General features: G+C 66.3%; 46 protein-coding genes (1 of these 46 cut by a window edge). 18 read left to right on the forward strand and 28 right to left on the reverse strand.

What is annotated here, in order from left to right; all coding sequences use genetic code 11:
- The 18 genes from phaC (ACTWJ5_RS02755) to ACTWJ5_RS02840 form a co-directional block, all read right to left on the reverse strand.
- A protein-coding gene (gene phaC, locus ACTWJ5_RS02755) for a class II poly(R)-hydroxyalkanoic acid synthase (RefSeq protein ID WP_074984197.1) crosses the window boundary here: on the reverse strand, positions 1 to 454 show its 5' portion. Its footprint begins 1229 nt before the window's first position; only the first 454 of its 1683 coding nucleotides appear in the window; its start codon is at positions 452 to 454; its stop codon lies off the left edge, out of view.
- 178 nt (positions 455 to 632) lie between these two features.
- A complete protein-coding gene (gene phaZ, locus ACTWJ5_RS02760) occupies positions 633 to 1643 on the reverse strand; it encodes a poly(3-hydroxyalkanoate) depolymerase (RefSeq protein WP_444437421.1) in 1011 nt (336 codons plus the stop codon).
- Entirely contained in the window at positions 1640 to 3319 is a 1680-nt protein-coding gene (gene phaC / locus ACTWJ5_RS02765; RefSeq protein ID WP_249918033.1) for a class II poly(R)-hydroxyalkanoic acid synthase, read from the reverse strand. Before phaC (ACTWJ5_RS02765) ends, phaZ begins: the two co-directional genes overlap by 4 nt.
- Before the next feature lie 396 nt (positions 3320 to 3715).
- Positions 3716 to 4087 carry a gamma-butyrobetaine hydroxylase-like domain-containing protein gene (locus tag ACTWJ5_RS02770; protein ID WP_444437422.1) on the reverse strand — a complete coding sequence of 124 codons (372 nt, stop codon included), beginning with the start codon at positions 4085 to 4087 and terminating at the stop codon, positions 3716 to 3718.
- Between the two features lie 142 nt (positions 4088 to 4229).
- Entirely contained in the window at positions 4230 to 5570 is a 1341-nt protein-coding gene (gene hslU / locus ACTWJ5_RS02775) for an ATP-dependent protease ATPase subunit HslU (protein WP_089392891.1), read from the reverse strand.
- A 29-nt stretch (positions 5571 to 5599) separates the two neighbouring features.
- The gene (hslV, locus tag ACTWJ5_RS02780) at positions 5600 to 6136 is read right to left on the reverse strand and encodes an ATP-dependent protease subunit HslV (protein ID WP_024128800.1); all 537 of its coding nucleotides are present in this window, start codon (positions 6134 to 6136) and stop codon (positions 5600 to 5602) included.
- A gap of 155 nt (positions 6137 to 6291) precedes the next feature.
- A complete protein-coding gene (locus tag ACTWJ5_RS02785; protein WP_444437423.1) occupies positions 6292 to 7080 on the reverse strand; it encodes an SPOR domain-containing protein in 789 nt (262 codons plus the stop codon).
- A gap of 6 nt (positions 7081 to 7086) precedes the next feature.
- Complete coding sequence (gene argS, locus ACTWJ5_RS02790) at positions 7087 to 8826, reverse strand: arginine--tRNA ligase (RefSeq protein ID WP_444437424.1); 1740 nt, start codon at positions 8824 to 8826, stop codon at positions 7087 to 7089.
- Between the two features lie 351 nt (positions 8827 to 9177).
- Complete coding sequence (locus tag ACTWJ5_RS02795) at positions 9178 to 10230, reverse strand: hypothetical protein (protein WP_444437425.1); 1053 nt, start codon at positions 10228 to 10230, stop codon at positions 9178 to 9180.
- A gap of 18 nt (positions 10231 to 10248) precedes the next feature.
- Entirely contained in the window at positions 10249 to 11298 is a 1050-nt protein-coding gene (locus tag ACTWJ5_RS02800; RefSeq protein WP_444437426.1) for a hypothetical protein, read from the reverse strand.
- A gap of 18 nt (positions 11299 to 11316) precedes the next feature.
- Positions 11317 to 12369: a hypothetical protein gene (locus ACTWJ5_RS02805; RefSeq protein ID WP_444437427.1), complete on the reverse strand. Its 1053-nt coding sequence runs from the start codon at positions 12367 to 12369 to the stop codon at positions 11317 to 11319.
- A 22-nt stretch (positions 12370 to 12391) separates the two neighbouring features.
- The gene (locus tag ACTWJ5_RS02810; protein WP_444437428.1) at positions 12392 to 13450 is read right to left on the reverse strand and encodes a hypothetical protein; all 1059 of its coding nucleotides are present in this window, start codon (positions 13448 to 13450) and stop codon (positions 12392 to 12394) included.
- 22 nt (positions 13451 to 13472) lie between these two features.
- Complete coding sequence (locus ACTWJ5_RS02815) at positions 13473 to 14531, reverse strand: hypothetical protein (protein ID WP_444437429.1); 1059 nt, start codon at positions 14529 to 14531, stop codon at positions 13473 to 13475.
- Positions 14531 to 17344, reverse strand: coding sequence for a hypothetical protein (locus ACTWJ5_RS02820; RefSeq protein ID WP_444437430.1), 2814 nt, complete (start codon positions 17342 to 17344; stop codon positions 14531 to 14533). The genes ACTWJ5_RS02815 and ACTWJ5_RS02820 overlap by 1 nt, the downstream gene beginning before the upstream one ends.
- 1002 nt (positions 17345 to 18346) lie before the next feature.
- Positions 18347 to 19132 carry a DUF4123 domain-containing protein gene (locus tag ACTWJ5_RS02825; RefSeq protein WP_249918027.1) on the reverse strand — a complete coding sequence of 262 codons (786 nt, stop codon included), beginning with the start codon at positions 19130 to 19132 and terminating at the stop codon, positions 18347 to 18349.
- A 2-nt stretch (positions 19133 to 19134) separates the two neighbouring features.
- Positions 19135 to 21213: a type VI secretion system tip protein TssI/VgrG gene (gene tssI, locus ACTWJ5_RS02830; protein WP_444437431.1), complete on the reverse strand. Its 2079-nt coding sequence runs from the start codon at positions 21211 to 21213 to the stop codon at positions 19135 to 19137.
- A gap of 116 nt (positions 21214 to 21329) precedes the next feature.
- A complete protein-coding gene (locus tag ACTWJ5_RS02835; protein WP_043269424.1) occupies positions 21330 to 21848 on the reverse strand; it encodes an Hcp family type VI secretion system effector in 519 nt (172 codons plus the stop codon).
- Between the two features lie 329 nt (positions 21849 to 22177).
- Positions 22178 to 24397, reverse strand: a complete 2220-nt coding sequence (locus ACTWJ5_RS02840) for a primosomal protein N' (RefSeq protein ID WP_444437432.1) — start codon at positions 24395 to 24397, stop codon at positions 22178 to 22180.
- Between the two features lie 219 nt (positions 24398 to 24616).
- Here ACTWJ5_RS02840 and rpmE point away from each other — a divergent pair, with 219 nt between their 5' ends.
- The 8 genes from rpmE to ACTWJ5_RS02880 all read left to right on the forward strand — a co-directional run bounded on the left by rpmE (position 24617) and on the right by ACTWJ5_RS02880 (position 32894).
- Positions 24617 to 24832 carry a 50S ribosomal protein L31 gene (gene rpmE / locus ACTWJ5_RS02845; RefSeq protein WP_009615432.1) on the forward strand — a complete coding sequence of 72 codons (216 nt, stop codon included), beginning with the start codon at positions 24617 to 24619 and terminating at the stop codon, positions 24830 to 24832.
- A 23-nt stretch (positions 24833 to 24855) separates the two neighbouring features.
- Complete coding sequence (locus tag ACTWJ5_RS02850; RefSeq protein ID WP_253410863.1) at positions 24856 to 25662, forward strand: thermonuclease family protein; 807 nt, start codon at positions 24856 to 24858, stop codon at positions 25660 to 25662.
- Positions 25659 to 27110, forward strand: a complete 1452-nt coding sequence (locus tag ACTWJ5_RS02855) for a M48 family metalloprotease (RefSeq protein WP_256514008.1) — start codon at positions 25659 to 25661, stop codon at positions 27108 to 27110. The genes ACTWJ5_RS02850 and ACTWJ5_RS02855 overlap by 4 nt, the downstream gene beginning before the upstream one ends.
- 104 nt (positions 27111 to 27214) lie before the next feature.
- Entirely contained in the window at positions 27215 to 28483 is a 1269-nt protein-coding gene (locus ACTWJ5_RS02860; RefSeq protein WP_116425500.1) for a malic enzyme-like NAD(P)-binding protein, read from the forward strand.
- A gap of 655 nt (positions 28484 to 29138) precedes the next feature.
- Complete coding sequence (locus ACTWJ5_RS02865) at positions 29139 to 30485, forward strand: NfeD family protein (RefSeq protein ID WP_444437433.1); 1347 nt, start codon at positions 29139 to 29141, stop codon at positions 30483 to 30485.
- Entirely contained in the window at positions 30482 to 31249 is a 768-nt protein-coding gene (locus ACTWJ5_RS02870) for a slipin family protein (RefSeq protein WP_116425498.1), read from the forward strand. Before ACTWJ5_RS02865 ends, ACTWJ5_RS02870 begins: the two co-directional genes overlap by 4 nt.
- Before the next feature lie 93 nt (positions 31250 to 31342).
- Entirely contained in the window at positions 31343 to 32116 is a 774-nt protein-coding gene (locus ACTWJ5_RS02875; protein ID WP_444437434.1) for a phosphatase PAP2 family protein, read from the forward strand.
- 49 nt (positions 32117 to 32165) lie between these two features.
- Complete coding sequence (locus ACTWJ5_RS02880) at positions 32166 to 32894, forward strand: substrate-binding periplasmic protein (protein ID WP_074984166.1); 729 nt, start codon at positions 32166 to 32168, stop codon at positions 32892 to 32894.
- A 7-nt stretch (positions 32895 to 32901) separates the two neighbouring features.
- On the opposite strand, the gene yccS is transcribed toward ACTWJ5_RS02880, so the two are convergent.
- Together yccS and dbpA are read right to left on the reverse strand one after the other, a co-directional pair.
- Positions 32902 to 35097: a YccS family putative transporter gene (yccS, locus tag ACTWJ5_RS02885; protein ID WP_444437435.1), complete on the reverse strand. Its 2196-nt coding sequence runs from the start codon at positions 35095 to 35097 to the stop codon at positions 32902 to 32904.
- A gap of 382 nt (positions 35098 to 35479) precedes the next feature.
- Positions 35480 to 36856: an ATP-dependent RNA helicase DbpA gene (gene dbpA, locus ACTWJ5_RS02890; protein WP_074984162.1), complete on the reverse strand. Its 1377-nt coding sequence runs from the start codon at positions 36854 to 36856 to the stop codon at positions 35480 to 35482.
- Between the two features lie 334 nt (positions 36857 to 37190).
- Here dbpA and ACTWJ5_RS02895 point away from each other — a divergent pair, with 334 nt between their 5' ends.
- Both ACTWJ5_RS02895 and rloA3 read left to right on the forward strand, forming a co-directional pair.
- Positions 37191 to 37403: a cold-shock protein gene (locus ACTWJ5_RS02895; RefSeq protein WP_009615451.1), complete on the forward strand. Its 213-nt coding sequence runs from the start codon at positions 37191 to 37193 to the stop codon at positions 37401 to 37403.
- A gap of 110 nt (positions 37404 to 37513) precedes the next feature.
- Positions 37514 to 38008 carry a retropepsin-like aspartic peptidase RloA3 gene (gene rloA3 / locus ACTWJ5_RS02900; RefSeq protein ID WP_061560539.1) on the forward strand — a complete coding sequence of 165 codons (495 nt, stop codon included), beginning with the start codon at positions 37514 to 37516 and terminating at the stop codon, positions 38006 to 38008.
- Position 38009: 1 nt separating this feature from the next.
- Here rloA3 and mdtD read toward each other — a convergent pair whose 3' ends face one another.
- Positions 38010 to 39443 carry a multidrug transporter subunit MdtD gene (gene mdtD, locus ACTWJ5_RS02905; RefSeq protein ID WP_444437436.1) on the reverse strand — a complete coding sequence of 478 codons (1434 nt, stop codon included), beginning with the start codon at positions 39441 to 39443 and terminating at the stop codon, positions 38010 to 38012.
- A gap of 277 nt (positions 39444 to 39720) precedes the next feature.
- On the opposite strand from mdtD, the gene ACTWJ5_RS02910 reads away from it, so the two are divergent.
- Both ACTWJ5_RS02910 and ACTWJ5_RS02915 read left to right on the forward strand, forming a co-directional pair.
- Positions 39721 to 40266, forward strand: a complete 546-nt coding sequence (locus tag ACTWJ5_RS02910) for a DUF2780 domain-containing protein (RefSeq protein ID WP_444437437.1) — start codon at positions 39721 to 39723, stop codon at positions 40264 to 40266.
- A 367-nt stretch (positions 40267 to 40633) separates the two neighbouring features.
- Complete coding sequence (locus tag ACTWJ5_RS02915) at positions 40634 to 41176, forward strand: DUF2780 domain-containing protein (protein ID WP_444437438.1); 543 nt, start codon at positions 40634 to 40636, stop codon at positions 41174 to 41176.
- Position 41177: 1 nt separating this feature from the next.
- Here ACTWJ5_RS02915 and ACTWJ5_RS02920 read toward each other — a convergent pair whose 3' ends face one another.
- On the reverse strand, positions 41178 to 42065 hold the full coding sequence (locus ACTWJ5_RS02920; RefSeq protein ID WP_116425491.1) for an acyltransferase: 888 nt from the start codon (positions 42063 to 42065) through the stop codon (positions 41178 to 41180).
- A 130-nt stretch (positions 42066 to 42195) separates the two neighbouring features.
- On the opposite strand from ACTWJ5_RS02920, the gene ACTWJ5_RS02925 reads away from it, so the two are divergent.
- From ACTWJ5_RS02925 to ACTWJ5_RS02950, 6 genes are all read left to right on the forward strand, one after another.
- A complete protein-coding gene (locus tag ACTWJ5_RS02925) occupies positions 42196 to 43440 on the forward strand; it encodes an HD-GYP domain-containing protein (RefSeq protein ID WP_444437439.1) in 1245 nt (414 codons plus the stop codon).
- Between the two features lie 76 nt (positions 43441 to 43516).
- A complete protein-coding gene (gene rloA2, locus ACTWJ5_RS02930; protein ID WP_074984146.1) occupies positions 43517 to 44056 on the forward strand; it encodes a retropepsin-like aspartic peptidase RloA2 in 540 nt (179 codons plus the stop codon).
- Between the two features lie 55 nt (positions 44057 to 44111).
- Positions 44112 to 44795 (forward strand): two-component system response regulator CreB, encoded by a 684-nt coding sequence (creB, locus tag ACTWJ5_RS02935; RefSeq protein ID WP_249918014.1) that lies wholly within the window; start codon positions 44112 to 44114, stop codon positions 44793 to 44795.
- Entirely contained in the window at positions 44795 to 46228 is a 1434-nt protein-coding gene (gene creC / locus ACTWJ5_RS02940; RefSeq protein WP_116425487.1) for a two-component system sensor histidine kinase CreC, read from the forward strand. The genes creB and creC overlap by 1 nt, the downstream gene beginning before the upstream one ends.
- A 302-nt stretch (positions 46229 to 46530) precedes the next feature.
- On the forward strand, positions 46531 to 47907 hold the full coding sequence (gene creD, locus ACTWJ5_RS02945; RefSeq protein WP_444437440.1) for a cell envelope integrity protein CreD: 1377 nt from the start codon (positions 46531 to 46533) through the stop codon (positions 47905 to 47907).
- Between the two features lie 11 nt (positions 47908 to 47918).
- Positions 47919 to 48221 carry a hypothetical protein gene (locus ACTWJ5_RS02950; protein WP_009615462.1) on the forward strand — a complete coding sequence of 101 codons (303 nt, stop codon included), beginning with the start codon at positions 47919 to 47921 and terminating at the stop codon, positions 48219 to 48221.
- Positions 48222 to 48517: 296 nt separating this feature from the next.
- On the opposite strand, the gene ACTWJ5_RS02955 is transcribed toward ACTWJ5_RS02950, so the two are convergent.
- The 6 genes from ACTWJ5_RS02955 to ACTWJ5_RS02980 all read right to left on the reverse strand — a co-directional run bounded on the left by ACTWJ5_RS02955 (position 48518) and on the right by ACTWJ5_RS02980 (position 56636).
- Positions 48518 to 49141 (reverse strand): glutathione S-transferase, encoded by a 624-nt coding sequence (locus tag ACTWJ5_RS02955; protein WP_253410887.1) that lies wholly within the window; start codon positions 49139 to 49141, stop codon positions 48518 to 48520.
- A 12-nt stretch (positions 49142 to 49153) separates the two neighbouring features.
- Positions 49154 to 50119, reverse strand: a complete 966-nt coding sequence (locus ACTWJ5_RS02960) for a Vgb family protein (RefSeq protein ID WP_444437441.1) — start codon at positions 50117 to 50119, stop codon at positions 49154 to 49156.
- 114 nt (positions 50120 to 50233) lie between these two features.
- Positions 50234 to 52642 (reverse strand): TonB-dependent siderophore receptor, encoded by a 2409-nt coding sequence (locus ACTWJ5_RS02965; RefSeq protein ID WP_444437442.1) that lies wholly within the window; start codon positions 52640 to 52642, stop codon positions 50234 to 50236.
- Positions 52643 to 52811: 169 nt separating this feature from the next.
- Complete coding sequence (locus tag ACTWJ5_RS02970) at positions 52812 to 53771, reverse strand: FecR family protein (RefSeq protein WP_444437443.1); 960 nt, start codon at positions 53769 to 53771, stop codon at positions 52812 to 52814.
- Positions 53768 to 54286 carry an RNA polymerase sigma factor gene (locus tag ACTWJ5_RS02975; RefSeq protein ID WP_444437444.1) on the reverse strand — a complete coding sequence of 173 codons (519 nt, stop codon included), beginning with the start codon at positions 54284 to 54286 and terminating at the stop codon, positions 53768 to 53770. Before ACTWJ5_RS02975 ends, ACTWJ5_RS02970 begins: the two co-directional genes overlap by 4 nt.
- Before the next feature lie 172 nt (positions 54287 to 54458).
- A complete protein-coding gene (locus ACTWJ5_RS02980; protein ID WP_444437445.1) occupies positions 54459 to 56636 on the reverse strand; it encodes a malate synthase G in 2178 nt (725 codons plus the stop codon).
- Between the last annotated feature and the right edge of the window lie 75 nt (positions 56637 to 56711).

A 56711-nucleotide genomic window follows, 5' to 3' on the forward strand; every position in this document is an offset into this window, starting at 1 on the left:
CGCCGGTGTTGAACAGCTCCTTCACCGCCAGCGGGTTGATCAGGCTGTTGGTCGGCGCCATGGCGTCGGCGAACAGCGACAGCAGGAAGCGCGCGCGGGCGCGGTCGTCACCGTCCAGGTCGCTCTCGTCGATCCACGCCAGCAGTTGCTGCTGCCAGGCCAGGTAGGCCTGCAGGGTGCGCCGGTAGAAGGGGTTGAGGCGCCAGGACGGGTCCTGGAAGCGGGCGTCCTGGGGGTTGGGCTGCAACGGCGAGTCACCCAGCAGCACGTGGCCCATCTGCTTGCCGAAGGCCGCCAGGTGGCGGGCGCTGTGCAGCGGCCGGCGCACGCCCTGGACGGCGAGCTGGCGCAGGGTGGACAGCATGTCCTTGCCGCGCAGGCCGACCATGGCGCTCTGGGCGTTCATGAAGTCGGCGGGGGCCGGCAGCCTGCCGGTGCTGGAGTTCTCTCGCATGTGCAGCTCTCCCTGGGAAAAGAACCGTCGTCAGTCGGGCGCAGCAAGGCCCGTACCAGAATCGGCGCAGGTGCATTCCTGACGCACGCAAGGGCTGAAGCATAGGCACGAATCGGCGCGCCTGCCGGTCACCGACGATGAACGTGCACTGTTACGAGGCGATGATCGAGGCCGGGGGTCAGCCGGCCTTGGGGGCGAACGGGCGCGGGTGCATGACCGCGCGCTGCCGTTCCTCGGCGAGGAACTTCATGATGATCGGCGCCACCGTCTCGGCGCGGGTCACCAGGAACAGGTGGCCGTCGTCGATCACGTGCAGCTCCGCGTTGGGGATGCGCCAGGCCAGCAGGCGCATGTTCACCAGCGGGATGATCGGGTCGTCGTCGCCGGCCAGCACCAGGGTCGGCTGCTGGATGCGGTGCAGCCAGTGGATGCTGGTCCAGCCCAGGCCGGCGAACAGCTGCCAGTAGTAGCCCAGCTTGCCCGAGGAGCGCACCTTGGCGGCGAAGGCCATGGCTAGCCGGGGATCGCGGCGGAAGGCCCCGCCGTAGATGTCCGGGGCGATGTGCGCGCCATAGGACGGCTGGATGTAGCGCCGCGGGCTGGCCATGCGCCAGAGCACCTTGGGCTTGCCCGGGACCATCACCGCCCCGGCGGCGGTGGCCGCCAGGATCAGCTTCTTGCAGCGCTCGGGGTAGTCGTGGGCGAACTGCTGGGCCAGGGCCCCGCCCCAGGACACGCCGATGGCGGTGACCTGCCCGTAGTCGAGGTAATCGAGCATGCGCGCGGCCAGCTTGGCCAGGCCGGGGAAGCGGTAGGGCGTGCTCGGCGTGGACGAGCCGCCGACGCCGGGCACGTCGAAGGCGATCACCTCCAGGTCCGGGTCCAGCGCGGCGACGAAGGGGAACACCAGCTCCAGGTTGGCGCCGATGCCGTTGAAGATCAGCAGCGGCGTCATGTGCCCCTTGCCCGGGCGCACGGCGGTGCGGATGGTCTGCCCGTCGAGGTCGATGGTGCGGAACACGAAGGGCTGCGGCGCGAGCACGCGCGCCCGCGTCTCGGCCGGCTGCTGCGGCTCGGCCGCCTTGGCGGCGGGGCGCGTCTTGCGCTGGCGCGTGGCCTGCGGCGCCGGCTCGGGCTGGGCCGGCGCGTCCTGCTGCGCGGTGGCGTCGGGTAGGTTTTCTGTCTTCATCGTTCGTGTACGTAGGTGCCGGGGGATGCTTCGCCAGCCGGGTGGGCCTTGTTGCCCAGGGCGGTCGGCGCCTTTTTCAGCTTGCCCGCGCGCTCGGCCAGCCACTGTTGCCAGTGCAGCCACCAGGAGTCGGCGTGCTTGCTCGAGTTTTCCTGCCAGGTCTTCGGATCGACGGACAGGTCCGGGCCGGTCATGAAGCGGGCCTTGGGGTTGCCCGGCGGGTTGAGGATGCTCTGGATGTGCCCGCTGTTGGAAAGGATGAACTCGCACTTGCCGCCGAGCAGGCGCGCCGAGCGGTAGCAGGCTTCCCAGGGGGTGATGTGGTCGCTGAGGCCGGCCACGCAGTAGAAGTCGCAGGTGACCTGCTTGAGGTCGATGGGCGTGCCGCCCACTTCCAGGGCGCCGGGGCGCGTCAGCGGGTTGCTCTTGAACATCTCCACCAGCTCGCCGTGCAGCGCGGCCGGCAGGCGCGTGGTGTCGTTGTTCCAGAACAGGATGTCGAAGGCCGGCGGCTCGTTGCCCAGCAGGTAGTTGTTGACCCAGTAGTTCCAGATCAGGTCGTTGGGGCGCATCCAGGCGAACACCTTGGCCATGTCCTTGCCCTCCAGCACGCCGGACTGGTAGGAGCGGCGCTTGGCGGCCTCGAGGGTCTTCTCGTCGGCGAACAGGGCGACGGTGGTGTCCAGCTCGAAGTCCAGCACGCTGACCATCTGGGTGAAGGCGTGCACCTTCTCCTCGCCCAGGGCCGCGTAGTGGCCGAGCAGGGTGACGGTGGTGATGCCGCCGGAGCAGGCGCCGAGCATGTTCAGGTCCTTGCTGCCGGTGATGGCCAGGACCACGTCGATGGCTTCCTTGAGTGCTTCGATGTAGGTGGTCAGGCCCCATTCGCGCTGGGCCTTGGTCGGGTTGCGCCAGCTGATGATGAAGGTCTGCACCTGGTTGCGCAGGCAGAAGCGCGCCAGGCTCTTCTCCGGCGACAGGTCGAAGACGTAGAACTTGTTGATCTGCGGCGGCACCACCAGCAGCGGGCGTTCATGCACGCTCTCGGTGATCGGCCGGTACTGGATCAGCTCCAGCACGTCGTTGCGGAACACCACGGCGCCCTCGGTCAGGGCCAGGTTCTTGCCCACCTCGAAGGCGTCCATGTTGACCTGGCTGGGCATGCCGCCGTTGTTCACCAGGTCCTTGGCCAGGTGGCTCAGGCCGTCGAGCAGGCTCTTGCCGCCGGTCTCGAAGAAGCGTTTGACCGCGGCCGGGTTGCTCAGGGTGTTGGTCGGCGCCATGGCTTCGGTCATGAGGTTGATGACGAACTGGCCGCGGTTGATGTCCTGGGGCGACAGGTCGCTGTTGCCGATCCACTGATGCAGCTCCTTGCGCCAGGCCAGGTAGGTCTGCAGGTAGCGGCGGTACAGCGGGTTCTGGCTCCAGGCCGGGTCGTTGAAGCGGCGGTCGTCGTCGGCCGGGCGCAGCTCCGAGGTACCGAGCAGGACATTCTTCAGCTCCAGGCCGAAATGGCCGACGTGCTTGACGCTGTGGAAGGGCTGCCGGAGAGCCTGCAGCAGCACCATGCGGGCAGTGGACAACAAATCCTTGCCGCGAATGCCTATCACCGGGTTGAGGTTCAGGGTGTTTTCCGCGGCTTGCTGGGGCAGATCGTTGTTCTTCTTTTCGGTCATCGGCGACGCTCCATTGTCCTGAGACGAATACTGGCGGGGCTGCACCTAGGTGACGGGCCAAGTACTGCTCGGGTTAGCGGAACGTGGAGCAGGCTCCACGCATGTCAACACTTGGCGGCATCGCTGGGGTCCTGGGCCCGCGTCTGCAACGGCGTTGCACTGACTTGGTTACCCGAGATTCCCCCGCCGCGCAAGCTGGTGCAGCGTGGTTCCCTGCGCCCGAGTATGTCGCGAAAGATTAGAAAACGCGCCCTAGAGCGCTCGCTCGTCCGCAGCTCGAATACAGGAAACACGCGGTTTCCAGTGTGCAGGGCGAATGTTGCAAATGACGTGCCCTGATCGGGGGCAGGAGGATGGCGAGGCGCCGGCGCTCGGTAAACCGGCGCAAAGGTGGGTTCAGAGCATCAGCCGGACCACCGACTCGTCGGGGTCGCGGGACTTGCCGGCGGCGGCCAGCTCGGTGAGGTATTCGGCCCACAGCTGGTCCTTGCGGGTACACAGTTGGTAGAGGTAGTCCCAGCTGTACAGGCCGCTGTCGTGGCCGTCGTCGAAGGTCAGCTTGAGCGCGTACTGCCCGGCCGGCTCCAGGCCGATGAGGGCGACGTTCAGCTTGCCGACCTGCAGCACCGGGTTGCCATGGCCCTGCACCTCGGCCGAGGGCGAGTGCACGCGCAGGAACTCGGCGGAGAGGTCATAGGACTGCTCGCCGTACTTCAGCGAGAGCGTGCGCGAGGCCTTGTGCAACTGGATGGCGGTGGGGATGTGCATGGGGGCTCCCGCATAGAGGCTTGGAGGCTGGAGGCTGGAGGCTGGAGGCTGGAGGCTGGAGGCTAGGAGCGTACGGCACCGTCGCCGGGACAAAGCTTTTCGCTCTTGCCTATAGCCTTCAGCCTATAGCCTCTAGCGGCTGTTAGAGAATATACCGCGACAGGTCCTCGTCCTGGGCCAGCTCGCCCAGGTGGCCGTTGACGTAGGCGGCGTCGATCACGATCGGCTTGTCGCTGTGCTCGCTGGCCAGGTCCGCCGCATCGAAGGAGACTTCCTCCAGCAGGCGTTCCAGCAGCGTGTGCAGGCGGCGGGCGCCGATGTTCTCGGTCTTCTCGTTGACCTGCCAGGCGATCTCCGCCAGGCGCTGGATGCCGTCGTCGGCGAAGGCGATGTCCAGGCCCTCGGTCTTGAGCAGCGCGGTGTACTGCTCGGTGAGCGAGGCGTGCGGCTCGCGCAGGATGCGCTTGAAGTCGTCCGGGGTCAGGGCCTTGAGCTCGACGCGGATCGGCAGGCGGCCCTGCAGCTCCGGCACCAGGTCGCTGGGCTTGGACAGGTGGAAGGCGCCCGAGGCGATGAACAGGATGTGGTCGGTCTTGACCATGCCCAGCTTGGTGTTGACGGTGCAGCCCTCGATCAGCGGCAGCAGGTCGCGCTGTACGCCCTCGCGGGAGACGTCGGCGCCGCCGACGTTGCCGCGCTTGGCGATCTTGTCGATCTCGTCGATGAAGACGATGCCGTTCTGCTCCACGGCTTCCAGGGCGCGGGCCTTTAGGTCCTCTTCGTTGACCAGGCGCTGGGCCTCCTCGTCGCGGATCAGCTTCATGGCCTCGGCGACCTTCAGCTTGCGCGTCTTGCGCTTGCCCTTGCCCATGTTGGAGAACAGGTTCTGCAACTGGTTGGTCATCTCCTCCATGCCGGGCGGCGCCATGATTTCCACGCCGGCCGGGACGTCGGCCACTTCGATGTCGATTTCCTTGTCGTCCAGCTGGCCTTCGCGCAGGCGCTTGCGGAACAGCTGGCGGGTGTTGGAGTCCTCGCGCGCCGGCTCGTCGCCGAAGCCGGCGGTTCGCGCCGGCGGCAGCAGGGCGTCGAGGATGCGTTCCTCGGCGGCGTCCTCGGCGCGGTACTTGACCTTCTGCACTTCCTGCTCGCGGAGCATCTTGATGGCGGCGTCGGCCAGGTCGCGGATGATCGACTCGACGTCGCGGCCGACGTAACCGACCTCGGTGAACTTGGTCGCTTCCACCTTGATGAACGGGGCGTTGGCCAGCTTGGCCAGGCGCCGGGCGATCTCGGTCTTGCCGACGCCGGTGGGGCCGATCATCAGGATGTTCTTCGGCGTCACCTCGGCGCGCAGCTCGGCCGGCAGCTGCATGCGCCGCCAGCGGTTGCGCAGGGCGATGGCCACGGCGCGCTTGGCGTCGTCCTGGCCGATGATGTGGCGGTTGAGTTCGTGGACGATCTCGCGGGGAGTCATGGACATTTGTTCGGCTACTCCGGAGCGACAGGGCCTCAGACGGCGCTGTCGAGCTCCTCGATGGTGAGGTTCTGGTTGGTGAACACGCAGATGGAGCCGGCGATGTTCAGCGCCGTTTCGGCGATCTCGCGGGCGGACATGGCGTCATCGGCCTTCTGCAGCAGGGCCATGGCCGCGGCCTGGGCGAAGCCGCCGCCGGAGCCCATGGCGATCAGGCCGTGCTCGGGTTCGACCACGTCGCCGTTGCCGGTGATGATCAGTGAGGCGTCCTTGTTGGCCACCGCCAGCATGGCTTCCAGGCGGCTCAGGGAGCGGTCGGTGCGCCAGTCCTTGGCCAGCTCGACGGCGGCGCGGACCAGGTGCCCCTGGTGCTTTTCAAGCTGCTGTTCGAAGCGCTCGAAGAGGGTGAAGGCGTCGGCGGTGGCGCCGGCGAAACCGGCCAGCACCTGACCGTGGTAGAGGCGGCGGACCTTCTTCGCGTTGCCTTTCATGACGGTGTTGCCAAGGGAAACCTGGCCGTCGCCGCCCATGACGACTTTGCCGTTGCGGCGGACAGAAACGATAGTGGTCAAGGGGGAGTTCTCCACACAGCGGGGCATTGGTGCCCGAATGCGGAGTCATATGGGGATGAAGGACGCGGCCTTCAAGGCAGGGCGACGGACGTGCCTTGAAGGCGGCGTCCGACGGACGCCGCGCGAACCCGCCCAAGGCGGGCCCGCGCGGGGCTTCAGCGGGTCTGGCGCTGCTGTAACAGCAGGTTGCTGAAGCCGTTGGCCGACAGTTGTTTCTGCGCCGCGGAAACCTGCGAGCGGTCGCTGAACGGGCCGACCATCACCCGGTACCAGGTCTCGTCGCGCACCGCGCCGGATTCCACCCGCGCGCTCTGGCCGAGGAGGATCACCTGGGCGCGCACACGGTCGGCGTCGGCCTGCTTGCGGAACGAACCGGCCTGCAGGAAGAACTGGGTGGCGGCCACCGCCGGCGGGGCGATCGGCTTGCTCGCCGGGGCCGTGGCCGGCGGCGTGGCCTTGGCCTGGGCGGCCGGCTGCTGCGCCGTTGCCGGTTGCGGCGGCGTGGCCGGCTTGACCACCGCCGGCGGCGGCGGGGTCTGGCCGTTGAGCGCGGCCTGGGCGCGGGCGGCGTCGATCTTCGCCGCTTCCTCCGGGGTGTTGACCACCGTCGGTGTCTGCGGCTTCTCCGGCACGGCTTCCGGCGGCACCACCACTTCCGAGCCGGGCAGCAGGGTGTAGAAGTCGTACTTGGGCTTCACCGCCACCGCCGAGGGCTGCTGCGCCGGCGTGGCCGGCTTGGCGCCCTGGGCGATGCCCGGCTTCTGTTGCTCGGGCTTCTCCCGGCGCACTTCGTTGCGGCCCGGTTCCAGCTTCATCAGGAACATGATGAAGCCGCCGATGGCAAGGCCTGCGACCAGCCACACCCAGCCGGGGACCGAGGTCTTCTTGGCCGGGGCCTGGTAGCGGCTGGCGCCGCGCTTGGGAGCGGGTTTCTTCTTGGCCATGGAGGGTTACATGCGTTCCAGGGTTTCCAGGCCCAGCAGTTCCAGGCCCTGCTTGAGGGTGCGGCCCGTCAGTGCGGCCAGTTTCAGGCGGCTTTCCTGCTGCTCCGGGGTCTGCGCGGCGAGGATCGGGCAGTGCTCGTAGAAGCTGGAGAACAGCCCGGCCAGTTCGTACAGGTAGGCGCAGAGGATGTGCGGCACGCCCTTGAGCGCGACATTGTTGAGCAGGTCGCCGAACTGCGCCAGTTGCGCGGCCAGGGCCTGCTCCTGCGGGGCTTCCAGGACGATCTTGCCGCCGACCTCGTCATAGCCCTTGCCCAGCTTGCGGAAGATGCTGGCCACGCGGGTGTAGGCGTAGAGCAGGTAGGGCGCGGTGTTGCCCTCGAAGCTGAGCATCTGCTCGAAGTTGAAGCTGTAGTCGCTGGTACGGTGCTTCGACAGGTCGGCGTACTTCACCGCGCCGATGCCCACGGCATGGGCGATGTGGCGCAGCTCGGCGTCGCCCAGCTCGGGGTTCTTGGTCTTGACCAGGGTGTAGGCGCGTTCCTCGGCTTCGTTGAGCAGGTCGATCAGCTTCACGGTGCCGCCGTCGCGGGTCTTGAACGGCTTGCCGTCGGCGCCGTTCATGGTGCCGAAGCCCATGTGCTCCAGGTCCATGCCGGCCGGGACGAAGCCGGCGCGGCGCGCCACCTCGAACACCTGCTGGAAGTGCAGGGCCTGGCGCTGGTCGACGAAGTACAGCACGCGGTCGCAGTGCAGCACCTTGTTGCGGTAGCGCATCGCCGCCAGGTCGGTGGTGGCGTACAGGTAGCCGCCGCCGGCCTTCTGCACGATCACCGGCAGCGGGTTGCCCTCGGCGTTCTTGAACTCGTCGAGGAACACGCACAGGGCGCCGTCGTCCTCGGTCAGCAGGCCCTTGGCCTTGAGTTCGTCGACCACGTTGGCGAGGTCGTCGTTGTAGGCGCTCTCGCCCTTGACGTCGGCCATGGTCAGCTTCACGCCCAGCTGGTCGTAGACCTTCTGGCAGTGCGACAGGGAGATTTCGTTGAAGCGCGTCCACAGGCGCAGGCACTCGGCGTCGCCGGCCTGCAGCTTGACCACCAGCTCGCGGGCGCGGTCGGCGAACTCGGCGGACTCGTCGAAGCGCTTCTTGGCGGCGCGGTAGAAGACTTCCAGGTCATGCAGTTCGGCCTGGGCGTCCACCGGCTGCTCTTCCAGGTAGGCCAGCAGCATGCCGAACTGGGTGCCCCAGTCGCCCACGTGGTTCTGGCGGATCACGGTGTCGCCGAGGAATTCCAGCACGCGGGCCACGGCGTCGCCGATGATGGTCGAGCGCAGGTGGCCGACGTGCATCTCCTTGGCCAGGTTCGGCGAGGACATGTCGATGGCCACGCGCTGCGCCGGGCCGGCCTTGCGCACGCCCAGGTGGCCGTCGCCCAGGGCGGCGTCGAGGCTCGCGGCCAGCCAGGCCTGGTCCTGGAAGAAGTTGAGGAAGCCGGGGCCGGCGATCTCCACCTTGGCCACCTGTGGGTTGGCCGGCAGCGCGGCGACCAGCTTGGTCGCCAGGTCGCGCGGCTTCATGCCGGCGGGCTTGGCCAGCATCATGGCGATGTTGCTGGCGTAGTCGCCGTGGCTGCGGTCCTTGGTGGTCTCGACCTGGATGTCCGGGCTCAGCCCGGCCGGCAGGGTGCCGTCCTCGACGAGGCTGGCGAGGGCGTGCTGGATCAGCTGGCGGATGGTGTCTTTCATGGCGTTTCTCCGTGCTCGCGCGCGACTCGGGGCGCTCGACCGCATATCTGGCTCAGAACCGCGCATTATCGGTGCCCGGAGGGCGCAGCAGCAAGCCGTAAGCTTAAAGCTACAAGCAAAAGCCCATCTGGACCTTGATTTCTGCCAGGGTGGGAGAGGGCGGTGGGGCGTATACCCTACTGCGGCTATGGCGTATCGGGTCGTGATTGCCACTTAAAGAGCGCGCTGCAGTGTCTTTGCGAGCTGTCTTGTCAGGAGCGCCGGTGCTTCTTGGTATGAGCGGGCTTTCATTGAGGCTCTGAATATAACGGCCTCTTTCTTATATTGATGGCACCGTAAATCACTATCTTCCTAATTCAGATATTCGACATGCCGAGCCATCAGGTTGGGGCGCGAGAAGGTATCGATGGCCTCTATTTTCACTGTCATCTCACGGCAGTGAGCCTTGAAGGTTTCATCGTCCATATCGATCCAATAGCGAGGGTTGCGGCCGGTTTTGCGGTCATGCTCGGCAATGATCGGGTCGTTGGCGCGGTACTCTTCCAGCGCTGGCGTGTCGGGCAGAGGACGACTGGTATCCATGTAGTTCTGAAGTAGATCCCAGAGTGCACAAACTTCCTGCGGAGTCTGTTCGGCTCCGAGCAATGCGCCGACCTTGACCCGGATATCGCGGTAGCGATGCATCAGGAATAGCACATTGAGCGGGGAACCTTGGCGATCCGGGCTGGTATGGATATAGGCATCGAATTCATAGAATGGTGCGGTGACTTCACCGATCACACCGGTCTTTTTGAAGGTCTTGTAGTCATACAGCGTGACGAGACCTGTTCGGCGATTCAAGTCCCAGAGTGGGCCTTTGGGAGGGCGGAACCAAAATGCCGGGAAGAATTTAGAAACTATATCTCCTAATATCCAGCATAGAGCGGGCGGGGCTATAAATACCAATATAGTATAGCGATACGATAGCAGGAGGTTAATCCAATTCTGCTTGTCGACAATTAGTTCAAATAAATACAAACATATGGTGAGAAAAGCTAATACAAAGAAACTGAACCTTCCTATGGGGCCAACCAAAAGCCAGAACTGAGAGAAAAATGGAAGTCTAGACATCTTGAGGCTCTCATGATTGTACCTTTGATGCAGCTCCACGCCGTCGAAGGGTGTTTCTTTATAGGTACCATTGGCCAATTGTTCAGATTTTTCCTGACTATTCTGCTCATGCAGACGCATGATCTCAGGCGTTAAAAACTCTAAAAGATTGGAGGGGACAACATCCTGCGTACTTCCCCAAGGCAGACGTGTGCAGGAAAATTCCTGGTACAGACCTCGCGCCTGCGAGGCTGGTTGATCCGGAGTCCGGTCCGGACGATAGCTGGTAGGCGAGTAGTAGTCCTGGCTTGTCATCAAGTTCCTTGCATCCCCCTAGCCTGTGTATTCGACATGCCTAGCCATCAGGTTGGGGCGCGAGAAGGTGTGGATGGCTTCTATTTTTACTGCCATCTCACGGCAACGGGCTTTGAAGGTCTCATCGTCCATGTCGATCCAATAGCGAGGGTTGCGGCCGGTCTTGCGGTCATGCTCGGCAGTGATTGGGTCGTTGGCGCGGTGCTCTTCCAAGCTCGGCACGTCGGGTAATGGCCGGCTGGTATCCATAAAGTTCTGTAGGTAGTCCCAGAGGGCGCAGACCTCTTGTGGCGTCTGCTCCGCTCCGAGCAGTGCACCGACCTTGACTCGGATATCGCGGTAGCGATGCATCAGGAACAGTACATTGAGCGGGGAACCTTGGCGATCCGGGCTGGTATGGATATAGGCATCGAATTCATAGAAAGGCGCGCTGACTTCACCGATCACTCCGGTCTTTTTGAAGGCTTTATAGTCATACAGCGTGACGAGACCTGTTCGGCGATTCAAATCCCAGAGTGGACCTTTGGGAGGACGAAACCAAAGTTTTGGAAAGTAATTTATTATTATATGACCTATAGTCCAAGAAGTTACACATGGCCCAACCGTTAAGGCTAAACTTTCAGCCAAGTGCTTTATGGCTGATTCAGGCTCGTTCAGTTTGCTGAGAGTGGCTAGCCAGACCAATGAGACGAGAACTGAAAAAATAATAGTTCCAAATCTTCCCATAGCCTCAAGCACAAGCCAAAACTGAGATCTAAATGGAAGCCTTGCTAGCCTTATATGCTCATGATCATATTTTTGGTGAAAATCCACTTTATCAAAGGGCGTTGGTTTGAAAGTACCGCTAGATATCTGCTCGGCTTTTTCTTTACGGTTTCTTTCATCCCTACGCATGTCCTCTGGGGAGGAGGCTTTCATGAGATTGGAGGGTTCAAGCTCCTGCGTACATCCCCAAGGCAGGCGCGTGCACGAAAAAATTTTATATAAATCACGCGTAAGAGATGCCGGTTGGTCTGGGATTCGATCTGGTCGATAACTGGTCAAGGAATAGTAATCTTGGCTTGTCATCAAGTTCCTGGCATCCCCCTAGTCTGTGTATTCAACATGTTTAGCCATCAGGTTGGGGCGGGAGAAAGTGTCGATAGCATCTATTTTCACGGCCATTTCACGGCAGCGGGCTTTGAAGGTCTCATCGTCCATGTCGGCCCAATAGCGAGGATCACGGCCGGTTTTGCGGTCATGCTCGGCAGTGATCGGGTCTTTGGAACGGTATTCTTCCAGCGCTGGTGTGTCGGGCAGAGGACGGCTGGTATCCATGTAGTTCTGAAGCAGATCCCAGAGTGCGCAAACCTCTTGGGGGGGCTGATCCGCGCCGAGTAGCGCACCGACCTTTACGCGAATGTCGCGATAGCGATGCATCAGGAATAGCACATTGAGCGGTGCGCCCTGGCGGTCTGGACTGGTGTGAATATAGGCGTCGAATTCATAGAAGGGAGCGCTGATTTCGCCAATCACACCGGTCTTTTTGAAGGACGTATAGTCATACAGCGTGACGAAGCCTGTACGTCGGTTCAAATCCCAGTATGGGCCTTTGGGAGGGCGGAACCAAAGTCTAGGGAAGAAATTAGAAACTATATTGCCAATTATCCAGAGTAGAGCGGGTGGGGCGACAAATATCAAGATGATATTTTGGTATGATAGTAGCAGGTCAACCCAGTTCTGTTTTCCTGAAATTAATTCAATGAAGTAAATTGATGCAATTAAGGGAAGTAATATGAAGAAGCTAAATTTGCCTATGGGGCCAATAAAAAGCCAAAATTGAGAGTTAAATGGAAGCCTGGACATTCTGAGGTTTTCATGGTCATACCGTTGATGTAATTCCATTCCGTCAAAGGATGTTGCTTGGTAGGTACCGTTGGCCAGTCGCTCAGACTTTTCCTGAGCATTCTGTTCATGCATGCGCATAGTGCTGGGCGATAAGAACTCCAGAAGATTGGAAGGGATGACATCCTCCGTACTTCCCCAAGGCAGGCGTGTGCAGGAAAATTTCTGATACAGACCTCGCGCCTGCGAGGCTGGTTGATCCGGAATCCGATCCGGACGGTAGCTGGTAGGCGAGTAGTAGTCCTGGCTTGTCATCAAGTGCCTGCCTTGCATCCCCCTAGCCTGTGTATTCGACATGCTTAGCCATCAGGTTGGGGCGCGAGAAGGTATCGATGGCGTCTATTTTTACCGCCATCTCATGGCTGCGGGCCTTGAAGGTCTCATCGTCCATATCGGTCCAATAGCGAGGGTTACGGCCGGTTTTGCGGTCATGCTCGGCAGTGACCGGGTCGTTGGCGCGGTATTCTTCCAGCGCTGGTGTGTCGGGCAGAGGACGGCTGGTATCCATATAGTTCTGAAGCAGATCCCAGAGTGCACAAACTTCCTGCGGAGTCTGTTCGGCTCCGAGCAATGCGCCGACCTTGACTCGGATATCGCGGTAGCGATGCATCAGGAACAGCACATTGAGCGGGGAACCTTGGCGATCCGGGCTGGTATGGATATAGGCATCGAATTCATAGAATGGTGCGGTGACTTCACCGATCACTCCGGTCTTTTTGAAGGCTTTGTAGTCATACAGCGTGACGAGGCCTGTTCGGCGATTCAAGTCCCAGAGTGGGCCTTTGGGCGGGCGAAACCAAACACTAGGGAAGTAGTCAACAACAATTTTTCTAACTCCCCAGCACAACAGCAAAGGAATCAGGACTGGCAGATACCCTTGCAGTGATAGATACCACTCGCCACTCTCCCACTCATAGTCGCTCAATTTTGATAAAATGAATGGATAAGTTATTAAGAATATTAGAAGGAGAAAGATTGTAGATATTTTTCCGAAGAGTCCCAAGATCAGCCAGAACTGGGAGCTGGCTGGAAGCATAGCCACTCTAAGATTTTGGTGATCATATTTTTGATGTAGCTCTACATCGTCGAAAGGAGTTTTCTTATAAGTTCCATTTTTCAGTTGCTCAGATTTTTTCTGATGCATCTGCTCATGCCTGCGTATAGCTTGGGGCGTTAAAAAGCCCAGAAGATTGGAGGGGATAACATCCTGCGTACTTCCCCAGGGCAGACGTGTACATGAGAATTTCTGATATAAGTCTCGCGCCTGCGAGGCTGGCTGGTCTGGAGTCCGGTCCGGACGATAGCTGGTAGGCGAGTAGTAGTCCTGGCTTGTCATCAAGTGCCTGCCTTGCATCCCCCTAGCCTGTGTATTCGACATGCTTAGCCATCAGGTTGGGGCGCGAGAAGGTATCGATGGCTTCTATTTTTACTGCCATCTCACGGCAATGGGCTTTGAAGGTCTCATCGTCCATGTCGATCCAATAGCGAGGGTTGCGGCCGGTCTTGCGGTCATGCTCGGCAGTGATCGGGTCGTTGGCGCGGTACTCTTCCAGCGCTGGTGTGTCGGGCAGAGGACGGCTGGTATCCATGTAGTTCTGAAGCAGATCCCAGAGCGCACAAACTTCCTGCGGAGTCTGTTCGGCTCCGAGCAATGCCCCGACCTTGACCCGGATATCGCGGTACCGATGCATCAGGAACAGCACATTGAGCGGGGAACCTTGGCGATCCGGGCTGGTATGGATATAGGCATCGAATTCATAGAAAGGCGCGCTGATTTCACCGATCACACCGGTCTTTTTGAAGGCTTTGTAGTCATACAGCGTGACGAGACCTGTTCGGCGATTCAAGTCCCAGAGTGGGCCTTTGGGAGGGCGGAACCAAAAGCCAGGAAAATAATTAACAACGATATGTCCTACTGCCCAACACACTAGAGTTGGGATGAGTATGGGCAGATATCCTGATAGCAATTTGTACCACTCTCCAGCTTCCCACTGGTAAGTACTTAGCTTTGATAAAATTAATAAGTAGCTGATTGGAAATGCCACCATAAAAAAGATGGTTGATATTTTTCCGAAAAACTCCAGTATCAACCAAAATTGGGAGCTGCCTGGTAATCTGGCCATTCTAAAATTCTGGTGATCATATTTTTGATGTAGCTCTACATCGTCGAAAGGAGTTTTCTTATAGGTTCCATTTTTCAGCTGCTCAGATTTTTCCTGATGTATCTGGTCATGCCTGCGTATAGCTTGGGGCGTTAAAAAGCCCAGAAGATTGGAGGGGATAACATCCTGCGTACATCCCCAGGGCAGACGAGTGCAGGAAAATTTCTGATACAGACCTCGCGCCTGCGAGGCTGGTTGATCCGGAATCCGATCCGGACGGTAGCTGGTAGGCGAGTAGTAGTCCTGGCTTGTCATCAATTGCTTGCCTGATGGGTTTGCTCGTCGGCCCAGAAGGGGCGCCCTGTACTGCCGAAGTCCGGCTTGGCGTACTCCGGCCCATAAACCGTTGCCGCCTTGATGCCTGGCGTGGGGAATATACGGTTTTGCCCTGCGCCCTGAAGGATGAACTGCGCCCGCACGGCCCAGCGCTGGGCCAGAAACTGTTCCGGCTTGTGGGGTTGCAACACATGGACAGCCGGCGTCTGGAAGTACAGTTCCAGTGCATCGGGAAACAGCCGCTGGGCCAGCGGCGCCTGGGGTGGCTCGTGAGTCGCCGAGCGGACCTCCGTATAGGCGGCTTCGCCTTTTACGTTGACGGTATGCACCGGGCGCAACCGGCATTCGGCGCGAATGTCGACGTTACCCAGGTTCGCCAGCAAGCCGGGCAAGGCGCTTTCCAGGCGGATCAACGTGTTGGCCTGGCGGACGCGGAAGGGAATCGGCTCGTTTACATCCAGTTTGGCGGCGGGTTCGAAGCGGGGATTGGGCTGGATGCTGATGCGGATATTCGCGAGCACGCCCACCAGGCGGTAGAACGCCTCGTCGGAGTTAAGTAGGTGGGCGGCCTTTTCGCCCTGCCCTTCGCCAAAGGGACCATTGCTTAGCCAGTCCTGCAAAGGCGTAGAGGACAATGCGTAGACCAGGCCTGCCCCTGCGCCGACCAGTAGCAGGCAGAGCCAACCCGCAGGGGTAAGGCCGAGGAAAGTGGCACTGCCAGCCAACCAGCCTCCCGCCGCCCCAATCAGTGCGCCACTGGCCATGAGCAGGTAGCCATACATGGCTTGATCATGCCATTGCCAAGCGTACCAAGCGTCGTAAAGACTCACACCGCAGAATACTATTCCAGCAAAGGATTGCAGTATCAGCCGCCCCGTGATGCTTTCTATTATCGAGATCCCTAACTCCCCCATGGCTTTTGTAATTACCTGTGGGACCCGAAATAGAGTTTTACGTGCTATAGTTAGGGAAGACTGGTTGCCAGCCAACTTGACCGTCAGAGCCTCCATAGCAACCAACGTGTCAAAAATAGCACTTAAAGTCCCACTAACTGACCTATATTGCCCTTTCTCTCGTGTGTTCTGATCCCACGCATTCCACTCCGCCCTCACATTCCACATCTCCAACATCAACACCGCTGCTGAAAACGGTGTGGAATTGAGTATGCGATAGGCCCGCGCATTCTTCTGCTCTTGCAGTGCTCCCACCGCTTCGCTCAGCGCGGCGCCGCGTACCTGTGCCTCCCGGGCGGCAACCTCGGCGGCGGCGTCGGCGGCCTGGGCCGCGGTGAGGCGCTTGTTCATCTCGCCGACCAGGCGCGCGGTCGAGTGGTTGCGGGGGATGGCGATGACCCAATGATCGCCTTTCACGATGTCGTCGCCCTGGATGCGCTGGCGGTCGGTGCTGCCCAGCACCTTGCCTTGCGGGCTGAGGTATTCGCCATAGTAGCGGGTGGCCGTGCGCGGCCGGGTCGGCAGGTCTTCCATGCCGAACAGGTAGTGAGTGGTCCTGTCGAATTGGTTACGCCGCACGAATACGGCGTAGCCGAAGGTGCCCGGCAGCATGCTGCGCAGTTGCTGCAGCCCGGGGCCATGCAGGCCAAGGGTGATCGGCCGGCCTTGCCGGCCAAGCTGCCGCCGCGTCTGGGCGAGGCGGGCGTCGGCGCTCTTGGCGGCCTGCTGGGTGGCATTGGCGTTGGCGATGGCCTGGCTGGACAACTGACGCACGTTGTCCAGCGCGTCCTGGGCGACTTCCATCGCCCCTTGCAAGGTGTCGAAAACGCTCATCAGCGCGCCGTTGAGGTTTTTGCCGCCGAGCGTCAGGAAGCTGTCCAGGCTGGCGCCGGCGAGCAAGGCGCCGAGCAGTGTTTCATCGAGGGTGAGCCAGTTGTCGGCGGGCGGGACCACGGCGTTTTCCAGCTTCGCCAGTTCTTCTCCACGGAATTGCCCGGTTCCCGGATTGGGCGCGACGGGTTTGGGTTCGTGCGCCTTGCAGAGCCGGGGCTCGTCCACGTCGGGCCAGAGCAGGCGATGCAGGGGGGACCGGGTGTCTTGCTGGAGCTTCGCGAGGAACTTCTGCCCCTCGCTGACGCGCGGGCTGGTGGGGCTGCCGTTACCCGTGGCGTCGTTGAGATCGCCAGTCGGCGCGAGGGGGTCGACCTGTGCAGGATTCAGCGCCAGACAGGCCAGGGTGCGCGTCGTGGCATGCAGCGCGCCCAGGTACTGGAATCCCTCCAGGCTCAGGTGATCGGCCAGCGTGGCGACGCTACGCGTCTGTTCCAGCGCTTCACGCAGCAGGTTCTGCGCGGACATGAAGCCTTGCCACGCCTCGATACGCTCGAGTACCGCGGTATTGCGATTGATATCGTACAACCCCTGGCGGCTGAGCTTGTCGATCTCCTTGTGCAGTGGATTGGGCTTGCCTTGCAGGGTGCGGGCGACAACCAGCTGTTGCACCAGCAATGCGCTGCCATGGTTGGGCTGCGTGGCGGCGTGGCGGGCACAGACCTGCAGCAGCTGACGATGATTGTCTATGCGGCTTTCCAGGTGGCGCATGCGATACCGCGCATCGTCCAGAAGCACGCCGCAGAGCTGCCGTGGGCGTACCTTCGCCAATACGTCCGTCGCTCCCGGCTGCGCTTGCCAGACATCTTCCTCCGGCGGCGCCGCTTCCCCCGCCGGCGGTTGCGCCGTTTTCAGGCTTCTCGACAGGGCATCGGCGACGGCGCTCAGTTCCAGCAGGTGAGTCGGGCTGGTCTTTTCTCCCAGCATGCCCTGGTTGAGGAAGGCCATCGCCCGTCGGTATTCCTGATCGGGAAACTGACCGCTGAGGTCGCAGAGGTAGCGGGCGGGGTGCTCCAGCAGATACTCGAAGATCTGTGCGCGGGCGCGCTGGGGGGGCGACCAGCGAAAGCGGGAAGGCGCGGTGGTCCAGGTTCAAGCGCGCGACCTGCGCCGGCACGCTGGTGGATACGGAAACACTGTCGCGGGCGTCGAACTGCGAGAAATGCTCGAGCATGGCGGCGCCATCCGGCTTGCCCCGATAGAGGTCCTTGAAGACGCGCGAGCTTGCCTGCAGCCGGAACGACTGGCAGCGTCGGGCCAGTTCGTCGGGATGGCATTCGAGGAAGTTCAGGCGCGCGGCTCCCAGCTGTATCTCCGAGTAGCAGAGGCGCAGGTCCGAGACGTCCCGGTCGTTCCATCGGGCCGGTAGCCAGATATCTTCCAGCCCCTGCCCCGTGGCCTGGCGTACCTCGGGTTTGAAGCCCTGGCCGGTGCGGTAGCGCGCGACATCGATGTCATGGAAGAGCGTCTTGTCGCTATCGGTGCGAATCTCCAGCTCGCGCCACAACTTGTCTCGATAGAAGACATAGAGGTAACCGGGGCGGCACAGCACGGGCGCACCGAGGTCGTAAGGGCTCTTGGCGCCCCTCAGGGCGGTGAGGGGTAGCACGGGGATGACCTGGTTCCACTGCGCGTCAGCTTGCCTGGGGGTCACCCGCAGGTCGTCGCATAGCGGCACCCGGATGGGGCTCCCTTTCTGCGAGGCGATTTCCAGCCAGAGATGACGCTTGGGTTGCCCGCTCCAGTCCCACACATGCAGAACGCTGCTGCACAGTTCGTCGGCGAGGTTCTCCGGCTTGCCCTGCTTGGTGAGCCACTCCTGCTGCTGGCTATCCTTGTCATCGTAAATCACCAGTTTCTGGCTGGCCGGATGTTCCTTGCCGATAACCTGAACGATGAGTTTGCCGGTCTCGCACGCCGGGCCTCCGCCCAGTTTGCCGATCGATGCGGTCATATATGGTCTTCCTTGTTCATGCTGCCTTGCCGCAGGTGCTCTTCCAGGTAGGCCAGGCGCTCGTCTGCGGTATTTCCGGAGAGTTCCGCGGGCGCCTTCTGGCCGCGATAGGCGACACGAAGGTCGAGGTAGCGCGACATGGGGTCGCTTTCCTCGAAGCCAACGGCCAACCCTTCTCCGAAGTACTCCCAGGCTTCGGCGAAGGGCTGCCCGGGTGTTTCCAGCCACTGGAAGACAAAATGTTCTCGCTGTTGTTGCAGCAATGCGGCTTCCTGCTCGGCGCTGAGGCAGGGGGGCAGCGAGTCCTGGGGGGAGACCCAGCGTTCGAACCGCGGGTTGTCCCGATTCCTCCAGCCTTCGCGCCCCTCGGCCTTTTCGCGCCAGGTCCCGCCATGCCAGCCGAGTCTCTCGATCGGCCCCATCCAGCGGGCCTGTTCCTCCATATTGGCCGAAAAGAAGTAACTGGCGGTTCGAGGGCTCCAGTAGCGCAGCAGGCCCCGGCGCAAGCCACCGTCGAAACGCACCACGAGAATCCGGCGGAGATGACCGAGCAGGGTGCGCTCGTCGGCCCGGCTGTGGATCAACAGGCCCGGCCACTGTTCGGGGGCTTCCTGGAACGCCGACAGCAATGCCTGCCCCGCGGGCATCCATACCGGGCTCTGATCGACGTAGAGCGACAGTTCGGTCTGATGGAAGAGCCGGCGTGGAGCGCGGCCTTCTCCGAGCAGTGCGAGGCGCTGGAGCAGGTCGTCCGAATGGTCCAGCAGAACGGAGGTTGGCATGTTCAGAGCACCTCCTTCATCGCCTTGCGGCATGGGCAGTCACTGAGCGGGCACTGCAGTGGGGTGCCTCCCCTGGGCTTCTGGCACAGTTCTACGATCGGCATTTCCGATTTGAGGCGATGCTGCAGGACAGCACCCGGAGCGCTCTCGTCCGGCGCTTGGAGCTTGCCTGGCAACAACGGCGCCGCCGGCGTGCCCAGGCCCGGGCTGCCGCCGCTGTTGAGCATCACCTCGGCACCGCTGAGGGTGACGCCGCCGGGGTCGAGCTTGACGAAGCTGCCGCCGGCCTTGAGGGTCAGTTCCTGGCCCGCGTCGATCGCCACCTTCTCGCCGGCGTAGTAGTGGATTTCGTTGCCAGCCTCGATGAACTGGCCATTGCCGAGCTTCACGTGCTGGTCATTACCCACCGAGAGATGGTCGTCGGCGCGCACCTCGACCTTGCGGTCGCCATGGGTGGTGCGGTGTTCCTCGGCCTTGAACTCGCTGTAGGCGTTGGCTTCCACGGTGTCGTGGCGTTCGTGGCCGACGCGGATCTTCTGGTCGTGCTCGATGTTCTCGTCCCAGTCGCGCTGGGCATGCAGGTAGATCTGCTCCTGGCCCTTGCGGTCCTCGATGCGCAGCTCGTTGTAGCCACCGCCGCCAGGGCTGGAGAGCGTCTTGAACAGGCTGCGGGTCTTGTTCGCCGGCAGCTCGTAGGCCGGCAGGTGCTCGGCGTGGTACAGGCAGCCGCTGATCAGCGGCTGGTCCGGGTCGCCTTCGAGGAAGGTCACCAGCACTTCCATGCCGATGCGCGGAATGGCGATGGCGCCGTACTGCTTGCCGGCCCAACTGGAGGCCACGCGCAGCCAGCAGCTGGTCTTGTCGTCGGCCTGGCCTTCGCGGTCCCAGTGGAACTGCACCTTGACCCGCCCGTACTTGTCGCAGTGGATCTCCTCGCCCTTCGGCCCCGTCACCACGGCGGTCTGGCTGCCCAGCACGCGCGGCTTGGGATGCGCCAGCGGCGGGCGGTAGGGCACGTCCCAGGGCGTGGCGAGGAAACGGTTGCGGTAGCCCTGGTGGAAGTCGTCCTGGCCGTCGCGGGTGTTGCTGGTGACCGACTCTTCCAGCACCTGCGGCTGCTTGCCTTCGTGCAGCACTTCGGTAAGCAGCCAGAGGTCGTTCCACTCGCCGCGCGGGTGCTCGCGCAGGGGCAGGAAATGGCCGCTGCGCAGGCTCGGCTGGTCGCTGCGGCCCTCGGCCTGGCGGTAGTCGGCGCGGTGCCTTTCCAGGCTGCGCTGGCTCAGCAGCTTGCCGCGCTCGCGCTCGGTGAAGCGGCCGGGGTAATCGTAGTCCTCGAGATCCGGGCGGCTGTCGCTGCGGGCCATGCTTTCCAGTTGCAGCCTGGGCTTCTCGAAGTCGTAGTCGCGGCGGCTGACGCGGGCGGTACGGGTTTCCAGGCGCTGGCCGAAGCGCTTGATCACCGGCAGGTCGGCGACCAGGCCGGAGTCCTGCTGGTAGGCCACCGGGGCCAGCTTGGGGAAGGCCGTCTGGTCGTCGCCGAACACCAGCAGGTGCCCGTCGGGGCCGTGCTCGAAGTGGTAGTGGAGGCCTTCCTCTTCGCACAGTCGCTGGACGAAGTGCAGGTCGCTCTCGTCGTACTGGGTGCAGTAGTCGCGCGGCGGGTAGACGGTGGGGCCGAGCTGGAAGCGCTGGGCATCGGCGAGGATGCCGTGCTCTTCCAGCACCTGGGTGATGATCTGCGGCACCGTCAGCTGCTGGAAAATGCGCTGGTTATGCCGATGCGCGAGGTAGACCAAACGTGGCACCAGGCTCACCTGGTAGCGGGTCAGACGCTGGCCGGATTCGCCCTGGGCCACCCGGTGCAACTGGCCATGGATGCCGTGGCCCTGCCCCAGGTCCAGGTAGGCGCCCTTGTGCAGCAGGCTTTCCAGGTCCAGGTCGGGACGTTCGCTGACCAGCTCGATATCGAAGCGGTAGGGCTGGTTCAGGGCTTCGCGGCCGTGGAATTCGAGGACTTGCAGGTCGCTGTCGAGGCCGTCGAGGGTCAGGCTGAAATGGGGCTGGTTGGCCGGGGCGAACATCCTATGTTCCTCTGCGCAGAGGGCCTGCCCGGCAGTTGCCGCAGCGCCGGCTCAGGCCTGGAAAAGACACATCGGCCGGAAACCCGGCCGATGTGAACAGCATGTGTCGCGACCGATCAGGAGGCGATCGGGGTGCGCCAGTCGTCGGAACCGGAGGTACCGGAAACCTCGTGGGTCCAGACGATCTTGCGGTAGGTGAAGTAGACGTCTTCCAGATGGGTGAAATGCGCCATGTTCGGGTCCTGGCAGTTCGGCATGCGCGACTGCACGTCGACGATCACCGCGTCTTCCAGTTCGATGGTGAAGTAGTGCTCCTGGGTGCCGGTGGAGGAGGTGCGGTACCACTCCAGGCGGCACTTGTTCAGGCGCTCGCCGGAGGTCAGAGCGTTGAAGATCAGCGGCGAGGACTTGTCGAAGACCTTGGTGATCATCAGCGGCTTGTGCACGCGCTGGCCGGTCGGCTGGCCGGACTGCGGGTCGCGCGGGATGATGACCTGGTGGTTGAACGCCTGGACCAGGACCTGGTCTTCGTGGCCTTCCTGGAAGATGTTGCCGACCGAGTCCTCGGTGAAGGTGCCGGCGGTGATCAGGCCCTGTTTGGTGCCTTCGAGGGACAGATACGCGGGTGTTGGCATGAAAGCTCTCCTTGCCGTGTGAGTTGATGGCCCCGGGGTTCACGACCCAGTGGGAGCCCTGGCAACACAATTTGCGTGCCAGCAACCCTGCAGCGCCCGCCTCCTGGGAGCTGCAGCAAACCTGCAGCTGTTGTCCGAAGGCGTTACAGGGACTTTCTGCGCAACTTCTTGCGCGCTGCTGTGCAAGAACTTGCCATCCCCTTGCAGGCAGCGTGAACAAAGGCTTCCAGCGGTCTATCCACAACCCTGCGCAAGATAGGCCGTGCAAGAAGTTGCGCGCCCCGCAAGCCCCTCGCGCCCACGGAGCTTTTCAGCTTGCAGCCGCTTTTCTAGAACAGATCGATCGGATCGACGTCCAGCGACCAGCGCACCTGGCGCCCGCCGGGCATGCTTTCGAGGATCGGCAGCCAGCACGACAGCAGGCGGTGCAGCGGCACGCGGGCGCTGCTCATCAGCAGCAGCTGGGCGCGGAAGCGGCCGGCGCGGCGTTCCATGGGCGCCGGCACCGGGCCGAGCAGCTCGACGTCGCTGCCCAGTTGCGCCTGCAGGCGCTCGGCTTCGGCGCAGGCCTCGTCGAGGAAGCCTTCGGCCTGGCCCGGCTTGTGCGCCTCGGCGCGCAGCAGGGCCAGGTGGCAGAACGGCGGTAGGCCGGCGGCGCGGCGTTCGGCCAGGGCCTGGTCGGCGAAGGCGAAGTAGCCCTGCTCGGTGAGTTGCACCAGCAGCGGGTGGTCGGCCAGGTGCGTCTGGATCAGCACCCGGCCGGGCTCCTCGGCGCGCCCGGCGCGGCCGGCGACCTGGACGATCTGCTGGGCCATGCGCTCGCTGGCGCGGAAGTCGGCGGAGAACAGCCCGCCGTCGGCGTCGAGGATCGCCACCAGGGTGACGCGCGGGAAGTGGTGGCCCTTGGCGAGCATCTGGGTGCCGACCAGGATGCACGGCTCGCCCTTGTTGATGGTGGCGAACAGGTCGCGCATGGCGTGCTTGCGCGAGGTGCTGTCGCGGTCGATGCGCAGCACCGGGTAGTCGGGGAAGAGGATGCGCAGGCGCTCCTCGGCGCGCTCGGTGCCGGCGCCGACCGGGCGCAGGTCCAGTTGGCCGCACTTGGGGCATTGGCGCGGCGGGCGCTCGCGGTGGTCGCAGTGGTGGCAGCGCAGCTCGCCGGAGCCCTGGTGCAGCGTCATGCGTGCGTCGCAGCGCGGGCACTGGCTGATCCAGCCGCAGTCGTGGCACAGCAGGGTCGGGGCGAAGCCGCGGCGGTTCAGGTACACCAGCACCTGCTGGCCGGCGCCGAGGGTTTCGCCGATGGCGCGCTGCAGCGGCATCGACAGGCCGGCGTCCAGCGGCAGGCTCTTCACGTCCAGGCGCTGGAACTTCGGCGCCTGGGCGCCGCCGGCGCGCTGCGTCAGGCGCAGCAGGCCGTAGCGGCCGCTGGCGGCGTTGTGCAGGCTTTCCAGCGAGGGCGTGGCCGAGCCGAGCAGGATCGGCACCTTCTCCAGGCGCGCGCGCACCAGGGCCAGGTCGCGGGCGTGGTAGCGCAGGCCTTCCTGCTGTTTATAGGAAGCGTCGTGCTCCTCGTCGATGATGATCAGCCCGGGGTTCTTCAGCGGGGTGAACAGCGCCGAGCGGGTGCCGATGACGATGTCCGCCTCGCCGTCGCGCGCCGCCAGCCAGGCGTCCAGGCGCTCGCGGTCGGTCAGCGCCGAGTGCAGCAGGGCGATGCGCGCGTTGAAGCGGCGCTCGAAGCGGCTCAGCGTCTGCGGGCCGAGGTTGATCTCCGGGATCAGCACCAGCGCCTGCTTGCCGGCCTCCAGCACCTGGTGGATCAGCTGCAGGTAGACCTCGGTCTTGCCGCTGCCGGTGACTCCGGCCAGCAGGTAGCTGTGGAAGGCGCCGAAGCCGGCGCGCACCGCTTCGCAGGCGGCGCGCTGCTCGGCGTTGAGCGGCAGTTCGGCCTGGGCCAGCCAGCCGCCGTGATGCTCCGCCGGCACGTGGCGGCGGCTCTCCAGCGTGGCCAGGCCCTTTTCCACCAGCAGGTCGAGGCTGTCCTTGTTGATGTCCAGTTGGCCGAGCAGTTCATGGAGCACGCCGTGGGGGTGCTGCTGCAGCGTCTGCAGGGCCTGGCGCTGGCGCGGCGCACGGGCCAGGCGCGGGTCGTCCAGGCGCGCGCCGGGGACGGCGAGCCAGAAGCGCTGCACCCGCGCCTCGGCCGGTTCGCCCTGGCGCAGCAGGTTGGGCAGCGCCCAGGACAGGGTGTCGCCGAGGCTGTGCTGGTAGTACTGCGCGGTCCAGCGGCACAGCTCCAGCAGGTGCGCCGGCATCGGCGGCTCGCGGTCGAGCACGGCCAGCGCCGGGCGCAGCTTGTCCTCGGGCACTTCCGAGCTGTCCGCCAGCTCCACCAGCACGCCGACGATCTCGCGGCGGCCGAAGGGCACGCGCAGGCGCACGCCGGGCTGCAGGCGGCTGGGGTCGAGCCCGCGCGGCGGCAGGTAGTCGAACAGGCGGCGCAGCGGCGAGGGCAGGGCGAGGCGCAGGATGCTGGGTCGGGGCACGCTGTGGGCTTTCCGGGGCGTGGTGAGGCGGCGATCTTAGCACGGGCCGCGGCGACGGTCGGTCGGCGCCCCGACTTGCGCTGGCGGAAGTCTCTGGTATGATCCACGCCCTTAATTTGCGTGCGGTGCCCGGTAAAGATCCCGCCCGCGGTCCTCGAAGGCCGTGGCTCGGCTTCTGCCAGAGACTGGGTGGCGGCACACCAACCAGAGGAAGACATCATGAAACCGGAAATCCATCCCGCGTACGAAGAAATCGAAGCCACCTGCAGCTGCGGCAACGTGATCAAGACCCGTTCGACCCTGTGCAAAGGCATCCACCTGGACGTCTGCTCCGAATGCCACCCGTTCTACACCGGCAAGCAGAAAGTCGTGGACACCGGCGGCCGTATCGATCGCTTCAACCAGCGTTTCGCCATGTTCGGCGGCAAGAAGTAAGAGCGATTTCCGGAAAAGCCCTGATGGCCTTTCCCGATCTGCTGAAAAAGGCGCCCCTGCGGGGCGCCTTTTTTGTGCTCGCGATTTGCCTGGGCGCACCGGCCCTGGCGGCGTCCTGCCCGGCGCCCAGCGGCGCCGGCACGGTGCGCGTGGCGCGGGTGGTGGATGGCGACACCCTGAAGCTGGCCGATGGCCGCAACGTGCGCCTGATCGGCGTCAACGCCCCGGAACTGGCCCACGGCGGGCGCAGCACCGAGCCCTTCGCCGAGGCCGCGCGGCAACGCCTGCAGGCGCTGGTGGCGGCCAACGACGGCGAATTAGGGTTGCAGCTCGGACGCCAGGGCAAGGACCATTACGGCCGCACCCTGGCGCACCTGTACGACCGCCAGGGGCGCAACATCGAGGCGCAACTGCTGGCCGAAGGCCTGGGCTACCTGGTGGCGGTGGCGCCCAACACCGAGCTGACCGCCTGCCAGCAGGCTGCCGAGCGCGAGGCGCGCAAGGCCGGCCGTGGCCTGTGGAAACGCCCACCGGTGCAGGACGCGCAAAGCCTGCGCCAGAGCGGCTTCGCCATCGTCCGCGGGCGCGTCGCCCAGGTGCAGCGCAACCGCGGTGGCCTGTGGCTGGAGATGGACGGTTCGCTGGTACTGCGGATCGAGCCTAAGCTGTTGAAAGCGTTCGATAAGCGCACGCTGGAGGCGCTGCCCGGGCGCACCCTGGAAGCGCGCGGCTGGGTGATCGACCGCTCCGCGCGCGGCGCCGTGAAACCGGGGCAGGCACGCTGGATGCTGCCCATCACCGACCCGGCCATGCTGGAGCTGCTGCCATGACCAAGACAAGGATGCTGTTGCTCACCTGCCTGTTCGCCCTGAGCGGCGTGCTGGGCGGCTGCGCGGTCAACCCCGCCACCGGCGAGACCGACTTCGTCACCATGAGCGAGCAGGACGAGCTGGCCCTCGGCCGCCAGGCCAGCCAGGAGGCGGCCAAGCAGTACCCGCGCTACGCCGACGAGAAGCTCCAGGCCTACGTGCAGCAGGTGGGCGAGCGCGTCGCCCGGGTCGGCGACCGGCCCACCCTGCAGTACCGCTTCACCGTGGTCGACAGCCCCGACATCAATGCCTTCGCCCTGCCCGGCGGCTACATCTACATCCACCGCGGGCTGATGGCCTACCTCAATTCCGAAGCCGAGCTGGCCGCGGTGCTGGGCCACGAGATCGGCCACGTCACCGCCCGCCACAGCGTGCGCCAGCAGAGCCAGGCCAGCGCCTGGAACGTGCTCGGCGCGGCGGTGGCCATCGGCACCGGGGTCAGCGCCGCCGGCGACCTCACCAACGTCCTCGGCACCGCCGTGGTGCGCGGCTACGGCCGCGACATGGAGCTGCAGGCCGACGGCCTGGGCGCCAAGTACCTGGCCCGCGCCGGCTATGACCCCAAGGCGATGATCCAGGTGGTGCGGGTGCTGAAGAACCAGGAGGACTACGCCCGCCAGGTCGCCCAGGCCAAGGGCGAGACGGTGCAGCCGGTGGGGTATCACGGCTTGTTCGACACCCACCCGGACAACGACCGGCGCCTGCAGGAGGTGCTGGGCCCGGCTCAGGCCCTGGCCGGCGGCCAGCAGGAGGTCGGCCGCGACCGCTACCTGAAGGCCATCGACGGCATGCCCTTCGGCGATTCCGCCGAGTCCGGCATCCGCCGCGGGCAAAGCTTCTACCACGGCGAGCTGGGCTTCACCCTCAGCTATCCCAGGGGCTGGGGCATGCTCAACCAGCCCACCGCGCTGATCGGCTACCCCGAGGACCAGCAGGCCTACATCGGCATGAAGCTGGTGCCGCGCGACGGCCAGCTGAGCCCGCTGGAATACCTGCGCAAGGGCGCCGGCGGCCGCCTGGCCGACGAGCAGGAACTGAACCAGGCCGGTCTGAAGGGCGCCGCCGCGGTGATCCCCGGCTCGCCCGCGCGGCGCGTGGCGGTGATCTACAAGGACCAGGGCGCCTACCTGTTCGTGGGTGTGGTCAAAGGCCGCGCCTCGCTGGAAAGCCGCGACGCCGAGTTCCTCTCGGTGATCCGCAGTTTCCGCCCGCTGCGCGCCGACGAACGGAAACTGGCCGAGCCGCGGCGCCTGCAGCTGGTCCAGGCGAAGGCCGGGCAAAGCCTGGAACAGCTGGCAAAGGGCGGAAACGAGCCGGAATCTGACGCGATTTCTCGTATACGATTGCTAAACGATTTGTATCCAACTGGTCAGCCAAAACCCGGGGAATGGTTGAAAATCGTGCGTTAGCAGCATTGACACCGGAGCCCTGAAGCTATCTTGGCAGGCGCTTTCTTCCCGCGTATGCTCGGTCGCCCGTCTGTCCAACAAGCAATAAAGCGGAAGTGCCAAAAATGTCTGATCTCAAGACCGCTGCCCTCGAATATCACGCGCAACCCCGCCCCGGGAAACTCAGCGTCGAGCTGACCAAGCCGACCGTCACCGCCCGCGACTTGTCGCTGGCCTACAGCCCGGGCGTGGCCGAGCCGGTCCGCGAGATCGCCCGTGACGCCGAACTGGCCTACAAGTACACCGGCAAGGGCAACCTGGTCGCGGTGATCTCCGACGGCACCGCCATCCTCGGCCTGGGCAACCTCGGCCCGCTGGCCTCCAAGCCGGTCATGGAAGGCAAGGGCGTGCTGTTCAAGCGTTTCGCCGGCATCGACGTGTTCGACATCGAGGTCGACGCCGAGAGCCCGCAGGCCTTCATCGACACCGTCAAGCGCATCTCCATCACCTTCGGCGGCATCAACCTGGAAGACATCAAGGCGCCGGAGTGCTTCGAGATCGAGCGCGCGCTGATCGAGCAGTGCGACATCCCGGTGTTCCACGATGACCAGCACGGCACCGCCATCGTCACCGCCGCCGGCATGCTCAACGCCCTGGAAATCGCCGGCAAGAACCTGGAAAGCGCGAAGATCGTCTGCCTGGGCGCCGGCGCCGCCGCCATCTCCTGCATGAAGCTGCTGGTGAGCGTGGGCGCCAAGGTCGAGAACATCTACATGATCGACCGCCAGGGCGTGATCCACGCCGGCCGCACCGACCTGAACCAGTACAAGGCGGTGTTCGCCACCGAGACCGACAAGCGCACCCTGGACGATGCCCTCGACGGCGCCGACGTGTTCGTCGGCCTGTCCGGCGCCAACCTGCTCAGCGCCGAAGGCCTCAAGCGCATGGCGCCGAACCCGATCGTCTTCGCCTGCTCCAACCCGGACCCGGAGATCAAGCCGGAACTGGCCCACGCCACCCGCAACGACGTGATCATGGCCACCGGCCGTTCGGACTACCCGAACCAGGTGAACAACGTGCTGGGCTTCCCCTTCATCTTCCGCGGTGCCCTGGACGTGCGCGCCACCCGCATCAACGAAGAAATGAAGATCGCCGCCGCCCTGGCCCTGCGCGACCTGGCCAAGGAGCCGGTGCCCAAGGACGTGTGCGAGGCCTACGGCGTGTCGTCCCTGGAGTTCGGCCGCGAGTACATCATCCCGAAACCCATGGACAAGCGCCTGATCACCGTGGTCTCCGATGCCGTGGCCAAGGCCGCCATCGAGAGCGGCGTGGCCACCCTGCCGTATCCGAAGCACTATCCGCTGCAGTCGGTGGAAGACGTGTTCAAGGGCTGACCGGGCCGCTCTCTTCGGCTTGAGGCCGAAGGTGAAAGCGCCGTTTCTTCCGTGAGGGGGGAACGGCGTTTTCGTTTGTATGTCGGCGCGGGGCGAATGAATCGCGGACGGAGTCCGCTCCTTGTATGTCGACGACCCGCCATAACGGCGGGCACGGCTTCCCGTAGGAGCGAGCTTGCTCGCGAACAGACTCCGCTGCGGGGGCTCATTCGCGAGCAAGCTCGCTCCTACGAAGAGCGCCTCGGCGCAGCCTGCGAGACAGGTGCTCCTCCGCATCCCTCACCCCAGCCCTCTCCCAGAGGGAGAGGGGGCTAGTCCGTGCCGAGAGAAGGCTTGGTTTCAGCCGGTAGTCCCTGTGCTAGCCGGCCAACGCCGAAACATCAGCGCACTCCGAACGGTCCCCTCTCCCTTCAGGGCGGGGCGCGCAGCCGAGGGTTAGGGAGAGGGAGCGGAGCCAAGCCAGGGCAGCGGAATCGCCGGGGAGTTCCATTCGCGAGCAAGCTCGCTCCTACGAGAATCCGGCTAGGAGTTCTCCCGCAAAACACCCTGCAACACCCCTCCACGGGCATCCCAGGGCAGAGGACTATGCTGTAGAAAGGCGCCGCCCCTTCATTCGCCCGCGGCGCCGCTTCGGTCCTGGCCGGGGAGGCGTGCCATGCTCACGCTGTTTCGCCGCTGTGCTTTGCTCCTGCTGCTGTTCGCGGCCGGGGCGCTGGCGGCCCCGCCGGCGGTGGTGCTGACGGTGGACGGGGCCATCGGCCCGGCGACTTCCGACTACGTGGTGCGCGGCCTGCAACGCGCCGTGGACGAGGGCGCGCCTCTGGTTGTGCTGCGCATGGACACCCCCGGCGGGCTGGACAGCGCCATGCGCGACATCGTCAAGGCTATCCTCACCAGCCCCATCCCCGTGGTCGGCTACGTCGCCCCCAGCGGCGCGCGGGCGGCCAGCGCCGGCACCTATATCCTCTATGCTTGCCACCTCGCCGCCATGGCCCCGGGCACCAACCTGGGCGCCGCCACCCCGGTGCAGATCGGCGCGCCCGGCGCCCCGGAAAAGCCCCAGGGCAAGGACGGCAAGCCCGCCGTCAGCGAGGAGGACACCCTCAAGCGCAAGCAGGTCAACGACGCGGCGGCCTACATCCGCGGCCTGGCGCAGCTGCGCGGGCGCAATGCCGAATGGGCCGAGCGCGCGGTGCGCGAGGCGGTCAGCCTGTCCGCCGAGGAAGCCGTGAAGCAGAAGGTGGTCGACCTGCAGGCCGCTGGTCTCGACCAACTGCTGCGCGCCATCGACGGACGCAAGGTGCAGGTGGCGGGGCAGGCGCTGAGCATCCACAGCGCCGGTCTCGCCTGGGTTGAGCACCAGCCCGACTGGCGCACCCGCCTGCTGGCGGTGATCACCGACCCCAGCGTAGCGCTGCTGTTGCTGATGATCGGCGTGTACGGGCTGATCTTCGAATTCGCCAACCCCGGCCTGGCGCTGCCCGGCGTGCTCGGCGGCATCTGCCTGCTGCTCGGGCTCTACGCCATGCAATTGCTGCCGGTGAACTACGCGGGGGTGGCGCTGATCGTCCTCGGCCTGGCCTTCATGGCCGCCGAGGCCTTTGTGCCCAGCTACGGCAGCCTGGGCATCGGCGGCATCGCCGCCTTCGTGATCGGCGGGCTGATCCTGCTGGATACCGACGCGCCGGGCTTCGGCATTCCCCTGGGGCTGATCGTCGGCGTGGCCACGGTCAGCGCGCTGTTCATCGCCGGGGTGCTGGGCGTGGCCATGAAGAGCCGGCAGCGCCAGGTGGTCAGCGGCGCGGCCGGCCTGGTGGGCAGCCTGGCGACCGTGGACGCGGTGGCCGACGGGGATGCCCACGCCGGCTGGGTACAACTGCAGGGCGAACAGTGGCAGGTCCGCTGCGCCCGGACCCTGCGCGCCGGCCAGCGGGTCAAGGTGCTGGCGCGCGACGGCCTGCGCCTGGAGGTGGTGGCCGACGACGAATCGGGAGGTGACTGATGGGTATTCCCTTCGGACTGCTGGTGGCGCTGGTCCTGCTGCTGATGCTGGTGGTCAGCGCCCTGCGCATCCTGCGTGAATACGAACGCGGGGTGGTGTTCCAGCTCGGCCGCTTCTGGAAGGTAAAGGGCCCCGGCCTCGTGCTGGTGATCCCGGTGGTGCAGCAGATGGTCCGCGTCGACCTGCGCACCGTGGTGCTCGACGTGCCGCCGCAGGACGTGATCTCCCGCGACAACGTCTCGGTGAAGGTCAACGCGGTGGTGTACTTCCGCGTGCTCGACCCGCAGAAGGCCATCATCCAGGTGGAGAACTTCCTCGCCGCCACCAGCCAGCTGGCCCAGACCACGCTGCGCGCGGTGCTCGGCAAGCACGAGCTGGACGAGATGCTGGCCGAGCGCGAGCGCCTGAACCTGGACATCCAGAAGGTGCTGGACGCGCAGACCGACGCCTGGGGCATCAAGGTGGCCAACGTCGAGATCAAGCACGTCGACCTCAACGAGTCCATGGTCCGCGCCATCGCCCGCCAGGCCGAGGCCGAGCGCGAGCGGCGGGCCAAGGTGATCCATGCCGAGGGCGAGCTGCAGGCCTCGGAGAAGCTGATGCAGGCCGCGCAGATGCTCTCCCGCGAGCCTGGCGCCATGCAGCTGCGCTACATGCAGACGCTGGGCAGCATCGCCGGCGACAAGAACTCCACCATCGTCTTCCCCATGCCCATCGACCTGCTCAAGGGGCTGCTCGAAACAAATGGACAGACTAAGAAGTGACTGACGGCAGGTCGGATGGGACTGAGGCGTCTACCCTGTAGGTTTTCTGAAAATTCCTTACCGTCCCCTTGCGGACGGACTACGGGGGAAACCATGAGCTACCGCACCCTGGCGGCCCTGACCCTATTGTCATCCGCCCTTTTCGCCGGCTGCGCCGGCTCCCCGCAGATGAGCTGGTCGCGCGTCGGCGACTCCGCCCAGCGCGCCGTGCTCGACCCCGGCACCTGGGCGCCGGTGGCCGGCGCGGCGGTGATCGCCGCCGGCAACTGGGACCACAAGTGGCAGAAGTCCGCGGCCAACCACGAATGGCTGTTCGGCGGCGACGCCAACTCCGCCGCCGACCACATGCTCAACGCCAGCACCGCGCTGAGCGTGGTCACCGGCCTGGTGGCTGCGCCCAGGGGCAGCGAGGGCGAGGAGAAGTGGGCCTGGCGTGGGCGCAACCTGGCGCTGCTGGCCACCGACCGCTACGCGGTGACCGGCCTGGTGGAGGAGTGGAAGGAGGTGTCCGGGCGCGACCGCCCCGACGGCATTCCCGACGACTCCTTCCCCTCCAAGCACACGGCCGTGACCGCCGTGCACAACAGCTTCACCCGGCGCAACCTGGACTACATCGACATGGACCCGACCCTGCGCTTCACCGCCAAGGCCGGGCTCTACACGGTGGACGGGCTGACCGCGCTGGCGCGGGTGGAAGGCTCCAAGCACTACCCAACCGATACCTTGGTGGGCATGGCGGTGGGCAACCTCGCTGCCAACTTCACCTACAATCTGTTCCTTGAGGGATCGCCAGACAGCGCCTATTCCTTCGGTGTTCTGCCCGAAGCCGGTGGGGGAATGAGCCTGCGCGCGGCGATGCTTTTCTGAGTCCGCCCGCTTGCCGGTAGCGGGGCGCGGGCCTCGAGCAAGGAGAGCCATGCTGCTGCGTGCCCTGCTGATCGCCCTGGTCCTGCCGTTCTGCGCCCAGGCCGAGGAGCCGCTGAACCTGGTCGCCGACCGCTGGCCGCCCTACGCCGACGCGCAGATGCCCGGCCGCGGCCTGGCGGTGCATTTCGTCAGCACCGCGCTGACCCGCGCCGGCTACGCCATCCACTACGCCCAGGTGCCCTGGCCGCGCGCCCTGCACGGGGTGCGCAACGGCGAGTACGACGTGCTGGTGGATTCCTGGTACAGCGCCGAGCGCGAGACCTTCGGGCAGTACTCCGAGCCCTACCTGGTGAACCGCCTGCGCTTCCTCAAGCGCAAGGGCTCGCCCATCGTCTTCGAGCGCCTGGCCGACCTCTACCCCTTCCGCATCGCTGTAGTCCGCGGCTACAGCTACACCCCCGAGTTCAACGAGGACAACCGGCTGCACAAGGTGCCGGTGCTGTCCTTCCCCAATGCCGCGATGATGGTGGTCGCCGGCCGCGTCGAGCTGACCCTGGAGGACGAGTGGACGGCCCGCTACATCCTCGAACACGACCTGAAGGACGAGCGCCACAAGCTGGAGTTCCTGCCCCAGCCGCTGGCGGAGAACCCGCTGTACATCCTGGTCAGCCGCGCCAACCCGCGCCACGCGCAGATAATCGAAGACTTCAACCGCGAGCTGCGGCTGATGCGCGAGGACGGTAGCTACGACGCCTTCATGGACCTGCGCGGGCCCTGAGCCGGGTTCAGGCGGCGGCTTCCTGCTCGGCGCCGATTTCCTTCTTCAGCAGGTGCGCGGCCAGGCTGCGCAGCGGCACCAGCTCGCGGCAGATCAGCGCCAGTTGCGTCTGCACCAGGCGCTGCGGGTCCTCCAGCTCCTCCGGCACCTGTTCCAGGCGCTTGGCCAGGTCTTCCTCGGCATCGCTGTGGATGGCCACCGGCTTGCGCTGGGCGAGGCTGGCGGCGATGTCGTCGAGGCTGGCGGTGAGCTGTGCGGCGGCTTCGTCGATCAGCGCGTTGGCCGGCGACTCCGGCAGGCGGTCGCGGTGCGCGCCCAGGGCCGAGAGGTAGCTGAGCAGGGTGTGCGAGAGCACCAGGAAGCGGAAGCCCAGCTCGGCGTCCTTGCGGAAGTGGCCGGGCTCCAGAAGCATGTTCGACAGCGTGGTGGAGAGCGTTGCGTCGGCGTTGTGGGCGTTGCGCCGGGCGGTGCGGTAGATGAGGTCGTCGCGCTTGCCGCTGGCGTACTGCTGCATGATCTCGCGCAGGTAGCGGGCGTTGCAGGCCAGGGTGCCGCCGACCAGGCTGTGCAGGCGCCGGCCCTGCCAGTCGGGGAGGATGAGGAACACCGCCAGGCCGGCGATGAAGGCACCGAGCAGGGTGTCGAACAGGCGCGGCAGGATCAGCCCGTAGCCGTTGCCCACCTGGTTGAAGCACAGCAGCACCAGCAGGGTGATGGCCGCGGTGGCCAGGGTGTAGCGGGTGCTGCGGGTGGCGAAGAAGGCCACCCCGGCGACCACCGCCAGCAGCGACTGCACCAGCGGGTTGGGGAACAGGTCGATCAGCGCCCAGCCGGCCACCAGGCCGACGAGGGTGCCGAGGATGCGCTGCACCAGGCGGATGCGCGTGGCGCCGTAGTTGGGCTGGCAGACGAACACCGTGGTCAGCAGGATCCAGTAGCCCTGGGTCGGGTGGATCAGGTGCAGCACGCCGTAGCCGGCGGTCAGCGTCAGGCCCAGGCGCAGGGCATGGCGGAACAGCAGCGAGGTGGGCGTGAGCTGCTGGCGGATGCGCTCGAAGGCATCGCGCAGCGAGCGCGGCGAGCGGTCCAGCAGGGCGCTGTCCTGTTCCTCGGCGAGGGCGTCGGGGTTGCTCGCGCCGCTGAGCTTCTGGTCGAGGGTGGCGAGGTTGCCGGCCAGGGCGCCGAGGGAGCGCAGCAGCGAGCGCCAGGCCGGGTTGCCCTGCTGGCGCAGGTATTCCAGCGAGGCCTGCAGGTCGGCCAGGGCCTGCTCGCTGTCGTTGTAGTCGAAGCGCTGGCGCAGGCGGATGGCCCGCGACAGCGCCTGGCAGGCCTTGCCCTGCTGGTTGAGCAGGCGCTGGCAGCGGAACAGCACGTCGCTGTGGAAGAAGGCCTCGGCCAGGCGGTTGTAGGGGTAGTGCGAGGAACTGGCGCGCTCGTGGACGTCCTGGGCGATGAAGTACAGCTTCAGGTAGCGGCTCAGCTTGGGTCCCGGGCGGCCGTGGCTGAGGCGGCTGAGGATGGTTTCCTTGGCCTGGTTGAGCGTCACCACCAGCCTGCCGTTCTGCCGCGCCAGGGCCAGGCGCCGGTCCTCGACGTCGAGCTGGCGCAGCGGTTCGAACAGCGTCGACTTGATCTTCAGGTACTCGCCCAACTCGAAGTAGGCGCGGGCCAGCACCTGCTGCACCGGCTGGTTGGCGAAGAGCGCGTTCCACAGCACCGAGAGCGCGCCGTACCAGGCCGCGCCGGCCACCAGCAGCAGCGGCTCCTGCCACAGGTCGCCGGGGGCGCCGCCGCGCTGGTCGACGCCGATCATGGTGTAGATGGAGAGGATCAGGGTGGCCGAGGCGATGGCCGCGTAGCGCTCGCCCAGCGCTCCCAGCAGGGTCATGCCGAAGGCCGACAGGCCGAGGCCGGCGACGAACAGCCAGGGGTAGGGGAACAGCAGCTCCACCGCCAGCGCGGCGATGAGGAAGCACACCAGCGTCACCAGCAGCGCCTTCAGGCGGCCCAGCCAGTGGTCGTCGGTCTCGGCCAGGGCGCTGGCGATGATGCCGAGGAACAGCGGGATCACCAGTTCGGTGCGGCCCAGCAGCAGGCAGGCGGCCATGGCCCCGGCCAGGGCGATGAACACCCGCAGGCTGTAGGCGAACTTGTCCAGCGCCCACAGGCGCCGCAGGGTCTCGAACAAGGGGGAGGAAAGCATGCGCGTCGGGGACTTCCGAGGTGTCTCTGCGCTGAGACTAGCGGATCGCCTGGCGCGCGGCTATTGGTTGCGGGGGGAAGGTTTTCGTAGGAGCGAGCTTGCTTGCGAAAGGTGCTTGCCCTGAAGAGCGCCCTCTCCCTAACCCTCGGCTGCGCGCCCCGCCCTGAAGGGAGAGGGGACCGTTGGGCAGAGTTGGGTGTTCTGGAGTTAGCCGGTAAGCACGGTGATGTTCGGCTGAAACCATTCCTTCTCTCGGCACGGACAAGCCCCCTCTCCCTTCAGGGAGAGGGTTGGGGAGAGGGGACGGCGGTGACCTCATGCACTGTTATGACCAGGAAACTCCGTTCGCGAGCAAGCTCGCTCCTACGAAGAGCCCCGCGCGTCAGAGGATGCGCACCTTGAACGAACGCCCCTTGATCCTGCCTTCCTGCAGGCGCCTGAGCGCCGCCTTGGCCTGGTCGCGCTGCACCGCCACGTAGGCCTGGAAGTCGAAGATGGCGATCTTGCCCACCGCACTGCCGGGCAGGCCGGCGTCGCCGGTGAGGGCGCCGAGGATGTCGCCGGGGCGCAGCTTGTCCTTGCGCCCGCCGGCGATGTTCAGGGTGGTCATCGGCGGCAGCAGCGGCGCCGGGTTGGCGCGCAGGAAGTCGATGCGCTCCCAGTTCAGCGGCTTGCCCTGCAGGTCTTCGATGGCCTGGGCGCGGGAGGCTTCGGCCGGGGCCACCAGGGACAGCGCCAGGCCCTTCTCGCCGGCGCGGCCACTGCGGCCGATGCGGTGCACGTGGACCTGGGCGTCGCGGCTCAGCTCGACGTTGATCACCGCCTCCAGGCCCTCGATGTCCAGGCCGCGGGCGGCCACGTCGGTGGCCACCAGCACGCTGCAGCTGCGGTTGGCGAACATCGCCAGCACCTGGTCGCGCTCGCGCTGCTCCAGGTCGCCGTGCAGGGCCAGGGCGGAAATCTTCTGCGCGTCCAGCGCCTGGGCCAGCTCCACGCACTGCTGGCGGGTGTGGCAGAAGGCTACGGCGGACTGCGGGCGGAAGTGCTGCAGCAGGCGCACCACGGCGTCCATGCGCTGGCGCGGCTCGATTTCGTAGAAGTGCTGTTCGATCTGGCTGTCGTCGTGCAGCGCCTCCACTTCCACGCGTTCGGGCTGGCGCAGGAACTTCGCCGCCAACTGCTCGATGCCGGCCGGGTAGGTGGCCGAGAACAGCAGGCTCTGCCGGCGCGCCGGGAGCTGGCCGATGATGTCGGCGATGCTGTCGTAGAAGCCCATGTCGAGCATGCGGTCGGCCTCGTCCAGCACCAGGGTGTTCAGCCCGTCGAGCACCAGGGAACCGCGGCGCAGGTGTTCCTGCACCCGCCCCGGGGTGCCGACCACCACGTGGGCGCCGTGCTCCAGCGAGCCGATCTGCGGGCCGAAGGGCACGCCGCCGCAGAGGGTCAGCACCTTGATGTTGTCGGCGGCGCGGGCCAGGCGGCGGATCTCCTTGGCCACCTGGTCGGCCAGCTCGCGGGTCGGGCACAGCACCAGCGCCTGGCAGCCGAAGTAGCGCGGGTTCAGCGGGCTGAGCAGGCCGATGCCGAAGGCCGCGGTCTTGCCGCTGCCGGTCTTGGCCTGGGCGATCAGGTCGCGGCCCTTGAGGATGACCGGCAGGCTGGCGGCCTGGATTGGCGTCATCTCTTTGTAACCGAGGGCTTCGAGGTTGGCGAGCAGGTCGGCGGAGAGGGGCAGGCTGGAGAAGGCGGTGGAGGTCACGAAGAAAAAACCCGACAGGCGTGTGGGCGCGCAGTGTAGCAGCACAGGCCCCGCCGGGCCCTGGAAAACCGGTAAAACCCGCGAATCCACTGGCTTTGCCCGCCACCCGTCTGAAACGGACGGACGGTCGAATAGTGTATTTTTATACAGATTCGCTTTCCGCAGGTTTTTGTCGTAGAGTGCCTGCACTGTGTTTGCATGGGTCGCCGTCGATCGTGACCTGATGCGGTCGGTTATTCCACCCCGTCCTGCTCGACTCCTTGTAACTCCTTGCAACTCAGTTCCTGCCACTCTTTTGTGGCTATTTCTACATCTACGTTCCAAGGAGAACACCATGTCGAATCGTCAGAACGGCACCGTCAAATGGTTCAACGAGACCAAAGGCTACGGCTTCATCACCCCTGAGAGCGGCCCGGACGTCTTCGTTCACTTCCGCGCCATCGAAGGCCACGGCTTCAAGACTCTGGCCGAAGGCCAGAAGGTCAGCTTCGAAGTCGTGCAAGGCCAGAAAGGCATGCAAGCCGAGCGCGTTCAGGTAATCAACTAAGATTCCCTGGCGTCGCCGAAAACCCCGGATGGAAACATCCGGGGTTTTTTGTTGCCTGATTGGCGTAGGCCATCTGTACTGCCATTGCCCCCGACTCCGGAGCCCGATCCATGAAACCGCGCCTCGCCGGCCTGTTGCTGGCCTTCATCTGCCCCACGCTGTTCGCCGCGCAGCCGGCCACCTGGGGTTGGGTCGAGCAGGCCAGGCTGATGCCGGAGAACGCGTTGCTCAAGGTGCGCCTGGACACCGGCGTGCAGACCTCGGTGATGGACGCGCGCAACCTGGTGAAGATCCGCAAGAACGAGCAGCGCTGGGTGCAGTACGACATCCTGGTCAAGGATGCGGCGACCGGCCAGGTGCAGCGCCTGCCCTTCGAGCGGCCCGTCGAGCGCACCCTCAAGGTTCGCGGCGCCAACGGCATCGAGCATCGCCCGGTGGTGAGCATGGACCTGTGCCTGGGCGACAAGGTCTACCGCGAGCAGTTCGCCCTGGCCGACCGCGAGGGCAGCGACTACCCGGTGCTGCTGGGCCGCCGCAGCCTGGAGCACCTGGGCGCCGTGGACGTGTCGAAGACGCTGACCACGCCGCCCACCTGCAAGCCCTGACTCAGTGCCCGTCGTCGGGCTCCAGGCGCCGTGGCGCCTGGGCCGAGCGGCCGTCGTCGCGGGCCAGCTGGAAGAAGATCGCCGCCGCCGCCATCGACATCAGCCCGACGCTCAGGTAGGTGGCGTGGAAGGCGCCCAGCACGTCGCCGGCGTTGACCTCCACGTCGCTCTTGAAGCCGCCCAGCAGCGCCGCCGCGCAGGCCACGCCGAGGCCGATGGACAGCTGCATCACCACCGACAGCAGGCTGTTGCCGGCGCTGGCGTTGTCGTCGCGCAGGTCGATCAGCGTCAGGGTATTCATCGCCGTGAACTGCAGCGAGTTGACCCCGCCCAGCAGGCCCAGGTGGATCAGCAGCCAGAGGTAGGGCGTGTCCTGGTCGACCAGGCCCAGGCCGGCGATCAGCGAGCCCAGCAGCAGGGTGTTGCCCACCAGCAGGCGGCGGTAGCCGAACAGGTCGAGGATGCCCTTGGCCAGCGGCTTGACCACCATGGCCATGGCCGCCAGCGGGATCATGGTCATGCCCGCCTTGGCCGGCGCGAAGCCCAGGCCCACCTGCAGCAGCAGCGGCGTGAGGAAGGGCAGGGCGCCGCTGCCCAGGCGGGCGAACAGGTTGCCCAGCACGCCGACGGCGAAGGTGCGCGTCTTGAACAGGCTGGGCGGGAACAGCGGCGCCTCGACGTTGAGGGCGCGCAGCCAGTAGGCGGCCAGCAGTACCAGGCCGCCGATCAGCAGCATCACCACTCGTACGTGGGGCATGTGCAGCTCGCCCAGGCCTTCCAGGGCGATGGTGATCAGCACCATGGCGCCGCCGAAGAGCAGGAAGCCGGGGCCGTCGAAGCGGCTGATCGCGGCGCCGCGCAGGTCGGGCATGAGGCGGATGGCGAAGACGATGCCGAGCAGGCCCACCGGGATGTTGATGAGGAAGATCCAGTGCCAGCTGGCGTATTCCACCAGCCAGCCGCCGAGGGTCGGGCCGGTCAGCGGGCCGAGCAGGCCGGGGATGGTGACGAAGCTGAGCACCCGCACCAGGTCGCTGCGCGGGTACACGCGCAGGATCACCAGGCGCCCCACCGGCATCATCAGCGCGCCGCCCAGGCCCTGCACCACGCGGGCGATGACCAGCACCCCGAGGCTCGGCGAGAGCGCGCAGAACAGCGAGCCGAGGCTGAACAGGAAGATCGCGAAGATGAACACCCGGCGCGTGCCGAAGCGGTCGGCGACCCAGCCGGAGGCGGGGATCAGCAGCGCCACCGTGAGCAGGTAGGCGATGACCACCCCCTGCATGCGCAGCGGGTCCTCGTTCAGCGAACGGGCCATGCTCGGCAGCGCGGTGTTGAGGATGGTGCCGTCCAGCGCCTGCATGAAGAAGGCGACGGCCACCAGCCAGGGGAGGATGCGGGCGATGCGCGGGGTGAGGATGAAGGGCTCGCTCATGATGGGTCCTTGTTCGGCTCCCGCAAGCATAGGCGGGGAGGGCGGTGCTGCGCGAGGGGCGTTCCAGAGCCGTTGCGGTGGTCGGCCGGGCTGGCGCGGCGGCGTGCCTGTGCTAGACCTGAAGGGGCTTTTCGAGGTGATCGACAGGCATTCGTCGTGGCCCGGGGCGCGGGGCCGCAATATCGCGCCGGGGTGGCGGAACAATGGCACCCGGCGCCAGTCCAACCAGCGTCCGGCTCACCTTCGGCGCCGGACGCCACTGCATCAGGAGATGTCGATGACCGTCAGATTCCGTGTCACCTGCGCCGCCGCGGCGCTGCTCGCCGCCAGTTCCGCCTTCGCCTTCAACCTGGGTGACGCCGCCAAGGCGGTGTCCGGCGTGGCCGAGGGCGGCAACCCGGGCCAGGTGGCCTCCACCCCGCAGACCAGCGGCCTGCTCGGCGCCCTCACCGGGCAACTGGGCGTCAGCGACGAGCAAGCCGTCGGCGGCACCGGCGCGCTGCTCGGCCTGGCCAAGAACAAACTCAGCGGCACCGACTACACCCAACTGGTGAAGGCCGTGCCGGGCCTGGACAAGCTCAGCGGCGCCAACGCCCTGGGCGGCCTCGGCGGCAGCCTGGGCAACCTCGGCGGCACCGGCGCCAAGGGCCTGCTGGGCAACGTCGACAGCATGGGCGACGTGAACAGCGCCTTCAGCACCCTGGGCATGGACCAGGGCATGACCGGCAAGTTCGCCGGCGTGCTGCTGGACTACTTCGGCAAGCAGGGCGTGAGCAGCGACCTGCTGGGCAGCCTGGGTAGCCTGTGGGGCGTGGGCGGCTGACGCCCGACTACAGTCCACCGAGAGGCATGGCGTTCCATTGTAGGAGCGGACCTTGTCCGCGATAGCCGGACATCATGGCGCGATTCGCAGTACGGATACCCCTTCACAGCATTCCCTTTGTAGGAGCGCGCCCTGCGCGCGATTTCGCGGGCAGGGCCCGCCCCTACAGGTGGACGTATTGTAGGAGCGAGCTTGCTCGCGAACAGACTCCGCTGCGGGGCTCATTCGCGAGCAAGCTCGCTCCTACGAAAGCACTCCGGCGCGTTCTGCAAACAACGTAGGGGCGCTCGGAACGAAGGACGCGGCCATCAGTCGAATCCGTTGACCGCCCATGCCGAGGCGGGACCTGCCTGTCGCGGAGCCTCCGATGATCGCCCGAGCCCTTCCCATCTTCGCCGCCTGCGCCTGGCTGGTGGCCTTCCCGGCCGCCGCCGAGACCTTCGAGGAAATCCCCAGTGCCGAGTCCGGTGCCGCAGCAACGGCTGCCAACGGCCTGGTGGAGACCCTCGGCCAGCGCCTGAACATCAGCGACGAGCAGGCCATCGGTGGCGCCGGCGCCTTGATCGGCCTGGCCATGAACCGCCTGGACGACAGCCAGGGCACGCAGTTGCAGAAGAGCCTGCCGGGGCTGGACCAACTGTCCTCGGGCAACCTCGGCGGCGGCATCGGCGCCCTGCTGGGCGGCGCCGGGCAGTTGCTCGGCGGCATCCAGAACCTGCAGGACGTCGACCAGGTGTTCAACGTGCTGGGTATGAGCGAAGGCATGGTCGACCAGTTCGCCAGCGTGATGCTCGACTACCTGGTCAAGCAGGGCCTGAACAGCCAGTTGCTGGGCACCCTCGGCAAGCTCTGGGAGAGCGCCCCGCTGCCTTCGACCCCGGCCACCACCGTGGCCGGCAAGGCAATCTAGTTCAGAACTCGTTGCGCAGCGCGTCTATGCGCGCGTCCTTCTCTTCCCACAGGCGCGACACCCAGGCCTGCACGTACTGGCGGAATTCCGCGTCGTTCTCGTAGTCGCCCTGCCACAGCGCGGGGTCGATGCCGTGGGTGCGGATGTCGACGATCACCCGCGGCACCCTGCCGCTGAGCAGGTCCCAGAAACCCGGCTTGGGCCCCTTGGGGTAGACCACGGTGACGTCGAGCATGGCGTCCAGCTGCTCGCCCAGGGCGGCCAGCACGAAGGCCACGCCGCCGGCCTTGGGCTTGAGCAGGTTCTGGTAGGGAGACTGCTGCTGGGCCTGCTTGGCCGGGGTGAAGCGGGTGCCTTCCAGGTAGTTCACCACCGTCACCGGCATGCCCTTGAACTTCTCGCAGGCGGCCCGGGTGATCTCCAGGTCCTTGCCCTTGAGCTGCGGGTTCTTCTCCAGGAAGGCCTTGGAGTAGCGCTTCATGAAGGGGTAGTCCAGGGCCCAGAAGGCCAGGCCGAGGAAGGGCACCCAGATCAGCTCCTTCTTCAGGAAGAACTTGAAGTAGGGCGTCTTGCGGTTGAAGGCCTGGACCAGGGCCGGGATGTCGACCCAGGACTGGTGGTTGCTCACCACCAGGTAGGAGGTGTCGCGGCGCAGCTGGTCGCCGCCGCGGATGTCCCAGACGGTGGGCGTCATCAGGGCGAAGATGGCCTTGTCGATCTCCGCCCAGGTCTCGGCGATCCACATCACCCCGTTGGAGCAGGCGTCCTTCAGCGCCTTGCCCGGCAGCACCAGCTTGAGCAGGGCGATCAGCAGCATCGGGCCGATCAGGATCAGGGTGTTGAGCAGCAACAGGAGGCTGGTGACGATTCCGGTCAGCGTGGCCCACATGGCGGTGCGATTCCTTGTTCCGGTTGGCGCGGCCATGATACGCAGGCGGCGCGGCCAGCCCAAGCCACCCCCTCCCGCGACGTGCGCCGGCGCACTATGCTCTGGGAACCTGCCCCGATGATTGCCTGCCATGCCTGACTCCTTCTATGTGCGCCTGCCGGTCAAGGACGTGACCCTCGGTATGTACGTCCACGAACTGTGCGGCTCCTGGATGGAGCACCCGTTCTGGCGCCGGCGCTTTTTGCTGGAAGACCCCGAGGACCTCAAGCGCCTGCGCGAGAGCGGCGTGCACGAAGTGCTGATCGACCCGGCCAAGGGCCTCGCGCCCCGCCCCGCGCTGACCCCCGGCGAGCCCGCCGCACCGCTGCCGGCCTCGCCCGAGGAGGCGCCGGAGAAGCCCTGGCGCGCCATGGAAGACGAACTGCGCGCGGCGCACCGGCTGTGCGTGCAGTCCAAGCGCGCGGTCATGGCGATGTTCCAGGACGCGCGCATGGGCAAGGCGGTGAATGGCGAGCACGCCCAGGAACTGGTGGAGGAAATCGCCGCCTCGGTGCAGCGCCATCCCAATGCGCTGATCAGCCTGGTGCGGCTGAAGAACGCCGACGAATACACCTACCTGCACTCGGTGGCGGTGTGCGCGCTGATGATCGCCCTGGCGCGCCAGCTCGGCCTGGACGAGGCGCTGGTGCGCGAGGCGGGCGCGGCCGGGCTGCTGCACGACATCGGCAAGATGCATGTGCCCATGGAGCTGCTGAACAAGCCGGGGCGCCTGGACGAGCAGGAGTTCGCCCGGGTCCGCGAGCACCCGCAGCGCGGCCTGGACATCCTCATCCAGGGCCGCCAGGTCGGCGCCCTGGTGCTGGACGTGTGCCTGCACCACCACGAGAAGCTCGACGGCAGCGGCTACCCGCACCACCTGGCCGGCGAGCAGATCAGCCTGTTCGCGCGCATGGGCGCGGTCTGCGACATCTACGACGCCATCACCTCCGACCGCCCCTACAAGGCCGGCTGGGACCCCGCCGAGTCGATCCGGCGCATGGGCCAGTGGTGCGGCACGCACCTGGACGAGCAGGTGTTCCGCGCCTTCGTCAAATGCCTGGGCATCTACCCGGTGGGCTCGCTGGTGCGCCTGGAGAGCGAGCGCCTGGCGGTGGTGCTGGAGCAGCATCCCGAGGCGTTGCTCACTCCGGTGCTCAAGGTGTTCTATTCGATCCGCACGCGCGCGGCGATTCCCCAGCAGGTGCTCGACCTGGCCACGCTCAAGGGCCGCGAGCGCATCGTCGGCCGCGAGTCGCCGGCGCAGTGGGGCTTCCGCAACCTGGAAACGCTGTGGAGCGGCCTGGACCGCCGCCGCGGCTCGCTGTTCGACGCCTGACAGCGGCCGCTGGCGAACCCCGGGCTGGCGTGGTAGTCCTATGCGCCATGCATCCCGAACTGCCCTGGAGATTCCCGTGAAACCCGTTCTCGCCCTGCTTTCGCTGCTCGTCCTGCCCGGCCTGGCCCTCGCCGCCGAGCCCAAGCTGTACGGGCGCTACGAATGGGTCGGCCTGCCCGAGCTGAGCCAGACGCTGCAGGCCAAGATGGACACCGGCGCCTACACTTCGTCGCTGTCGGCCAAGGACATCCAGCTGTTCCAGCGCGACGGCGACGAGTGGGTGCGCTTCCGCCTGGCCACCAAGGACGGCGGCGACTCGCAGTACGAGCACAAGCTGGCGCGCATCTCCAAGATCAAGAACCGCGCCGACGGCCGCGAGGAAGACGACGAGGAGGAGAACCCGGTGGCCCTCAGCGAGCGCCCGGTGATCCTGCTGCCGGTGTGCCTGGGCGGCGACCAGCAGGTGATCGAGGTCAACCTGGTCGACCGCAGCCACTTCAACTACCCCTTCCTGATGGGCGCCAAGGGCCTGCGCAAGTTCCACGTGGCGGTGGATGCCAGCGAGCGCTTCGCCGCCGGCAAGCCCAACTGCTCGGGCAGCCGCGAAGCCGATTGACGGGACGCGGGCCTTGCGGCTTGATGGAAGGCCCGCCACACCGCGCACGGAAGCCATGCCGCACATCCTCATCGTCGAAGACGAAGCCGCCATCGCCGACACCCTGCTCTACGCCCTGCAGGCCGAAGGCTTCGCCACCACCTGGCTGAGCCTGGCCGGCGAGGCCCTGCAGCGCCTGCGCGAGGAGGCCTTCGACCTGGTCGTCCTCGACGTCGGCCTGCCCGACATCAGCGGCTTCGAGGCCTGCCGCCAGCTGCGCCGCTTCTCCGAGGTGCCGGTGATCTTCCTCACCGCCCGCGACGCCGAGATCGACCGCGTGGTGGGCCTGGAGATCGGCGCCGACGACTACGTGGTCAAGCCCTTCAGCCCACGCGAGCTGGCCGCGCGGGTCAAGGCCATCCTCCGTCGCGGCCCGCCCCGGGCCAGCGCCGAGGCGGCCCCGGCCGGGCCCTTCCGGGTGGACGAGGAGCGCTGCCTGATCCACTACCGCGGCCAGGCGCTGAACCTCACCCTCCACGAATTCCGCCTGCTCCAGGCGCTGCTGGCGCGCCCGGGCCGGGTGTTCAGCCGCGAGCTGCTGCTGCAGGCCCTGGGCGTGGCGGCCCAGGCCGGCTACGAGCGCAACATCGACAGCCACATCAAGAGCCTGCGCGCCAAGCTGCGCCAGGTGGCCGCGGACGCCGAACCGATCCAGACGCACCGCGGCCTGGGCTACAGCTACGCGGCGGAGAAGGCCTGATGCCGCTGGGCGTGCGGATCTTCCTGGCGTACTTCCTGTTCGTCGGGCTGACCGGCTACTTCGTGCTGAGCACGGTGATGGAGGAGATCCGCCCCGGGGTGCGCCAGTCCACCGAGGAAACCCTGGTGGACACCGCGAACCTGCTGGCCGAGATCCTGCGCGACGACCTGAAGAACGGCACCCTGGTCCACAGCCAGTTACCGGAACTGCTCAAGGCCTATGGCGCGCGCAGCCCGCAGGCGGACATCTGGGGCGTGCGCAAGAACGCGGTGAACCACCGCATCTACGTCACCGACGCCCGCGGCATCGTCCTGCTGGATTCGGCGGGCGAGGCGGTGGGCCAGGACTACTCGCGCTGGAACGACGTCTACCTGACCTTGCAGGGCAAGTACGGCGCGCGCTCCAGCCGCGAATCGGCGGACGACCCGGACTCCTCGGTGATGTACGTGGCGGCGCCGATCAAGGATGGCGAGAAGATCATCGGCGTGGTCTCCGTCTCCAAGCCCAACCGCACCCTGCAGCCCTACATCGAGCGTTCGCAACGGCGCCTGGCCTGGCTCGGCGGCGGCCTGATCGTGCTCGGCCTGCTGGTTGGCGGGCTGCTCTCCTGGTGGCTGAGCGGCGCCCTGCGCAAGCTTACCCGCTACGCCCAGGCGGTCAGCGAGGGCCGCCGCGCCGAACTGCCGCGCTACCGCGGCGGCGAGATGGCGCAACTGGCCGAGGCGGTGGAGCGCATGCGCGTACAACTGGAGGGCAAGGCCTACGTCGAGCGCTACGTGCACACCCTGACCCACGAGCTGAAGAGCCCGCTGGCGGCCATTCGTGGCGCCGCCGAACTGTTGGAAGGCGAGATGCCGGCGGAGCAGCGCAGGCGCTTCGTCGACAACATTGCCGGCGAGAGCCAGCGTTTGCAGCAACTGGTGGAGCGCCTGCTGAACCTGGCCCAGGTGGAGCAGCGGCAGGGGCTTGAGGATAGCGAGCCGGTGTCGCTGCGTGAGTTGGTGGCGGAGCTGTTGCAGGCCAACCTGGCGCGGCTGGCAGGTTTGCGGGTGGAGAACGCGGTGCCGGCGGAGGCAGTGGTGACGGGGGAGCGTTTCCTGTTGCGCCAGGCGTTGGGCAACCTGTTGGACAATGCGCTGGATTTCACGCCGGTTGGTGGGGTGATTCGCTTCGGTGCGCTGCGCGAGGATGGGCGCTGGCGGCTGGGGGTGTTCAACGAGGGACCGGTGATTCCGGGCTATGCGCTGGAGCGGCTGACGGAGCGGTTCTACTCCTTGCCGCGGCCGGGGACGGGGCGCAAGAGCACGGGGCTGGGGTTGAACTTCGTTGCCGAGGTGGCGGGGTTGCATGGTGGAAGGTTGGGCGTGGGGAATGTCGAGGGTGGGGTGGAGGCTTGGCTGGAGTTGCCGGGGGCTGACAAGGGAAGAGCCTGAGAGCCCCTCTCCCCAGCCCTCTCCCTGAAGGGAGAGGGGGCTTGTCCGTGCCGGCTGAAAGCAAGGCTTCAGTCGGGCGTCACAGCATCCGGCGAACTCCAGAGCATCCAAACACTCCGAACGGTTCCCTCTCCCTTCAGGGCGGGGCGCGCAGCCGAGGGTTAGGGAGAGGGAAAGGCGCCCACCCACCACACCAAAGCCAGCCTCCACACAATCCCCACAATCTCCCCATCCCCCCACCACAAATCCCCCACAGTACCGACCCAGACTCTCCACCACCCCAATCCCCCCGGAGAGTCCCCATGAACCGCCCCCTGCTCTTCAAGCTCGGCGCCATCGCCGTGCTCATGCTCCTGCTACTGGTCCCCCTGCTGATGATCGACGGCCTGGTCGGCGAGCGGCAGGCCTACCGTGACGGCGTGCTGCAGGACATCGCCCGCAGCTCCGCCTACGCCCAGCGCCTGCGCGGGCCGCTGCTGGTGGTGCCCTACGTGCGCCAGGTGCTGGAGTGGGAGCGCGACGAACGCAGCGGCACCCGCGTGCAGGTGCAGCGGGAGAAGCGCGGGCACCTGTACTTCCTGCCGGAGACCTTCCTGGTCGATGGCCAGATGACCACCGAGCTGCGCCACCGCGGCATCTACGAGGCGCGCCTGTTCCACCTGGAAAGCCGCGTCAGCGGCAGCTTCGTGGTACCGGCGCACTACGGCGTGGGCGACGACCTGGCCAGCTACCGCTTCGAGCAGCCGTTCCTGGCGGTGGGCATCAGCGACGTGCGCGGCATCCAGAACGCCCTCAAGCTGAGCCTCGACGGCCGCACCCTGGACTTCGCCCCGGGCAGCCGCTCGCAGCGCCTGGGCGAGGGCGTGCACGCGCCGCTGCCGCTGGAGGCCAGCGCCGCCGAGCAGCGCTTCGACTACGCCTTCGAGCTGGCCCTGCTGGGCAGCTCGCGGCTGGACATCACCCCGGTCGGCCGCGACAGCCAGGTCAACCTCAAGGCCGACTGGCCGCACCCCAGCTTCGGCGGCGAGTTCCTGCCGGTGGAGCGCAGCATCGGCGCCGACGGCTTCAGCGCGCGCTGGCGCACCAGCTTCTTCGCCAGCAGCATGGAAGAGGCGCTGCAGAACTGCTTCGCCGGCAAGGGCTGCGACACCTTCGACTCGCGCGGTTTCGGCGTCAGCCTGGTGGACCCGGTGGACCAGTACCTCAAGGCCGACCGCGCGCTGAAGTACGCCCTGCTGTTCATCGGCCTGACCTTCGCCGGCTTCTTCCTCTTCGAGGTGCTCAAGGGCCTGGCCCTGCACCCGGTGCAGTACGCCCTGGTCGGCCTGGCCCTGGCGCTGTTCTACCTGCTGCTGCTGTCGCTGGCCGAGCACGTCGGCTTCGAGCGCGCCTACCTGGCCTCCGCCGGCGCCTGCGTGGCGCTGATCGGCTTCTACCTGTGCACGGTGCTGCGCAGCGTGGTGCGTGGCTGTGCCTTCGGCGCCGGACTGGGCGCGCTCTACGCCATGCTCTACGGCCTGTTGCGGGCCGAGGACTATGCGCTGCTGATGGGCTCGCTGCTGCTGTTCGCGGTGCTCGCCGGGGTGATGGCGCTGACCCGCCGGCTGGACTGGTACGGCGTCGGCCGGCGCGCGGACGAGCCGAGCTTCTCCCTGGACGAAGTGAGCCACGAAGGCTGAAGGAGGCTGCCATGCACCTGCTGACGCGTTTCACCCTGTGCCTGGCCGGCGGCCTGCTGCTGAGCGTGATGGCCCTGCCGCTGCTGATGTTCGTGGGCCACTTCGAGCTGATCGCCTGGCTCGCCGCCAGCGGCAAGCCGCTGGCCTGGCTGGCGCTGCACCTGCCGCCGGCGGATTTCTGGGATGGCCTCACCGGCGCCCGGGACGCGGCGAACAATCCCCATGTGCGTTCCTTCCTGGAACTGTGCGCGGGCTTCGCCCAGCTCGGCTTGCTGCTGGCGCTGCCGCTGTACTACTGGGGCGCACGGCGATGAGCGCCTGGCGCGGGTTGCGCGAGGAGCGCCGGGCCGGGCGGCGCTTGGCGCGGCAGATCGCGGTGCTGGTGCTGCGGGCGCGCGGGGAGGGGTTCGCGAGCAAGCTCGCTCCTACAAATGCCTCTTCCCGCCTGTCATCCAGTCACGGAATGGGGCGCCGCTCTTCGTAGGAGCGAGCTTGCTCGCGAACGGCGGCATGCGCATCGGGCGCCGACGTTTGGCCATGGCGTTCGGGGCGACGGCGTATAACCGCGAACGGTTATACGCCCTACGGTTAACGCGCCAGCGCCGGGCTGTCAGGCCGGCTGCGTGGCTTGCAGGGACGGGCGCTGGGCGGCCTCGGCGTACCAGGCCGCGAGCTTCGGGTACTGCTCGCGCCAGGCCCAGTCGGGGCGGCGGAAGTCGAGGTAGCCGAGGGCGCAGGCCAGGCCGATGGCGGCGATGTCGAAGCGCTCGTTCAGCGCTGCGAAGGCCTCGCCCTCGAAGTGCGCGAGTGCGCGTTCGATCTTCTGCTGCTGACCTTGCAGCCAGCCGTCCCAGCGCTTCTCCTCGGGGCGCACGAAGGTTTCGTAGCGGCTGATCACGGCGGCGTCCATGATGGCGTCGGCCAGTGCGGCGAGGGTCAGGCGCTGCCAGCGTTGCGGGCCTTCGCGGGGGATCAGTGGTGCGCCGGCGTGCTGCTGGTCGAGGTATTCGACTATCACCCGGCTGTCGTACAGGGCCTGGCCGTCGGCCAGGCGCAGGCAGGGGATCTTGCCCGCCGGGTTGCAGGCGTTGACACCGTTGTCCGGGCTCACCGGGCTGAGGTTGGCGGCCTGCAGGCGCACCTTGTCGAGCTGGCCGGTCTCGTGCAGCAGCACCATGACCTTGCGCACGAAGGGCGAGGCGGGGGCGTGGAACAGGGTGAGTGTGAGGCTCATGGCATCTCCTGGTTACTCGCGGATGACCAGCAGGCGGTCGCTGCCGGCGTCGGCGCCCCAGACCTCGCCGGGGCGGCCGCTGAGCTGGCTGACGCGGGCCTCGGCCTGGTCGCTGGGGTAGGCGGTGAATTTCTCGCTCTGCGGGTCGAAGCGCAGCACGGCGTCGTCGCCGAGGTCGCTGAGCCACACGCGGTCCATGGCATCGACGTAGAGCGCGCCGGGCTGCGGGTGGTCGCCCGGCAGGCGCCAGCTCTTCCACTTGCCGTCGCTGGGGTCGAAGCGGCCGAGCCGGCCGCTGCCGGCCTCGCTCACCCACAGCCGGCCGATGGAGTCGGCGCCCAGTTGCTGCGGCCGGCCACCCTGTTCGGGCAGCGGGAAGCGGGTGACGGCCTGGCCGAGGGGGTCGATGCGGTTGATGCTGTCGTCGTCGGCGGAGGCGTACCAGAGCTGGCCGTCGGGCGTCACCGCCAGGCCCTGGGCACTCTTGCCGCCGGGCGTAGCCCAGACTTCGAGCTTGCGCGTGGCGGGGTCGATGCGGCCGTAGAAGCCCTTCTCGCCGGTGAACCAGATGTCGTGATCGTCATCGAACACCAGGCTGTCCAGGCCGGCGTCGGCGGCCTCCTTGGGCAGTGGCACGACTTCGCTGCCGAGGCGGTCCGGGTCGACGCGGACCAGGGCGTTGAGGCCGCTGTCGGCGACCCAGGCTTCGCCATCCGGGCCGGCCAGCACGGCGCGCGGCACCGAGCCCTTGCCCAGGCTGACCTGCTCGTCCTGCCCGCTTTGCGGGTCGAAGCGGCCCAGCGAGCCGTTGCCCTCGGCGACGTACCACAGCCGGCCATCGTCGAGCATGGCCACGGCCTGGGGCGCGGCGCCCTTGGTCAGGGGGTAGTACTGCGGGTCGGCGGCGTGGGCGGCGCAGCTCAGCAGCAGGCCGAGCAGGCCGAGCAGGGTGGGCAGGAGTCGCGGGCTTTGCGGCATTGGGGTGCTCCCGGGCGTGGCCGTTGGAAGGCGCACTGTAGCGCGCCACGCGCCGGGAGGCGAACGGCGCGCGGGGAACGCGCCGTGTGGGGTGGCCGCCGTGGCGGCCGGAGGTCAGAACTTGTAGTCGAGGCTGGCGACCACGTTGCGACGGTCGCCGTAGTAGCAGTAGAAGCCGTCGCAGGTGGAGATGTATTCCTTGTCGAAGACGTTGTTCGCGTTCACCGCCACGCTCAGCCCTTTCAGGCTGTTGTCCAGGCGGCCGAGGTCATAGCGCACCGCGGCGTCGTACAGGGTGTAGGAGCCAGTGTGGCCGTCCGACTTGTCGCGCACGTAGGCCATGCTGCCGATGGCGATGTTGTCGGTCTCGCCCACGTAGCGGGTGCCGAAGCCGATGCCGAAGCCGTCGAGCAGGCCTTCGTGCCAGGTGTAGTCGGCCCACAGCGAGGCCTGGTTCTCCGGCGTCAGCGGCAGCGGACGGTTCTTGTCCAGCGGGTCGGCGACCTTGGTCATCTTGCTGTTGGAGTAGGTGTAGGCGGCGGTCACCTTGAGGTTGTCGGTGACGTTGCCGACGGCTTCCAGTTCGAGGCCGCGCACCTGCGCCTCGCCCACCGGGTTGCTGCGGCCCAGGGAGTCGGAGAGCACGATGTTCTGCCGCTTCAGGTCGTAGACGGCGGCGCTGAGCAGCAGGTCGCGGCCGGGCGGCTGGTACTTGATGCCCAGTTCGTACTGCTTGCCGGTGCTCGGTTCGAAGGCCATGCCGTTGTTGCCGCCGGCCTCGGTCTGGAACGACTCGGCGTAGGAGATGTAGGGCGCCAGGCCGTTGTCGAACACGTAGCTGAGCGCCGCGTTGCCGCTGAACTGGCTGTCGCGGCGGGTGTCGGTGGCGCCGCCGGCGTTGTAGAACTTCGAGCCGGTGTGGGCCCAGTCATGGCGGCCGCCGAGGGTCAGGCGCCAGTTGTCCAGAGACATCTGATCCTGGGCGTAGAGGCCGGTGTCGCGCATCTTCTGGTTGTAGTCGTTGTACGCGGTGTAGCTGACGTTGCTGAAATCCTGGCCGTAGATCGGCTGCTTGATGTTGCTGCTCGGCGCGCTGCCGTACAGCCACTGGTAGTTGGTGTTGGCGCGCTGGTGGTCGAGGCCCAGCAGCAGGGTGTGCTTGACCGGGCCGGTGGCGAAGTCGGCCTGGAAGTTGTTGTCGATGGCGAACTGGCTGATGTCTTCGTTGACCACGTTGGCGCCGCGCGCCACGGTGCCGTCGTCGCTCACCGCGGTGGCCCAGCCGCCGGCGGTGATGCCCTGGAACGACAGGTCGCTCTTGGTGTAACGCAGGTTCTGGCGGAACTGCCAGACATCGTTGATGCGGTGCTCGAAGGCGTAACCCAGGGCGTAGTACGTCTTGTCGTAGAACTCCCAGTCCGGGTCGCCCAGGTTCTCGTGGTACTTCACCTTGCCGGCCGGGGTCGACAGCTTGGTGCCCTGCAGCGGCAGGAACTGGCTGGTGATGCCGGTATCGTCGCGGTTGAACTGCGAGAGGAAGGTCAGGCGGGTGTCTTCGTCGAAGTTCCAGGTCACGCTGGGCGCGATGTTGTAGCGCTTGCTGTCGACGTGCTCGACCTGGGTGTTGCTGTCGCGCACCACGCCGCTGACGCGGTAGAGCATCTTGCCCTGGTCGTCGATCTTGCCGGTGCTGTCGAAGGAAATCTGCTTGTGCTCGTAGCTGCCGACCTGCAGCTGCACTTCATGGCTGCTTTCTTCCTGCGGGCGGCGGCTGACCATGTCCAGCAGGCCGCCGGGCGGGGTCTGGCCGTACAGCGAGGAGGCCGGGCCGCGCAGCAGGGCGACGCGCTCCAGGTCCCAGGTTTCCAGCTTGGGCATGGTGTAGGAGCCCTTGGGCAGGGGCAGGCCGTCGAGGAACTGGGTCGGTTCGAAGCCGCGCACCTTCAGCCATTCGGCGCGGGTGTCGCTGCCGTAGCTGCTGGCGATCACGCCGGGCATGTAGCGCACGGCGTCGTCGAGGTTCTGCACGTTGCGGTCCTGCATCTGCTCGCGGGTGGCCACGGAGATCGACTTGGGCGTCTCGAGGATCGAGCTGTCGGTCTTGGTGCCGGCGCGGGTGCGGGTGGCGAGGTAGCCCACGGCCGGGCCGTCCGGGTCTTCCTGCACGGCGCTCACGGTGGTGGCGCCCATGGCCAGGGTGTCCTTGGGCAGTGGGCGCACGCTGTAGCTGCCGGATGCGTTCTCCACCAGCTCCAGGCCGGTGCCTTCCAGCGCCTGGCGGAGCGCGCCGAGGCCGTCGAAGCGGCCCTGCACGGCATGGGCGCTGCGGCCGTTGGCCAGGGCCGGGTCGATGCTCAGGCTGATGCCGGCTTGCGCGGCGATGCGGTTGAGGGTGCTGGCCAGCGGGGCGGCGGGCAGTTGGTAGTCGCGCGCGACATCGGCGGCGACGGAAGCCAGCGGGCTGGCGAGCAGAATGGCGGCGGCCAGCAGGTGCGGGCGGAAGGCCATGGTGGGGGACGGCATCGGGGATTCACTCCTGGGTGTGAATATGTCTCGTTCGCCTCATTGCCGGACGACAATCGGAAAGTGATAGGGCTGCGCGAAAAAAATTTCGGATGGCGCTACGGCGTATGACGCTCTGGCTTTCGTAGGAGCGTTTTTACGAAGAGCGTTTCGTGCGGCTGGCAGGGGCTCAGCCGCGCGGTACCACCTTCGTCCACCAACCGCCGTGCCGCTCGATGCGCACCGGCAGGCTCGGTGGCAGCGAATCCAGGGCCAGGTCGGTGTCGCGCAGGGAGAAGCTGCCGCTGATGCGCAGGTCGGCCAGCGCCGGGTCCAGGCCCAGGTAGCCGCTGCGGTAGCGGCCGAGCTGCGCCAGCAGGTCGGCCAGGCGCGTGTTGTCGGCCACCAGCATGCCGTGGGTCCAGGCGTCGGCGGTGGCGCTGTTGGCCTCCAGCGGGCCCAGGCCGTCGGCGCGCAGCAACACGTGGCGGCCCTGGGGGATGACGGTTTCGTCGCGGCCCCGTTCGGGTTTGGCCGCCACTGCCGACTGCAGCACGCTGAGCAGGGTGCCGTCGGCCTGGCGTTCCACCAGGAAGCGGGTGCCGAGGGCGCGCAGGCGGCCGTCGCGGGTTTCGACGATGAACGGGCGGCTGTCGCCGTGGGCGGTCTGCACCATGATTTCGCCGCTGAGCAGGACGATGCGCCGCTCGCGGTCGTCGAAACGAATGTCCAGGGCGGTGCGGCTGTCGAGCTGCACCAGGGTGTCGTCGGGCAGGCGCAGTTCGCGCAGCTCGCCGGTGCCGGTGACCACGTCGGCCAGGGCATAGCGCAGCGGCAGGTAGCGGTTGCCCACGCCCAGCGCGAGCACCCCGGCCAGCAGCAGCGACAAGCCGGTGCCGGCCAGCCGGCGCAGCTTGCGCCGCGATTCGCCCGGCGCGCGCAGCAAGGCGCTGCGCGCCGCGGGGGCGGCGGCCGCGCCCAGGTTGCGGTCGAGCATACCCAGTTGGTGCCAGGCGCGGGCGTGTTCGCTGTGGGCGGCATGCCAGTGGGCGAAGGCGGCTTCGTCCTCGGCATGGGCCTCGCCCGAACCCAGGCGCAACTGCCAGGCGATGGCCTCGTCGAGGATGCTCAGCGAGACAGGGCCCTTCATGTCGGCTCGCCGTACAGGGCCGTGTAGCACTGGCGCAGGCCCTGGGCGATGTACTGGCGCACCCGCGGCACCGACACGCCCAGGCGCTCGGCGATCTCGGCGTGGCCCAGGCCGTCCAGGCGGTTGAGCAGGAAGGCGCTGCGCGCGCGGTTGGACAGCTTGCCCAGCAGGCGGTCGATCTCGCGCAGGTCGGCGAGGATGAGGAACTGCTGCTCCACCGAGGGCTGTTCGGCCTCCGGCAGCAAGAGCAGCTCTTCCAGGTAGGCCTGCTCCAGCGCCTGGCGGCGCCAGTGGTCGACCAGCAGGCCCTTGGCCACGGTCACCAGGAAGGCCCGCGGCTCGCGCAGGCTGGGCAGCTCGCGGCGGCCGAGGATGCGCACGAAGGTGTCCTGGCCGAGGTCCTCGGCGCGCTGCGGGCAGCCGACGCTGCGATTGAGCCAGGCGAGCAGCCAGTCGCGGTGGTCGCGGTAGAGCGCGCCTACGAATTCGCCATTGCCAGTCTGGACTGCCGACACCTTTGCTCCCCCACCCCGATTCGGAATGAACGACAAAACGATAACTATTCGCAAATGATCGCAAAGTGCAACCAGCCAGCGCAATCGGCGCCTGTCGGTTTTCGGGAAAAAGGCGGGCCGGAAATGAAAAAACCGCCCCGAAGGGCGGTTTTTCAGCTTACGCAGGCGCGAATCAGAGGCCGTTTTTCGCCTTGAATTCGCGACGACGGCGGTGCAGCACCGGCTCGGTGTAGCCGTTGGGCTGCCTGGTGCCTTCGACCACCAGTTCCAGCGCGGCCTGGAAGGCCACGTTGTCGTCGAAGTCCGGCGCCATCGGGCGGTACAGCGGGTCGTTGGCGTTTTGCCGGTCGACCACCGCGGCCATGCGCTTGAGGCTCTCGACCACCTGCTCCTGGGTGATCACGCCGTGGCGCAGCCAGTTGGCCAGCAGCTGGCTGGAGATGCGCAGGGTGGCGCGGTCTTCCATCAGGCCGACGTCGTTGATATCCGGCACCTTGGAGCAGCCGACGCCCTGGTCGATCCAGCGCACCACGTAGCCGAGGATGCCCTGGGCGTTGTTGTCGATCTCGTTCTTGATCTCTTCCGCGCTCCAGTTGGTGTTGGGCGCCAGCGGAATGCTCAGGATGTCGTCGACCGAGGCCGGCGCGCGCTTGGCCAGTTCGGCCTGGCGGGCGAACACGTCGACCTTGTGATAGTGCAGGGCATGCAGGGTGGCGGCGGTGGGCGAGGGCACCCAGGCGGTGTTGGCGCCGGCCAGCGGGTGGGCGATCTTCTGCTCGAGCATGGCGGCCATCAGGTCGGGCATGGCCCACATGCCCTTGCCGATCTGCGCCTTGCCCTGCAGGCCGGTGGCCAGGCCGACGTCGACGTTGTTGTTCTCGTAGGCGCCGATCCACTTCTCGCTCTTCATGGCGCCCTTGCGCACCACGGCGCCGGCTTCCATGGAGGTGTGGATTTCGTCACCGGTGCGGTCGAGGAAGCCGGTGTTGATGAACACCACGCGCTCGCGGGCTTCCTTGATGCAGGCCTTGAGGTTGATGGTGGTGCGGCGCTCCTCGTCCATGATGCCGACCTTCAGGGTGTTGCGCGGCAGGCCCAGCACGTCCTCGACGCGGCCGAACAGCTCGTTGGTGAAGGCGACTTCTTCCGGGCCGTGCATCTTCGGCTTGACGATGTACACGCTGCCGGTGCGGGTGTTCTTGCGGGTGGTGTTGCCGTTGAGGTTGTGCACCGCGATCAGGCTGGTGAACAGGCCGTCCTGGATGCCCTCGGGAACCTCGTTGCCGTTCTTGTCGAGAATGGCGTCGTTGGTCATCAGGTGGCCGACGTTGCGCACGAACAGCAGCGAGCGGCCGTGCAGGCTCAGCTCGGAACCGTCGGCCTTGGTGTAGACGCGGTCCGGGTTCATGGTGCGGGTGAAGGTGGTGCCGCCCTTGCTGACTTCTTCGGCGAGGTCGCCCTTCATCAGGCCCAGCCAGTTGCGGTAGATCACCACCTTGTCGTCGGCGTCGACCGCGGCGACCGAGTCCTCGCAGTCCATGATGGTGGTCAGCGCGGCCTCCATCAGCACGTCCTTCACGCCGGCGGCGTCGGTCTGGCCGATGGGGCTGGTGGGGTCGATCTGGATCTCGAAGTGCAGGCCGTTGTGCTTGAGCAGCACGGCTTGCGGCTTGGCCGCTTCGCCCTGGAAGGCGATGAACTGGGCGGCGTTCTTCAGGCCGCTCTGGCTGCCGTTCTTCAGGGCGACGACCAGCTCGCCGTTGTTCACGGTGTAGGCGGTGGCGTCGACATGGCTGCCGGACTCCAGCGGCGCGGCTTCGTCGAGGAAGGCGCGGGCGAAGGCGATGACCTTGTCGCCGCGGACCTTGTTATAGCCCTTGCCCTTCTCGGCGCCGTTCTCTTCGCTGATAGCGTCGGTGCCGTAGAGCGCGTCGTACAGCGAGCCCCAGCGGGCGTTGGAGGCGTTCAGGGCGAAGCGCGCGTTCATCACCGGCACCACCAGCTGCGGGCCGGCCATGTGGGCGATTTCTTCGTCGACGTTCTGGGTGCTGGCTTGGAAGTCTTCGGCTTCGGGCAGCAGGTAGCCGATTTCCTGGAGGAAGGCCTTGTAGGCCGCGGCGTCATGGGCCTGGCCGGCGCGCGCCTGGTGCCAGCCATCGATCTTGGCCTGCAGCTCGTCGCGCTTGGCGAGCAGGGCCTTGTTCTTCGGGGCCAGGTCGTTGACCACGGCCTCTACACCTGCCCAGAACTTGCCGGCGTCTACGCCGGTACCGGGGATGGCTTCGTCGTTGACGAAGTCGAACAGGACTTTGGCGACCTGCAGGCCACCGACTTGAACGCGTTCAGTCATTGCTTGCCTCACTCTGCTCAGGACCAGCTCGGAACCCAGGCAAGACGCCTTGTAGTCCGAGCCGCGGAATACTAC

The organism is Pseudomonas sp. A6, assembly GCF_052367875.1.
In the GTDB taxonomy this organism is placed as follows: Bacteria; Pseudomonadota; Gammaproteobacteria; order Pseudomonadales; family Pseudomonadaceae; genus Pseudomonas; species Pseudomonas citronellolis.

What these genes read in the sequence shown, in the direction of transcription:
- phaZ (WP_444437421.1), bottom strand. Translation starts at nt 1,643, where the DNA reads ATGAAGACAGAAAACCTACCCGACGCCACCGCGCAGCAGGACGCGCCG.
- phaC (WP_249918033.1), bottom strand. Translation starts at nt 3,319, where the DNA reads ATGACCGAAAAGAAGAACAACGATCTGCCCCAGCAAGCCGCGGAAAAC.
- ACTWJ5_RS02770 (WP_444437422.1), bottom strand. Translation starts at nt 4,087, where the DNA reads ATGCACATCCCCACCGCCATCCAGTTGCACAAGGCCTCGCGCACGCTC.
- hslU (WP_089392891.1), bottom strand. Translation starts at nt 5,570, where the DNA reads ATGTCCATGACTCCCCGCGAGATCGTCCACGAACTCAACCGCCACATC.
- ACTWJ5_RS02785 (WP_444437423.1), bottom strand. Translation starts at nt 7,080, where the DNA reads ATGGCCAAGAAGAAACCCGCTCCCAAGCGCGGCGCCAGCCGCTACCAG.
- argS (WP_444437424.1), bottom strand. Translation starts at nt 8,826, where the DNA reads ATGAAAGACACCATCCGCCAGCTGATCCAGCACGCCCTCGCCAGCCTC.
- ACTWJ5_RS02795 (WP_444437425.1), bottom strand. Translation starts at nt 10,230, where the DNA reads ATGACAAGCCAGGACTACTACTCGCCTACCAGCTATCGTCCGGACCGG.
- ACTWJ5_RS02800 (WP_444437426.1), bottom strand. Translation starts at nt 11,298, where the DNA reads ATGACAAGCCAAGATTACTATTCCTTGACCAGTTATCGACCAGATCGA.
- ACTWJ5_RS02805 (WP_444437427.1), bottom strand. Translation starts at nt 12,369, where the DNA reads ATGACAAGCCAGGACTACTACTCGCCTACCAGCTACCGTCCGGATCGG.
- ACTWJ5_RS02810 (WP_444437428.1), bottom strand. Translation starts at nt 13,450, where the DNA reads ATGACAAGCCAGGACTACTACTCGCCTACCAGCTATCGTCCGGACCGG.
- ACTWJ5_RS02815 (WP_444437429.1), bottom strand. Translation starts at nt 14,531, where the DNA reads ATGACAAGCCAGGACTACTACTCGCCTACCAGCTACCGTCCGGATCGG.
- ACTWJ5_RS02820 (WP_444437430.1), bottom strand. Translation starts at nt 17,344, where the DNA reads ATGGCCTTCCTCAACCAGGGCATGCTGGGAGAAAAGACCAGCCCGACT.
- ACTWJ5_RS02825 (WP_249918027.1), bottom strand. Translation starts at nt 19,132, where the DNA reads ATGCCAACCTCCGTTCTGCTGGACCATTCGGACGACCTGCTCCAGCGC.
- tssI (WP_444437431.1), bottom strand. Translation starts at nt 21,213, where the DNA reads ATGTTCGCCCCGGCCAACCAGCCCCATTTCAGCCTGACCCTCGACGGC.
- ACTWJ5_RS02835 (WP_043269424.1), bottom strand. Translation starts at nt 21,848, where the DNA reads ATGCCAACACCCGCGTATCTGTCCCTCGAAGGCACCAAACAGGGCCTG.
- rpmE (WP_009615432.1), top strand. Translation starts at nt 24,617, where the DNA reads ATGAAACCGGAAATCCATCCCGCGTACGAAGAAATCGAAGCCACCTGC.
- ACTWJ5_RS02850 (WP_253410863.1), top strand. Translation starts at nt 24,856, where the DNA reads ATGGCCTTTCCCGATCTGCTGAAAAAGGCGCCCCTGCGGGGCGCCTTT.
- ACTWJ5_RS02855 (WP_256514008.1), top strand. Translation starts at nt 25,659, where the DNA reads ATGACCAAGACAAGGATGCTGTTGCTCACCTGCCTGTTCGCCCTGAGC.
- ACTWJ5_RS02860 (WP_116425500.1), top strand. Translation starts at nt 27,215, where the DNA reads ATGTCTGATCTCAAGACCGCTGCCCTCGAATATCACGCGCAACCCCGC.
- ACTWJ5_RS02865 (WP_444437433.1), top strand. Translation starts at nt 29,139, where the DNA reads ATGCTCACGCTGTTTCGCCGCTGTGCTTTGCTCCTGCTGCTGTTCGCG.
- ACTWJ5_RS02875 (WP_444437434.1), top strand. Translation starts at nt 31,343, where the DNA reads ATGAGCTACCGCACCCTGGCGGCCCTGACCCTATTGTCATCCGCCCTT.
- ACTWJ5_RS02880 (WP_074984166.1), top strand. Translation starts at nt 32,166, where the DNA reads ATGCTGCTGCGTGCCCTGCTGATCGCCCTGGTCCTGCCGTTCTGCGCC.
- yccS (WP_444437435.1), bottom strand. Translation starts at nt 35,097, where the DNA reads ATGCTTTCCTCCCCCTTGTTCGAGACCCTGCGGCGCCTGTGGGCGCTG.
- ACTWJ5_RS02895 (WP_009615451.1), top strand. Translation starts at nt 37,191, where the DNA reads ATGTCGAATCGTCAGAACGGCACCGTCAAATGGTTCAACGAGACCAAA.
- rloA3 (WP_061560539.1), top strand. Translation starts at nt 37,514, where the DNA reads ATGAAACCGCGCCTCGCCGGCCTGTTGCTGGCCTTCATCTGCCCCACG.
- mdtD (WP_444437436.1), bottom strand. Translation starts at nt 39,443, where the DNA reads ATGAGCGAGCCCTTCATCCTCACCCCGCGCATCGCCCGCATCCTCCCC.
- ACTWJ5_RS02910 (WP_444437437.1), top strand. Translation starts at nt 39,721, where the DNA reads ATGACCGTCAGATTCCGTGTCACCTGCGCCGCCGCGGCGCTGCTCGCC.
- ACTWJ5_RS02915 (WP_444437438.1), top strand. Translation starts at nt 40,634, where the DNA reads ATGATCGCCCGAGCCCTTCCCATCTTCGCCGCCTGCGCCTGGCTGGTG.
- ACTWJ5_RS02920 (WP_116425491.1), bottom strand. Translation starts at nt 42,065, where the DNA reads ATGTGGGCCACGCTGACCGGAATCGTCACCAGCCTCCTGTTGCTGCTC.
- ACTWJ5_RS02925 (WP_444437439.1), top strand. Translation starts at nt 42,196, where the DNA reads ATGCCTGACTCCTTCTATGTGCGCCTGCCGGTCAAGGACGTGACCCTC.
- creB (WP_249918014.1), top strand. Translation starts at nt 44,112, where the DNA reads ATGCCGCACATCCTCATCGTCGAAGACGAAGCCGCCATCGCCGACACC.
- creC (WP_116425487.1), top strand. Translation starts at nt 44,795, where the DNA reads ATGCCGCTGGGCGTGCGGATCTTCCTGGCGTACTTCCTGTTCGTCGGG.
- creD (WP_444437440.1), top strand. Translation starts at nt 46,531, where the DNA reads ATGAACCGCCCCCTGCTCTTCAAGCTCGGCGCCATCGCCGTGCTCATG.
- ACTWJ5_RS02950 (WP_009615462.1), top strand. Translation starts at nt 47,919, where the DNA reads ATGCACCTGCTGACGCGTTTCACCCTGTGCCTGGCCGGCGGCCTGCTG.
- ACTWJ5_RS02955 (WP_253410887.1), bottom strand. Translation starts at nt 49,141, where the DNA reads ATGAGCCTCACACTCACCCTGTTCCACGCCCCCGCCTCGCCCTTCGTG.
- ACTWJ5_RS02960 (WP_444437441.1), bottom strand. Translation starts at nt 50,119, where the DNA reads ATGCCGCAAAGCCCGCGACTCCTGCCCACCCTGCTCGGCCTGCTCGGC.
- ACTWJ5_RS02965 (WP_444437442.1), bottom strand. Translation starts at nt 52,642, where the DNA reads ATGCCGTCCCCCACCATGGCCTTCCGCCCGCACCTGCTGGCCGCCGCC.
- ACTWJ5_RS02970 (WP_444437443.1), bottom strand. Translation starts at nt 53,771, where the DNA reads ATGAAGGGCCCTGTCTCGCTGAGCATCCTCGACGAGGCCATCGCCTGG.
- ACTWJ5_RS02980 (WP_444437445.1), bottom strand. Translation starts at nt 56,636, where the DNA reads ATGACTGAACGCGTTCAAGTCGGTGGCCTGCAGGTCGCCAAAGTCCTG.